At 37.8% G+C, this 57671-nt stretch carries 53 protein-coding genes (2 of these 53 cut by a window edge); 36 read left to right on the top strand and 17 right to left on the bottom strand.

Annotated features, from left to right (window positions below; genetic code table 11):
- From CES88_RS02900 to CES88_RS02885, 4 genes are all read left to right on the top strand, one after another.
- A protein-coding gene (locus CES88_RS02900) for a tandem-95 repeat protein (protein ID WP_290730692.1) crosses the window boundary here: on the top strand, positions 1-1629 show its 3' portion. It extends 6450 nt beyond the left edge of the window; the window shows 1629 of its 8079 coding nt (coding positions 6451-8079); its start codon lies beyond the left edge, outside the window; it ends in the stop codon at positions 1627-1629.
- 68 nt (positions 1630-1697) lie between these two features.
- Positions 1698-2663 carry a CNNM domain-containing protein gene (locus CES88_RS02895; protein ID WP_290730690.1) on the top strand — a complete coding sequence of 322 codons (966 nt, stop codon included), beginning with the start codon at positions 1698-1700 and terminating at the stop codon, positions 2661-2663.
- A 512-nt stretch (positions 2664-3175) separates the two neighbouring features.
- A complete protein-coding gene (locus CES88_RS02890) occupies positions 3176-4144 on the top strand; it encodes a ribonucleotide-diphosphate reductase subunit beta (RefSeq protein WP_290730689.1) in 969 nt (322 codons plus the stop codon).
- 2 nt (positions 4145-4146) lie between these two features.
- Positions 4147-6507 carry a ribonucleoside-diphosphate reductase subunit alpha gene (locus tag CES88_RS02885; RefSeq protein ID WP_290730687.1) on the top strand — a complete coding sequence of 787 codons (2361 nt, stop codon included), beginning with the start codon at positions 4147-4149 and terminating at the stop codon, positions 6505-6507.
- A gap of 405 nt (positions 6508-6912) precedes the next feature.
- On the opposite strand, the gene CES88_RS02880 is transcribed toward CES88_RS02885, so the two are convergent.
- Complete coding sequence (locus tag CES88_RS02880; RefSeq protein ID WP_290730685.1) at positions 6913-7497, bottom strand: FecR domain-containing protein; 585 nt, start codon at positions 7495-7497, stop codon at positions 6913-6915.
- A 118-nt stretch (positions 7498-7615) separates the two neighbouring features.
- Here CES88_RS02880 and CES88_RS02875 point away from each other — a divergent pair, with 118 nt between their 5' ends.
- Positions 7616-8065: a hypothetical protein gene (locus CES88_RS02875; RefSeq protein ID WP_290730683.1), complete on the top strand. Its 450-nt coding sequence runs from the start codon at positions 7616-7618 to the stop codon at positions 8063-8065.
- A 5-nt stretch (positions 8066-8070) separates the two neighbouring features.
- Here the strand turns inward: CES88_RS02875 and CES88_RS02870 are convergent, their stop codons facing one another.
- Positions 8071-8238, bottom strand: coding sequence for a hypothetical protein (locus CES88_RS02870; protein WP_290730681.1), 168 nt, complete (start codon positions 8236-8238; stop codon positions 8071-8073).
- Between the two features lie 69 nt (positions 8239-8307).
- Between CES88_RS02870 and CES88_RS02865 the strand changes: the two genes are divergently transcribed.
- Positions 8308-8883 carry a nucleoside triphosphate pyrophosphatase gene (locus CES88_RS02865; RefSeq protein ID WP_290730679.1) on the top strand — a complete coding sequence of 192 codons (576 nt, stop codon included), beginning with the start codon at positions 8308-8310 and terminating at the stop codon, positions 8881-8883.
- Here CES88_RS02865 and CES88_RS02860 read toward each other — a convergent pair.
- Together CES88_RS02860 and CES88_RS02855 are read right to left on the bottom strand one after the other, a co-directional pair.
- Positions 8873-9364, bottom strand: a complete 492-nt coding sequence (locus tag CES88_RS02860; RefSeq protein WP_290730677.1) for a dihydrofolate reductase — start codon at positions 9362-9364, stop codon at positions 8873-8875. The genes CES88_RS02865 and CES88_RS02860 overlap by 11 nt on opposite strands.
- On the bottom strand, positions 9364-10158 hold the full coding sequence (locus CES88_RS02855; protein WP_290730675.1) for a thymidylate synthase: 795 nt from the start codon (positions 10156-10158) through the stop codon (positions 9364-9366). Before CES88_RS02855 ends, CES88_RS02860 begins: the two co-directional genes overlap by 1 nt.
- A gap of 157 nt (positions 10159-10315) precedes the next feature.
- Here CES88_RS02855 and CES88_RS02850 point away from each other — a divergent pair, with 157 nt between their 5' ends.
- The 6 genes from CES88_RS02850 (at position 10316) to CES88_RS02825 (ending at position 16069) form a co-directional block, all read left to right on the top strand.
- Positions 10316-11488 (top strand): DUF1343 domain-containing protein, encoded by a 1173-nt coding sequence (locus CES88_RS02850; RefSeq protein WP_290730673.1) that lies wholly within the window; start codon positions 10316-10318, stop codon positions 11486-11488.
- Positions 11489-11591: 103 nt separating this feature from the next.
- Entirely contained in the window at positions 11592-12728 is a 1137-nt protein-coding gene (locus CES88_RS02845; RefSeq protein WP_290730671.1) for an ABC transporter substrate-binding protein, read from the top strand.
- A 60-nt stretch (positions 12729-12788) separates the two neighbouring features.
- Positions 12789-13688 carry a branched-chain amino acid ABC transporter permease gene (locus tag CES88_RS02840; protein ID WP_290730670.1) on the top strand — a complete coding sequence of 300 codons (900 nt, stop codon included), beginning with the start codon at positions 12789-12791 and terminating at the stop codon, positions 13686-13688.
- Positions 13688-14569: a branched-chain amino acid ABC transporter permease gene (locus tag CES88_RS02835; RefSeq protein ID WP_290730668.1), complete on the top strand. Its 882-nt coding sequence runs from the start codon at positions 13688-13690 to the stop codon at positions 14567-14569. Before CES88_RS02840 ends, CES88_RS02835 begins: the two co-directional genes overlap by 1 nt.
- Positions 14566-15339 carry an ABC transporter ATP-binding protein gene (locus tag CES88_RS02830; RefSeq protein ID WP_290730666.1) on the top strand — a complete coding sequence of 258 codons (774 nt, stop codon included), beginning with the start codon at positions 14566-14568 and terminating at the stop codon, positions 15337-15339. The genes CES88_RS02835 and CES88_RS02830 overlap by 4 nt, the downstream gene beginning before the upstream one ends.
- Before the next feature lie 10 nt (positions 15340-15349).
- A complete protein-coding gene (locus CES88_RS02825; protein ID WP_290730664.1) occupies positions 15350-16069 on the top strand; it encodes an ABC transporter ATP-binding protein in 720 nt (239 codons plus the stop codon).
- Here the strand turns inward: CES88_RS02825 and CES88_RS02820 are convergent.
- Both CES88_RS02820 and CES88_RS02815 read right to left on the bottom strand, forming a co-directional pair.
- Positions 16066-17217 (bottom strand): methionine aminotransferase, encoded by a 1152-nt coding sequence (locus tag CES88_RS02820; protein WP_290730663.1) that lies wholly within the window; start codon positions 17215-17217, stop codon positions 16066-16068. The genes CES88_RS02825 and CES88_RS02820 overlap by 4 nt on opposite strands.
- Before the next feature lie 71 nt (positions 17218-17288).
- Positions 17289-20591, bottom strand: a complete 3303-nt coding sequence (locus tag CES88_RS02815) for a DUF3011 domain-containing protein (RefSeq protein WP_290730660.1) — start codon at positions 20589-20591, stop codon at positions 17289-17291.
- Between the two features lie 139 nt (positions 20592-20730).
- On the opposite strand from CES88_RS02815, the gene CES88_RS02810 reads away from it, so the two are divergent.
- Positions 20731-23265 carry a hypothetical protein gene (locus CES88_RS02810; RefSeq protein WP_290730657.1) on the top strand — a complete coding sequence of 845 codons (2535 nt, stop codon included), beginning with the start codon at positions 20731-20733 and terminating at the stop codon, positions 23263-23265.
- Here CES88_RS02810 and CES88_RS02805 read toward each other — a convergent pair.
- Positions 23249-23464, bottom strand: coding sequence for a hypothetical protein (locus CES88_RS02805; protein ID WP_290730655.1), 216 nt, complete (start codon positions 23462-23464; stop codon positions 23249-23251). The genes CES88_RS02810 and CES88_RS02805 overlap by 17 nt on opposite strands.
- 174 nt (positions 23465-23638) lie before the next feature.
- On the opposite strand from CES88_RS02805, the gene lysS reads away from it, so the two are divergent.
- Positions 23639-25222 (top strand): lysine--tRNA ligase, encoded by a 1584-nt coding sequence (gene lysS / locus CES88_RS02800; RefSeq protein WP_290730653.1) that lies wholly within the window; start codon positions 23639-23641, stop codon positions 25220-25222.
- 36 nt (positions 25223-25258) lie between these two features.
- Here lysS and CES88_RS02795 read toward each other — a convergent pair whose 3' ends face one another.
- Positions 25259-27208, bottom strand: coding sequence for a BCCT family transporter (locus CES88_RS02795; RefSeq protein WP_290730650.1), 1950 nt, complete (start codon positions 27206-27208; stop codon positions 25259-25261).
- A 369-nt stretch (positions 27209-27577) separates the two neighbouring features.
- On the opposite strand from CES88_RS02795, the gene CES88_RS02790 reads away from it, so the two are divergent.
- The 4 genes from CES88_RS02790 (at position 27578) to CES88_RS02775 (ending at position 30777) form a co-directional block, all read left to right on the top strand.
- Complete coding sequence (locus tag CES88_RS02790) at positions 27578-28195, top strand: hypothetical protein (RefSeq protein WP_290730647.1); 618 nt, start codon at positions 27578-27580, stop codon at positions 28193-28195.
- A 148-nt stretch (positions 28196-28343) separates the two neighbouring features.
- On the top strand, positions 28344-28883 hold the full coding sequence (locus CES88_RS02785; RefSeq protein WP_365992771.1) for an inorganic diphosphatase: 540 nt from the start codon (positions 28344-28346) through the stop codon (positions 28881-28883).
- A 122-nt stretch (positions 28884-29005) separates the two neighbouring features.
- The gene (locus tag CES88_RS02780) at positions 29006-30328 is read left to right on the top strand and encodes an aminopeptidase P N-terminal domain-containing protein (protein WP_290730640.1); all 1323 of its coding nucleotides are present in this window, start codon (positions 29006-29008) and stop codon (positions 30326-30328) included.
- Positions 30298-30777 (top strand): hypothetical protein, encoded by a 480-nt coding sequence (locus CES88_RS02775; RefSeq protein WP_290730637.1) that lies wholly within the window; start codon positions 30298-30300, stop codon positions 30775-30777. The genes CES88_RS02780 and CES88_RS02775 overlap by 31 nt, the downstream gene beginning before the upstream one ends.
- Here the strand turns inward: CES88_RS02775 and CES88_RS02770 are convergent, their stop codons facing one another.
- Positions 30778-31755, bottom strand: a complete 978-nt coding sequence (locus CES88_RS02770) for a polyprenyl synthetase family protein (RefSeq protein WP_290730635.1) — start codon at positions 31753-31755, stop codon at positions 30778-30780.
- Between the two features lie 180 nt (positions 31756-31935).
- Between CES88_RS02770 and ubiE the strand changes: the two genes are divergently transcribed.
- From ubiE to CES88_RS02725, 9 genes are all read left to right on the top strand, one after another.
- A complete protein-coding gene (gene ubiE / locus CES88_RS02765) occupies positions 31936-32649 on the top strand; it encodes a bifunctional demethylmenaquinone methyltransferase/2-methoxy-6-polyprenyl-1,4-benzoquinol methylase UbiE (protein ID WP_290730632.1) in 714 nt (237 codons plus the stop codon).
- On the top strand, positions 32650-33996 hold the full coding sequence (locus CES88_RS02760; RefSeq protein ID WP_290730629.1) for an isochorismate synthase: 1347 nt from the start codon (positions 32650-32652) through the stop codon (positions 33994-33996).
- Between the two features lie 6 nt (positions 33997-34002).
- Positions 34003-35721, top strand: coding sequence for a 2-succinyl-5-enolpyruvyl-6-hydroxy-3-cyclohexene-1-carboxylic-acid synthase (gene menD / locus CES88_RS02755; protein WP_290730626.1), 1719 nt, complete (start codon positions 34003-34005; stop codon positions 35719-35721).
- A complete protein-coding gene (locus tag CES88_RS02750) occupies positions 35718-36596 on the top strand; it encodes a 1,4-dihydroxy-2-naphthoate polyprenyltransferase (RefSeq protein ID WP_290730623.1) in 879 nt (292 codons plus the stop codon). The genes menD and CES88_RS02750 overlap by 4 nt, the downstream gene beginning before the upstream one ends.
- Positions 36593-37426 carry a hypothetical protein gene (locus CES88_RS02745; protein ID WP_290730621.1) on the top strand — a complete coding sequence of 278 codons (834 nt, stop codon included), beginning with the start codon at positions 36593-36595 and terminating at the stop codon, positions 37424-37426. Before CES88_RS02750 ends, CES88_RS02745 begins: the two co-directional genes overlap by 4 nt.
- Before the next feature lie 52 nt (positions 37427-37478).
- Positions 37479-37724, top strand: coding sequence for a hypothetical protein (locus tag CES88_RS02740; protein WP_290730618.1), 246 nt, complete (start codon positions 37479-37481; stop codon positions 37722-37724).
- Between the two features lie 284 nt (positions 37725-38008).
- Positions 38009-38161 carry a hypothetical protein gene (locus CES88_RS02735; RefSeq protein WP_290730615.1) on the top strand — a complete coding sequence of 51 codons (153 nt, stop codon included), beginning with the start codon at positions 38009-38011 and terminating at the stop codon, positions 38159-38161.
- 124 nt (positions 38162-38285) lie between these two features.
- On the top strand, positions 38286-39452 hold the full coding sequence (locus CES88_RS02730) for a hypothetical protein (RefSeq protein WP_290730613.1): 1167 nt from the start codon (positions 38286-38288) through the stop codon (positions 39450-39452).
- A gap of 3 nt (positions 39453-39455) precedes the next feature.
- Complete coding sequence (locus CES88_RS02725) at positions 39456-40391, top strand: PHB depolymerase family esterase (RefSeq protein WP_290730610.1); 936 nt, start codon at positions 39456-39458, stop codon at positions 40389-40391.
- A 59-nt stretch (positions 40392-40450) separates the two neighbouring features.
- Here the strand turns inward: CES88_RS02725 and CES88_RS02720 are convergent, their stop codons facing one another.
- Both CES88_RS02720 and CES88_RS02715 read right to left on the bottom strand, forming a co-directional pair.
- Positions 40451-41188 (bottom strand): hypothetical protein, encoded by a 738-nt coding sequence (locus tag CES88_RS02720; protein WP_290730607.1) that lies wholly within the window; start codon positions 41186-41188, stop codon positions 40451-40453.
- A 138-nt stretch (positions 41189-41326) separates the two neighbouring features.
- A complete protein-coding gene (locus tag CES88_RS02715) occupies positions 41327-42157 on the bottom strand; it encodes a mechanosensitive ion channel domain-containing protein (RefSeq protein ID WP_290730602.1) in 831 nt (276 codons plus the stop codon).
- 60 nt (positions 42158-42217) lie between these two features.
- On the opposite strand from CES88_RS02715, the gene lexA reads away from it, so the two are divergent.
- From lexA to CES88_RS02690, 5 genes are all read left to right on the top strand, one after another.
- Positions 42218-42841 (top strand): transcriptional repressor LexA, encoded by a 624-nt coding sequence (gene lexA / locus CES88_RS02710; protein ID WP_290730599.1) that lies wholly within the window; start codon positions 42218-42220, stop codon positions 42839-42841.
- A 7-nt stretch (positions 42842-42848) separates the two neighbouring features.
- A complete protein-coding gene (gene dinB / locus CES88_RS02705) occupies positions 42849-43955 on the top strand; it encodes a DNA polymerase IV (protein WP_290730595.1) in 1107 nt (368 codons plus the stop codon).
- Between the two features lies 1 nt (position 43956).
- Entirely contained in the window at positions 43957-45993 is a 2037-nt protein-coding gene (locus CES88_RS02700; RefSeq protein ID WP_290730592.1) for an alpha/beta fold hydrolase, read from the top strand.
- A gap of 54 nt (positions 45994-46047) precedes the next feature.
- Complete coding sequence (locus tag CES88_RS02695) at positions 46048-46389, top strand: hypothetical protein (protein ID WP_290730589.1); 342 nt, start codon at positions 46048-46050, stop codon at positions 46387-46389.
- An 84-nt stretch (positions 46390-46473) separates the two neighbouring features.
- Positions 46474-47097, top strand: coding sequence for a DUF4156 domain-containing protein (locus CES88_RS02690; protein ID WP_290730587.1), 624 nt, complete (start codon positions 46474-46476; stop codon positions 47095-47097).
- A gap of 32 nt (positions 47098-47129) precedes the next feature.
- On the opposite strand, the gene CES88_RS02685 is transcribed toward CES88_RS02690, so the two are convergent.
- The 5 genes from CES88_RS02685 to murI all read right to left on the bottom strand — a co-directional run bounded on the left by CES88_RS02685 (position 47130) and on the right by murI (position 52682).
- Positions 47130-47900, bottom strand: a complete 771-nt coding sequence (locus CES88_RS02685) for a hypothetical protein (RefSeq protein WP_290730584.1) — start codon at positions 47898-47900, stop codon at positions 47130-47132.
- 88 nt (positions 47901-47988) lie between these two features.
- Complete coding sequence (locus CES88_RS02680; RefSeq protein ID WP_290730581.1) at positions 47989-49164, bottom strand: hypothetical protein; 1176 nt, start codon at positions 49162-49164, stop codon at positions 47989-47991.
- 65 nt (positions 49165-49229) lie between these two features.
- Positions 49230-50525: a GHKL domain-containing protein gene (locus tag CES88_RS02675; protein WP_290730578.1), complete on the bottom strand. Its 1296-nt coding sequence runs from the start codon at positions 50523-50525 to the stop codon at positions 49230-49232.
- Between the two features lie 36 nt (positions 50526-50561).
- A complete protein-coding gene (gene eno / locus CES88_RS02670) occupies positions 50562-51842 on the bottom strand; it encodes a phosphopyruvate hydratase (RefSeq protein ID WP_290730575.1) in 1281 nt (426 codons plus the stop codon).
- A gap of 60 nt (positions 51843-51902) precedes the next feature.
- Positions 51903-52682: a glutamate racemase gene (gene murI, locus CES88_RS02665; RefSeq protein WP_290730572.1), complete on the bottom strand. Its 780-nt coding sequence runs from the start codon at positions 52680-52682 to the stop codon at positions 51903-51905.
- A 50-nt stretch (positions 52683-52732) separates the two neighbouring features.
- On the opposite strand from murI, the gene CES88_RS02660 reads away from it, so the two are divergent.
- Both CES88_RS02660 and CES88_RS02655 read left to right on the top strand, forming a co-directional pair.
- Positions 52733-53161, top strand: coding sequence for a thioesterase family protein (locus CES88_RS02660; protein ID WP_290730569.1), 429 nt, complete (start codon positions 52733-52735; stop codon positions 53159-53161).
- 2 nt (positions 53162-53163) lie between these two features.
- On the top strand, positions 53164-53853 hold the full coding sequence (locus CES88_RS02655) for a hypothetical protein (RefSeq protein WP_290730566.1): 690 nt from the start codon (positions 53164-53166) through the stop codon (positions 53851-53853).
- Here CES88_RS02655 and CES88_RS02650 read toward each other — a convergent pair.
- Positions 53837-55246 (bottom strand): hypothetical protein, encoded by a 1410-nt coding sequence (locus tag CES88_RS02650; RefSeq protein WP_290730563.1) that lies wholly within the window; start codon positions 55244-55246, stop codon positions 53837-53839. The two genes, CES88_RS02655 and CES88_RS02650, sit on opposite strands and share 17 nt — an antisense overlap.
- Before the next feature lie 219 nt (positions 55247-55465).
- Here CES88_RS02650 and CES88_RS02645 point away from each other — a divergent pair, with 219 nt between their 5' ends.
- Together CES88_RS02645 and CES88_RS02640 are read left to right on the top strand one after the other, a co-directional pair.
- A complete protein-coding gene (locus CES88_RS02645; protein WP_290730560.1) occupies positions 55466-56500 on the top strand; it encodes a DUF5777 family beta-barrel protein in 1035 nt (344 codons plus the stop codon).
- A 31-nt stretch (positions 56501-56531) separates the two neighbouring features.
- Positions 56532-57671, top strand: the 5' portion of a protein-coding gene (locus CES88_RS02640; protein WP_290730557.1) for a hypothetical protein. Its footprint extends 363 nt past the window's final position; 1140 of the gene's 1503 nt are visible here — the first part of the coding sequence; the start codon lies at positions 56532-56534; its stop codon lies off the right edge, out of view.

Raw genomic sequence — 57671 nt, 5'->3', positions numbered from 1 at the left:
TCAGATCCGGGAAATAGTGTTGATCCAGATCAGATAAAAATTGATGCCACTCATACTCACTACTCAACAATAACAACTCTTCCAAATGGAGATATCTACTTTAAGTCTGATTCTTCTAGCAATAAGAAATGGAGGCACTACGATGCTTCAGCAGGAAAAGTAAATTTAGTTAATGTTTCAGGAACGGGATACTATACGGACGCGGCTGGGCCATTGAGTGTTCAACCAACTTATAACTTGGCCATGACCTATGACCCACTCTCTTCTGAAATTGAGCATATGCAAGTCACAATTTATAAGTCAGTTCCTGGAAATACACGACGATACCCTACGAGGCTAGACTTTGTTAATGGCTCCCCTACAACTGACTATCAAGCGATTGCTCCGTATGATGTCTATGGAGGTTACTTCGCAGTCTATAAGTCAGGACAAAATGGACTTCTCTACGCGGTCACTCAACTAAAACGTGAATTGGTGGTCTATAATGCTGCCGCGAATACTTGGAGTAAAATTCTAGGAACAGGATCAACACCAGGAGCACCTTGTTCTGATGGAACGAATGCAACTTCGTGCAGTGTAAGTATTGAGGCCATGTTTGTAGACGCCAACGGGAAGCTATTCTTCAACGATCAAGGGCTCATTAGAACTCTTGATGACTCTGGCAATATCGTCACTCTCACTGGTCAATTTCCTTCTAGCGGTGATGGAGGAAATGCACTCTCTGCTAGAATTGGCCTCTCTTATCAAATTGACTGGGGATTAAATTCCGCGCAAAAAGATATCCTTCTAATAGGAGATACGATCTCAGGTGATTATAGAGAATTTCAAATTGGTGGAAATATAAATTACGTTGCTGGTAGCTACGGATATACAACTTACTCATTCACTTCAGACCCTATTAACGGAAATATTTACGATGACACAGGCTCTGGTGTTCAACTCTTTACCAGAGCTTCTGGGCTTTGGTCGAAAGTTATTGGAAATGGTGGAACCTCTTATTACAATCCAGCTTCTGATGGGAAAGTTGGAAATGATATATCTTTTGACTGGTATAGCGAACAAATTCTAGGCCTTGCTGGAGATCAATTAATGGTTCAAAAGTCTAGATGGAATGGAACAACTTCATCTGACGCCTATATAAAACTCTATGACCGAGCTGACAGCTATCGCCAATCTCACTTCATGGGTCAACCCGATACAGATAGAGGTAGTATAGAAGCTGCAGGTACAAATACTGCCGACTCCAGAGCGCCTACCTACGGTGGAATGGTCAACGCCCAGTACGATGCCACTCACGGTTGGCTAATGAAGCAAGCAAACTCTTCTAGAATTATAAAGACCACTCAAGGGGGAGTTATCGCTGAATACACAACACTTCCAAGTTCTGCTTATGGTTTTGTGATGAGAAGAGATGGGGCCGAAGAGAAGATTTACTACTGTAATAGTTCAGGTGTGATGATTGAGTATAATAAAACAACTGACACTACGACTTCTCTAGACTTAGCTTCCACTGCTCTTAAATGTTACTCTGGACAGAGAAAGATTCTCTATAACTCTGTTAGTAACTCCATCTACTTCATCGTTTATCAAAACGGGCTATACGGAGTTGGCGAGTATTTCTTAGACTAATGCTCCATTTTGTTAAAAGTTTACAAGAACTTAACTAAGCTTAGACCTAATTTGCTATAATAAGGGTCATGACACTTTTATTCGTATTTATATTTATCTCTATTTTTGTCTCTTTTCTGTGCTCAATTCTTGAGGCGGTAGTTCTCTCAATTACTCCAAGCTATCTAGCTTCTATTGAAAAGACTAATGAGAAGCTATTTAAGAAACTCTCTCCTCTACTGCTAAATATCGAAAGGCCCTTGGCCGCTATTTTAAGCTTAAATACTTTCGCCCATACCATAGGTGCAACAGGGGCCGGCGCACAGGTTCAGAAGGTATTTGGCGATAGCGTTCTCACCATTTTTTCAATCCTTCTAACTTTTGCCATTCTCTTTCTTTCAGAAATAATTCCAAAATCTATTGGGGCCAGGCACTGGAAGAAATTAATTCCTTTCATAGGCTATATTCTTCCAACCTTTATTTTCCTCACTCTTCCACTAGTATGGTTGAGCGAAAGTATCTCAAAGGCCATCAAGGGAGAACACGAGAAACTTACGAGAGATGAAATACACGCAGTAGCTGAAATAGGTGTGCGCGACGGGGCTATTTTCCCAGAGGAATTTGAGGCCTTAAAAAATATGCTCTCTTTTCCAAAGAAGCCTATTAAAGACATCACACTAGCTATTGAGAAGGTCTTCACACTCCCTTTAAGCACTCCTCAAGAGGAACTCCTAAATATATGCGAGCAGTATAAATTCTCTAGGATTCCCATTGTAGGCACTTACGAGTACGACGTGAGGGGTTATGTTCTACGCTGTGAAATACTCTCCTCCCTACTCATAAATGAACAAGTAGGCCTGTCAGAGCTCCTAAAGCCCATGCTACAAGTCACTGAAGATACAAAGATCAGAAATGTGTTCACAAAGCTCATAAAGCGCAAAGAGCATATAGCAAGCGTCCACAGTGAAGGCGGAGATCTAGTAGGTATTGTCACACTTGAAGATATAATCGAAGAGATACTAGGCCTAGATATTAAAGATGAGACTGATAATTAGCTCGTCCAAATCTACTACATATCGAAATAAACATTAGATCAGACACCATATATAGTGCCAACTCTCTGTGTTAATCACCAAAAAACCTATAGAAGCACTGTTTCAAAAAATGATGTAAGAATGTTTTAGAAAAAAAAGTACGTTGCTGCAGGGGGTTTGACAGGGCCCAACCCTCCGATTGTTATTGAAGCTTTGAATTCGTCTAGTAGTTTTTATAAAAAAAATCATCTAAAACCACAATAATTTGTAAAATTGGGCTTGAAAATTTGCTCAGAATTGCTACTCTTTTAATAGGGACAAAAAAACAATATCCAACAATCAAAGACACACACAACCCCTTTGGTAATGGTATATACGAGCTTAGCGGCACTAATTGGCGTAGTCAATTTAATGGAGTTCTTCGCTCGGTTTTGATGTTTCTACTTTTAAAAGAGAACACAATATATAGCGCTAGAGAATTTTGGCCAATATAAACTACTTGTAACAACCGCACACACAATTAAGGAGGCATTGTGGATCCTATTCTCGCACCAAACGATGATCGTTTCGTACTATTTCCACTGAAGTATCACTCAATTTTTGAGATGTATAAAAATCACATGGCCGTATTCTGGACTGCCGATGAGTTAGACTTCGCATCTGACATCACGGACTGGGAAAAGCTAAACAAAGATGAGCAACATTTCATCAAGCACATTCTAGCGTTCTTTGCTGCTAGTGATGGGATTGTAAATGAAAACCTTGCTCTTCGTTTCTATAACGACGTTCAAATACCAGAAGCTAGATGTTTCTACGGATTCCAAATCGCAATGGAAAATATCCACTCAGAAACTTACTCGCTTCTCATCGATACATATGTAAAAGATGCTAAAGAGAAAGATGAACTCTTCCACGCAGTTACTCACTTCCCATTCGTAGAGAAGAAAGCGGCATGGGCCATGAAGTGGATGCAATCAAAGAGATCATTTGCAGAGAGACTTATCGCCTTCGCAGCGATTGAAGGTATCTTCTTCTCTGGATCATTTTGTTCAATTTACTGGTTAAAGAAAAGAGGACTTATGCCAGGTCTTTGTACTTCTAATGAATTCATTAGTCGTGACGAAGGACTTCACTGTGAGTTCGCTTGTCACTTACACGAGCTACTTACTCCAGAAGAGCAATTAACAAAAGAGACGATCACTCAGATTATCACTGAAGCTGTAGAGATCGAAAAAGAATTCATCACAGAAGCAATTCCAGTATCACTTATCGGAATGAACGCAGATATGATGTCTCGCTATATTGAATTTGTAGCTGACTACTGGCTATCAAGACTTGGTTGTAAGAAGAATTACAACACAGAAAATCCATTTGATTGGATGGAGCTTATCTCACTAGAAGGAAAGACAAATTTCTTCGAAAAGAGAGTATCAGAATATCAAAAGTCAGGGGTTCTAGGAGACAGAACTCAAAACACATTCACATTAGACGCGGAGTTTTAGAAATGTATGTCATCACAAGAAGTGGCGAGAGAGAGCCGATAAAATTCGATAAGATCACGGAGAGAATTGAAAGATTAGCTTTTGATTTAGATCAACAATTCATCGATCCTTCACTTATTACAAGTAAAGTAATTGAAGGTATTTTTGATGGGATTACAACTCCAGAGCTTGATAAATTAGCTGGTGAAACTGCCGCTTACCTATCAACTCAACACCCAGATTACTCAAAGCTTGCAGGTAGAATTGCCGTATCTAACCTACACAAAGAAACACGTGGTTGTTTCTCTGAGAATATTAAAGAAATGTTCAACTACATTGACCCAGCAACAGGAGCAAAAGCTCCTCTCGTTTCAAAAGAGCTTTATGATGTTGTGATGGAAAATGCAGAAATGCTTGATACAGCAGTTGATGACAAGAGAGATTTTAACTACGACTACTTTGGATTCAAAACTCTTGAGAGATCTTACCTTCTAAAAATGAATGGTAAAATAACTGAGAGACCAGGGCAGATGTTAATGAGAGTTTCTGTTGGTATTCACATGAATGACCTAAAAGCGGCTATTGAAACTTATAACTTAATGAGTGAGAAATACTTTACTCACGCTTCACCTACTCTATTCAATTCAGGTACAGCTAAGCCACAACTTTCAAGTTGCTTCTTACTTACAATGAAAGACGATAGTATTGAAGGGATCTACGATACTTTAAAGCAAAGTGCTCTTATCTCTCAATCAGCAGGTGGAATTGGTCTTTCAATTCACAATATTAGAGCGAAGGGTTCTTTCATTAAAGGTACAAATGGTACTTCTAATGGAATCGTTCCAATGCTTAAAGTTTTCAACGATACTGCTAGATACGTTGACCAAGGTGGCGGAAAGAGAAAAGGTGCTTTCGCAATCTACCTTGAGCCATGGCACGCAGATATCTTTGATTTCCTAGAAATGAAGAAGAACACTGGTAAAGATGAAAATAGAGCGAGAGATTTATTCTACGCACTTTGGATTTCTGATTTATTCATGAAGAGAGTTGAAGCTGACGGAATGTGGTCACTATTTTGCCCACACGAGTGTCCAGGTATGGCCGAAACTTACGGCGCTGAATTCGAAGCTCTCTACACAAGATACGAGAGTGAAGGAAAGGCCAAGAAAGTTGTTAGAGCACAAGATCTTTGGTTTGCAGTTCTTGAATCGCAAATTGAAACTGGTTCTCCTTACATGCTTTACAAAGATTCTATTAACGAGAAATCAAACCAAAAGAATCTTGGAACAATTAAATCTTCAAACCTTTGTACAGAAATTATGGAATACACTGCTCCTGATGAAGTTGCTGTTTGTAACCTAGCTTCTGTGGCCCTAAATATGTTTGTTGATGAAGCGACTAGAACATACGACCACAAGAAACTCTATGATGTAGTCTACAGAGCGACTTTAAACCTTAATAGAATTATCGACATTAATTACTACCCAGTAATCGAAGCAGAGAATTCCAATATGAGACACAGACCAATTGGTCTAGGTGTTCAAGGTCTAGCAGACGCATTCTTTAAGATGAGATATAGATTTGAGAGTCCAGAAGCTCTTGAACTTAATAACCAGATCTTTGAAACAATTTACTTTGCAGCACTTACGGCTTCAAAAGATCTTGCAGAAAGAGATGGTGCTTACCAAAGTTACGAAGGATCACCTATATCAAAAGGACAATTCCAATTTGATATGTGGGGAGTAACTCCAACAGGTAAGAATTGGGACTGGAAGAAGTTAAAAGAAGAAGTTGCTAAGCACGGAGTTAGAAATTCTCTTCTAGTTGCTCCAATGCCTACAGCATCGACTTCACAGATTCTTGGAAATAACGAATGCTTTGAGCCTATCACTTCAAATATCTATGTTAGACGTGTTCTTTCTGGGGAATTTGCAGTTGTTAATAAATTCCTAGTGAACGATCTTATCAGAGCGGGACTATGGAATGATAAGATGAGAAATGAAATCATCGCTAACAATGGTTCAGTCCAAGCAATTGAAAGAATTCCAGAAGAATTAAAAGGTCTATATAAGACAGTTTGGGAAATTAGCCAAAAGACAGTAATTGATATGTCAGCGGGACGTGCTCCATATATTGATCAAGGTCAATCCCTAAATATCCACATGCAAGAGCCGAACTTTGGAAAACTTAGTTCAATGCACTTCCATGCTTGGAAATCTGGACTTAAGACAGGAATGTACTACTTAAGAGCAAGAGCAGCTGTAAACGCAGTTCAATTCACTGTTAAGAACGACACGCCAGCAGTAACAAATAAAGAAGACGCACAAGCAGCAATGGTTTGTTCTATTGAGAACCCTGATGATTGTGTTATGTGCGGATCGTAGTACCCGAAGGGTACGCAAAATGCGAAAGCATTTTGACGCCCGCTTTACCGTCACGTTAAGCGAAACGTCAGTTTCGATTAGCGTGGGCGGAGGGCTCATAGATCCACACAACCACAATCATGATTTCCTACTACGAAGCACACTCAGTGCTTCTACGTACGGAAATTGTGTTATGTGCGGATCGTAGTACCCGAAGGGGATCATAGATCCACGAATACTGAAAGCTGAACCCAAGAACTTAGGGTTCAGTTTCTATCTCTAAGGAAGTAAAGTTTTTTAGATGATAGAGGTCTCGTAGAGACAAGCGATGGAATGCTCTACACAAAAGACCTTTCAACCAGTTGCGAGCTGGTAGAAATAAGTTACAAGTAGAGGCCCAGTTAGAAATAGCTGGGCCTTATTTTTTTACCAATCTAGTTGTTTAGAAAAAGCATTAATCACATTTGCAGGTAAGTCTAGAACTTCCCCAATAGACTTTCCGTAACGACCACCAAGGCCACCCCACTGATTCTTTGAGATCAGAGAAGAGTCTTTAACGCTTGAATTATTTTGAAATTGAACCTTACCATCGAAGACGATAATTTCAGTTTCTCCAAGTAGAGAATTTGCAATTAAGAGATAGTCTGTTCCACGAACTCCTAAACTCGCTTGCTTAGTATGAATAACTCCATTTGATTTCTTATTCTTCTGAGTGAACCAACGAATTCTTCCCTTTAGAAAATTATACTGCTTGGTACTCTTCTCGCTTAAGTCTAAATTCATCTCTCCATTAGGTCCAAGCACAAGATTATTATTCCACTCTGCGATTTCAAGCTTCACAAAACTTCTCGCCTTTGTCTTAAGTATCCCACTCTTTAAGATTGAATCTCCTACTTTTAAGGATTTTCCATTTAAAGTTACATCACCCTTTAACTTGATAATTCTTGCAGTTGGAATTGCAAAAGACATGCTTGAAAAAAGCAACACTGCGCAAAAAAACATTTTCTTCATAAATTCTCCATTAGTAATTAACTAGATAATCATATCCGCAAATAAAAAAATAAACAAACATTGACGAATTAAAACGACAGGGAAACAATTATAGAACACACAAAAAAGAGAGAAATTTATGAGACTACTGATCTACCTAGGTACCCTAGCAATTATGTTAATGGCCTTTGAAGTAAAAGCTTCGTGGCAAGAATTCGAACAAGCACAAATCGACATTTCCCCATGGCTCTACGAAGAAGCTACAGAATTCAGTGACTGGGAAGAGTATATAACTCTTGGCAATGGACGTTCACAGAGTATTAAAGTTGACGAAAAATCTCTTTCATCAAATGGAACAGTCGTTGCGATCACTCAGAGAATCACAAATATTTCAAACACTCCGTATTGTGTCATTGCGAAACTAAAGCAATCAACAAATACAATTAATACTTACCTAAGAGGTGGAAGAACGATTGTTTCTCCAGAAGAAACTATTCTAATCGGTGGTTATAGAGTGCATACACTTGGGAAGAACTGGAAAGTAAATTGGTCATTCCAGGCCACAAAGAAATTAGAAAACTGTAAATAGTCCTCTCAAGCAGCTCGGTCCTCATCATCAGGGCGATCGAGTTCAGGGTTATCATAATTTTCAGGGTGGACATCTTGTTCACCTAGAGACTGCTTAATCAGCCCAATGGTAAAGACGATTGGAATTAAAAACCACGCAAGAGTGACTAATACTTCTAAAGTTTCCTCTCCCATATTACCCTCCAATAGTTTATTATAACATAGAATACACTTAATATTTTCTCAAAGACCAAGGGCCAACTCATGGATATTATACTCGCTTCGACTTCTCCTTACCGAAGAGAACAATTAGAACGTCTAACAAAGAAGTTTAAGACCCATGCACCAAATGTCGATGAAGACAGCTATAAAGACAAAATAAGAAATCCAACTGAGCTTGCCGAAACACTCGCAAAGCTCAAGGCCCAAAGTGTATTAAAAGACCACTTAAACGACTTCATTATCGGTGGTGATCAAGTCCTAAGTATTGATGGAGAAATTCTAGGAAAACCCAAGACTGTGGAAAAAGCGATCTCTCAACTAGGAATACTTAGTGGAAAAACTCACGAATTAATCACGTCCACATGCTACTTAAGTGAGAGTTATTGTGAAGTTAAAACGGTAATTGCAAGAATGAAAATGAGAGAGTTAACAAACTCTCAAATTGAAAATTATATCACTGCTGAATCCCCATTAAATTGCTGTGGCTCTTATATGTTAGAAAATCAAGGAATAGCTCTCTTTGAAGAAATTCATTGCAGTGACTACACTGCTATCATAGGACTTCCACTAATGAGCACAGCAAGCATACTTATGAAGAATGGATTTTCTATTTTCTAGAAAGTGTAACAAACTTCCAACTAAGTGTTGACTCTCCTGCCGGATGAACTTCTAAAGAGTCCTCACTCCAAAGAGAAGCATCAAAACTTGGAAAGAAAGTATCTGCCTCACCTTCAAAGTCTACAAAGCTTAGATACATTTTAGAACATTTAGAGAGATAGAGCTGATAAATCTCTCCCCCCCCAACAATGGCCGCTTCAGTTTTACCACTTTGAGTTAAGTAATTTTCAATTTCATCAATCGAATGCAAGACCACGCAACCATCTTGCTTATAGCTATGGTCGCGCGTAAGAATAATTGTTTCACGTTTTGGAAGAGGTCTACCAATAGATTCAAAAGTCTTTCGCCCCATGATCATACTCTTACCAATAGTGAGGGCCTTGAAGTTCTTTAAGTCTTCTGGAAGCTTCCAGAGAAGTTCATTAGAAAGTCCAAGCTCCCTATTTTTCCCAAGGCCTGCTACGATGAAGTAATTAATCACTATATGGCCACAGGTGCTTTAATATGTGGATGAGGATCGTAGCCCTCTAATTCAAAGTCAGAAAAACTGAATTCAAAAATATTTTTAACAGCAGGATTAATCTTCATTACAGGAAGTGCTCTAGGCTCTCGGCTCAATTGAAGCTCTGCCTGATCAAGATGATTTGAATAGAGATGGGCATCTCCAAGAGTATGAATAAACTCTCCGGCTTCAAGCCCAGTCACCTGTGCCATCATCATTGTAAGAAGTGCGTAACTTGCAATATTAAAAGGAACACCTAAGAAAATATCTGCTGATCTTTGGTAGAGCTGACAAGATAGTTTTCCATTGGCCACAAAGAATTGAAAGAAAGCGTGACATGGAGGTAGTGCCATCTGGTCAATAACTCCAGGATTCCAAGCAGAGACAATCAGTCTTCTTGAATCAGGATTATTTTTAATTTGTTCTACTAAATTTGTAATTTGATCCACATGTGTTCCATCTGGACGCATCCACTTTCTCCACTGAGCTCCGTAAACAGGTCCAAGATTTCCCTCTTCGTCTGCCCATTCATCCCAAATAGAAACCTTATTTTCTTTTAAATAAGAGATATTCGTATCGCCCTTTAAAAACCAAAGGAGTTCATGAATAATTGATCTTAGATGACACTTCTTTGTTGTTACAAGGGGAAAGCCTTCACTCAAATCATAACGGGCCTGATAACCAAAGCAAGAAAGAGTCCCCGTTCCTGTTCTATCAGATTTTTCAACGCCATTATCTCGGACGTGTCTCATTAGATCTAAGTATTGTTTCATGCATGCTCCCTTGCGTGTGTGTTCTTCTATTTTCATAGATTGACCACCTATTGGCCACAAATTGTGCATCTTTTTTTTAGACACATTCCAGTAAAATAATCCTTTAAAAACATATTTATATTAGTTACCATTTTTAACTTAAGATATCGGAGAAGAAATGGTTACAAATGGAATTGAACAACTCTCTAGCGAGACGCATCTAAATAAACTAAAAGGGAATGTGGCCCTACTTTGTCACAGTGCTTCGGTTGATAGAAATTTCAACCATAGCGTTCTAATACTAAAAAAATTAATTGGAAGTAGACTCGTAAAGATCTTTGGTCCTCAGCACGGCTTTGTCACTGACGTACAAGATAATATGATTGAAACAAAGGACTTTATTCACCCTTATTTCAAAGTCCCTGTTCACAGTCTCTACGGAGAAACAAGAATTCCTACTGATGAAATGTTAAAAGATGTGGATACATTAGTTGTAGACTTACAAGACGTCGGAACGAGAGTCTATACTTACATATCAACTTTAACTCTTGCCATGGAAAAGTGCGCGCAACTTGGAATTAAAATTGTCGTCCTCGATCGCCCCAATCCAGTAGGCGGAGAAATTCTAGAGGGAACAATTCTAGAAGAAGGTTTCAAGTCTTTTGTTGGAAGATATCCAATGCCTCAAAGACATGCAATGACTATGGGAGAAGTGGGGCACTTCGCAAAGAATAATTTTGGAATTGACTTGGACTATGACGTTGTAGCGATGCAAGGCTGGAAGAGAGAGATGATGTGGGGAGAATGTGAACTTCCCTGGGTAAATCCATCGCCAAACCTTCCAACACCAGTAGGTGCGCTCACCTTTGTGGGAACTGTTCTCTTTGAAGGAACAAAACTATCTGAAGGACGTGGAACTACTAGAAGCCTTGAAGTTATTGGTCACCCAGACATTGAGCCCTTTGAATTTGTTGAATACTTAAGCTCTAAAATTTCTGGTGACGAAAGCTATGTCTTTAGACCTGTCACCTTCCACCCTATGTTTCAAAAGCACGGAGGCCAGACCTGCGGTGGTGTTCACATTCACCCATTAGACTGGAAAACATTTAGGCCATGGCGTGTCTCACAAATGCTTTGCAAAGAATTTAGAAATTTTCTGGGTGATAAATTTCTTTGGCAGGATGCGGCCTATGAATACGAATATGATAAGCTGGCCATTGATCTCATAAATGGAACATCTTCAATTCGCCAATGGGTCGAGAGAGACGGAAGTCTAGAGGATTTATTAGAGCTTGAGATGAAGGGATATGACGCATATCAAAGCATGCGAGATAACGCGCTTCTTTATTAAGATTAACCGAATCGGTCTGTTTTATGCCTTTACATATCAGACCTCTTTGCTAAACTTTTAAAACAATAAAATTCATACACATACATATCAGGGAGAGATAAACGTGATTAAGAAACTTAAACTCAAGAGAATATTTACAATTGGGGCCCTAGCGCTTTCTCTTGCCCCATTAAGTCTTGCGGCCAAGCGTGAAGTTAAAATTGGTGCAGTTTTCCCAATGACTGGTCCTGTTGCCACTTACGGACAAGAATCAGTAAATGGAATTAAGCTCGCTCTTAAGAAAATAAATGCTGAAGGAAAAATATCTATCGAATTAAAAGTTGAAGATAATAAGAGTGAGCCACAAGAGTCGGCCAACGCTGTAACTAAATTAATCAAGTCAGATAGTGTTGACGCTATTATTGGTTCAGTTGCTTCTTCAAATACATTAGCTGGTGCTCCAATTGCTCAAACAAATAAAGTGCCATTAATGACTCCAGCTTCTACTAATGAAAAAGTCACAATGACTGGAGACTTTATTTCTAGAACTTGTTTCACTGATGCCTTCCAAGGTGTTGTGATGGCAAAATTTGCTTTTGAAAATCTTAAAAAGAAAAAGATGGCCATCATTATTGATAACTCTTCTGATTACTCAAAAGGTCTTTCTAAAGTATTTAAAAAGAAGTTTAAAGAATTAGGTGGAGCACTTGTTTCAGACGAAGACTTTGCTTATATCCAAAAAGATACTGACTTTAGATCTCTTCTTAGAAAAATTAAGAGAACAAAGCCAGACGCTATTTTTCTTCCAGGTTACTACACAGAAGTTGGTCTTATCTTAAAGCAGGCCCGTCAGATGGGAATGAATATGCCATTTCTTGGAGGAGACGGCTGGGACTCTCCTACTCTTCAAAAACTAGCCGGAGATGCTGTTAGTGGAAATTATATCAGCTCTCACTTTGCTCCAGACGACAAAGATGAAAAAGTTCAGGCCTTCGTAAAAGAATACAAAGCTGCTTACGGGCAACAACCAGGAGCAATGGCAGCACTTGGGTATGACGGAATTCTCGTCATGGCAGACGCTATCACAAAAGCAAAATCAACTAAGAACACAGATATCCAAGCGGCAATTCTAGCGACAAAGAATTTTGTTGGTGTAACTGGATCAATAACAATTGATAAAGATAGAAATGCTCAAAAGAGTGCTGTAGTTCTGGAAACAACACCTAGTGGTAACGTTTTCAATTCTAAAGTTAACCCATAATTAAATTCAAAAGTTCAACGGGCCCATATATTTGGGCCTTTTATTTTTTAAAGGTTAAATATGAGTGAAGATACAATGTATTTTTTCTGGGACCTTGGGCAATACCTAATTAATGGACTAACCCAAGGTAGTATCTACGCCCTTATAGCCCTAGGCTATACGATGGTGTACGGTATTATTAAGTTAATTAACTTTGCCCATGGTGAATTCTATATGATAGGTGGCTTTATTGGCTTCTATTGTATTATGGGAGGGCTTCCTCTCTACCTAGCTTTTCCAGTGGCCATGTTAGGTTCAGGAATAGTTGCAGTAATTGTTGAAAAAATTGTTTATAGACCGATAAGATCAGCTGGAAGAATTCCGGCCCTTATTACGGCACTTGGAACATCACTCTTCTTTCAATATACTGGTCAACTAGTTATTGGAGCTGATCCCAAAGCATTTCCAACCGCCATTGAGCAAAAGACATGGTTCTTCGGCGAAATTATGATTTCAAATATCCAAGTTATTATTCTTGTGACTACTTTTGTACTGATGATTTTTCTCTGGTGGTTAGTAAATAAAACTAGAATCGGAAAGGCCATGAAAGCGACTAGTTATAATCACGACGCCGCTGAACTCATGGGAATCGACACAAATAAAATTATCTCTTATACCTTCTTCATTGGGGCGGCCATGGCCGGTGCAGCGGGAGTTCTTGTTGGGATGTATTACAGTACTGTTGAACCAATGATGGGACTAATCCCAGGGCTTAAAGCATTTATTGCTGCAGTTCTAGGTGGTATTGGAATTATACCAGGAGCTGTTCTTGGTGGACTTACATTAGGAGTCGCAGAAAACCTAGTTGTTGGTTTCTGGGAATCAACATATAGAGATGGGATTGCATTTCTCATCCTTATTTTAATCTTACTAGTAAAGCCTGCGGGAATTCTCGGTAAGAATAGAAAGGAGAAAGTGTAATGTTAGAATTACTACTACACCTTAGTATCCTTAGCGGAATTAATATTATCTTAACAGTTTCCCTTAATTTAATTAATGGAATCTGTGGGCAATTCAGCTTAGGCCACGCAGGTTTTTGGGCAGTGGGAGCCTACTCTGCTGCGGCCTTTACAGTGTACGCGCAATTACCTGTGCCACCAGAAGTAAACCTAATCATAGGCTGCTTCATTGGATTTATCACAGCATCAATAGCTGGACTTATTATTGGAGTTCCATGTCTTAGACTTCGCGGCGATTACTTAGCAATTGCCACTCTAGGTTTTGGAGAAATCATTCGTATTGTGATTATGAACACTGACTCAATTGGTGGCCCAAGAGGTTTTAGTGGAATTCCAAAGATTACTAATTTCTTCTGGGTCTACCTCTTTGTATTCATCACAGTTCTCATTATTGCAAATATTATGAGAGGAACTCACGGTAGGGCCATCATTAGTATTAGAGAAGATGAGATCGCTGCAGACTCAATGGGAATTTATACTTTTAAATATAAAACTATGGCCTTTGTTATTGGTGCAGGTTTTGCTGGTATCGCAGGCTCTCTCTACGCTCACTATACTCAATTTCTTCATCCAAATGGATTTACCTTTATGTTCTCAGTCATCATTCTCTTAATGGTAATTCTAGGTGGACTTGGATCTATAACAGGATCAATTGTTGGAGCAATTATCCTAACGCTTCTTCCTGAAATTCTAAGACTTATGGGTGAGACCATTAGTGAATGGAGAATGGTTATTTACTCTGTTCTACTTATTACGTTGATGCTTCTAAGACCAGGAGGGATTTTTGGTAAACATGAATTTAATCCTCTAAAGTTCTTTAAAAAGAAAGGAGAAGCTGCATGAGTACTCCTATTTTAGAAACAAAGAATATAACAATGCGCTTTGGTGGTTTAACTGCTGTTGATAATTTCTCTCTCTCGATTGGAAAAACTGATCTCGTTGGAGTCATTGGCCCTAACGGTGCAGGAAAGACGACGATCTTTAATATGGTCACAGGAATATATGAGCCAACAGAGGGAGAGATCCTCTTAAATGGAAAGAATATTTCAGGATTAAGACCCGCATTCATTACTCAACAAGGGGTAGCGAGAACTTTTCAAAATATTCGTCTCTTTAAAGATTTAACTGTCTTAGATAATATTAGACTTGCTGGACACTTTCGTGTTGATTACGGGCTACTGGCAAGTATTTTTAGAACAAAGAAATTTCACCAAGAAGAAGAGCGACTTAAGAAAGAGGCCATGGAAATTTTAAAGATCTTTGGCCTCGACAAGAAGAAAGATCACTTTGCTAAGAACCTTCCTTACGGAGAGCAGAGAAGGCTAGAAATCGCAAGAGCTCTTGCCACTAAGCCTGACATTCTTCTCTTAGATGAGCCTGCAGCTGGAATGAATCCAAATGAAACAAGAGATCTAACAGAACTTATTCGCTGGGTGCGAGATAAGTTTCAAATTGCAATTCTTCTTATCGAGCACGATATGAGATTAGTAATGGATGTGTGTGAACAAATTTATGTGGTCGATCACGGCGAGCTTATCGCTCACGGAGAACCAAAAGAGATTCAAAGTAATCCTAAAGTTATTGAGGCCTATCTAGGAACAGAGCGGCCATAGGGACTAAGTTATGAGTAAAGAAGTATTATTAGAAGTAAGAGATATGCATGTTCACTACGGTGCCATTCATGCCATCCACGGAATTAATTTAAAAGTACACAAAGGTGAAATCGTCACAATTCTAGGTTCTAATGGAGCCGGAAAGACAACCAGTCTTCACACTATATCAGGACTTCTAAAACCGAGTCAGGGAGAAATTCTCTACAAAGGAAATAGAATTGATGGTATCAAGGCCAATAAAATTGTAGGCCTTGGTGTTGCTCACTCTCCTGAAGGAAGAATGGTCTTTCCAGATTTAACGGTTAAAGAAAACCTAGAAATGGGGGCCTTTCTTAGAAGAGATACTGAAAAAATAAAAGCTGACTATGAGTATATGTATGCACTCTTTCCAAAACTTAAGGAGAGATCAGCGCAATTTGCGGGAACTCTTTCAGGTGGAGAGCAACAGATGTTAGCTATCGCTCGCGCTTATATGTCAGCACCAGATCTTCTCTTACTAGATGAGCCATCTCTTGGAATCGCTCCAATCCTAGTGCAAGCAATATTCGATGCGATTGTTGATTTAAATAAGCATGGAATGACTATTCTTCTAGTTGAACAAAATGCTTACGCCTCACTTAAAATTGCCCATAGAGGATACGTTCTCACCACTGGGGAAATCTTTATGGAAGGACCTGCAAGTGAGCTAATTACCAATGAAGAAATTCAAAAGGCCTACCTAGGTCACTAAATAGCATTCAAGATTTCAAGGGCCCGAGCAAGGGTCTCTTGATCTTTTGCAAAGCAAACTCTTACAATTTTCTGATCTTTAGGTGGGCTCTCATAGAATCCGGAGATAGGAATTGTGGCCATCCCATGATCAGAAATAAGCTTCATACAGAAATCAAAATCAGAGAGATCTGAAATAGCACTATAATCTAAGAGACAGAAATAAGTTCCCTTAGGGTTTAAAACTTTAAATCTGGATTCTTTTAAACCATTTACAAAGAAGTCTCTCTTTTCCTGGTAAAATTTTCCAAGCTCTAAGAAGTTTTCCACTTTCTCACTAAGATAGTCTGCGATGGCCATTTGAGCGGCGGTAAAAGTTGAAAAAGTAAAGTACTGATGAAGCTTTCTGATTTCATTACTTAACTCAGGATTTGCGATAGCGTATCCCACTTTCCAGCCCGTCATATGACAAGACTTACCAAAACTATACACACTAATGAGTCTCTCTCTCAGAGCTTCGATTGAACGTGGATTAAAGTGGTTTACACCTCCAAAGAAAATTCCCTCATAAACTTCATCGCTTAGAATAAAAATATTCTCTTCTTCTATAATTTTTGAAAGTTCTTGCCAGTCTGTTTTTGAAAGAGAGCTCCCTGTTGGATTATGGGGAGAATTTACAATGATCATTTTTGTCTTGTCGCTAATGGCCTCTTTAATTTTAGAAAATGGGAGAACGAATTCTTCCCCAACTAAATTCAACCTCTTTGCGATTCCACCGGCCAGCTCAATTGCAGGAACATAGCTATCATAACTTGGATCAAAGACGATGACTTCATCACCTTCTTCAATAAGAGCTAAAATTGTACAGGTTAAGGCCTCAGTTGCACCAGAAGTAATCGTCACCTCTAAGTCAGGATTCACAGCTAATTTATACTTCGCTTTAAAGTACTGACTAATACTTTCTCTTAAACTCTGAACGCCAATCATGGGTGCATATTGATTCTTCCCCTCTTCGATATAGTGACAGATGCGCTCTTTTAAAAAGTTATCCCCATCAAAGTCAGGAAAGCCTTGTCCTAGATTAAGTGCGCCCTCAGCATTTGCCTTGGCCGTTATAGTTGAAAAGATTGTCTGACCTACACGAGGAAGTTTTGAGTTAAATTTTATCATGAAATGATTTTAGAGAATTTTTATGAATAAGACAAAAAAGAAAAGCCCCGAAGGGCCTTTCATTATACTTTCTATTCCTGTTTCTTTCTTTCAAGTAGAACGGGATAAGCGGATTTAATATAACGCTTAGTCACTCTATCAAATAAACTATCTCCATCATTTGGCTCATACTTCTTATCATCAATATTATCTAAAATATCTTGATTTCCTGAACCTGAATTTCCAGAGTAATTCATTCCACTACCACTTCCACCATTTGAACCTGAACCATGGCCACCTCTATTTGATCCCGATGATCCTGAATTTCCAAATCCACCATAGTTTGCAGAGCTACCACTTGAGCTTCCCCAGTTGACTCCAGAATTTGGATCTACTTTCTTTTCGTCTTCACCTCTATTAGAGTTTCCAAGAGCAGAATTATTAGATGAACCAGAATTCAATCCACTTCCACTACTAAGCCCTGGAGAGAGAGAAGCAAAGGCGTTGGCCTTATTCTTCAATTGATCACCAAACGCCGCGTCTAGAGAGTTCTTATACGCTGCTAGAGCATTATCTTTCTTGTATTTAATTCTCTTATCAATAAGTTTTGAAATCCTTGCGGCCTCTTGCTTTTTAAGAGCACTTAAATTACTTCCAGAATTTGAATCGTTTAAATTAGCTCCCGCTCCGCCATCTTTTCTTCCAAAGAGATTATCCATAAATGATCCAGCTGTTGCCGATCCAAACTTACTAGACATGGCCCCTAGAAGAGTTCCACTTACATTCTTTATGAATCCAGTGTCTTCTCCCTTAGAAGTTGCAGCAGTATTGGCCCCTCCAATAAGTCTAGAGTCTAAGCCTAAATTCACATCAAGATCAGCAACATTCTTATCGTGCTTGGCACTTACATCTACTAGACAGCTTTCATTCTTTTCATAGACAGCAGAAATTAGATCGTAATAGGCCTTTGCTACACCTGTAATCTGTAACATTCTAAGAGGCTCTATCGCCTTACCAATTGGAACCCTAACTTCATAGTCATCTTGTTTTTCACAGTATAGTGGAAGTCCACCAGCAAGAGATCCCTCTTTTGTTTTCTTTAGATAGTCTCCATTTGAAATAAGACTATTTTCACGAAGAGGAACTTCATGGGAATACTTTCTAAAGAGCTCAAGAGTCTTGTAATACTCTCTCTGATTCTCATCATCAACACCCGCTAGACCTGCAGCTTTCATCATAGGATTAATTCTTTGAGCACCAGCTCTATAGTCAAAGTAGCTAGCGTAAACTCCAAGCTTATCTAATCCCTTCTTGTCATCACTATTATCATTAGTGAATTCAAATTTTCTATAAACAGAGTTTTCAAGAAGAAGCTTATTCACTTTAGCAAGTTTTGGAAGTGGCTTCCCACGAATAGTTAATGCCTTATATGGGTAGGCCGGATCATGTAGAAAATCTACAACTTCATCTTTTTTAATATCTCGAACAAGCCAATTATTCTCAGAACAATTTTCATTGTGGGCACAATACCAAACAGCATTTTGACCAGCATGAGAAGCTTTTTCTAAGTCAGCTTCATAGTTAGCAGTCATCTCTTTGATAGTAGTAATGTAGGCCTTTTGGTAAGTCTTAGTTAGTTGCTGATTTTTAAATGCAGCAGATTGCACGTCAAGACCTAAGAACATATTCTTCTCGACACCTTTATCATCTTCAGGTGTATTTTCTTTCTTATCAACCTTTAAAAGGTAGTTAATATAGGCCTTATACTGATCGGATGTATAGTCTTCTGCTGTTTTAAATTGTGCAAAAGCATTTTGATAGTCCGTTCTATATCTAACTACAGTATCGTGAAGTAATTTTGTGAGATCATATGTTGATTCTCTTGGTTCAACAACACTACTAGAATTAGATTCCTCACTTTCTGCAGTATCAACTTCAATAGAGCTAATTGCATCGCTCTTTCCATCAACAAGAGTAAAGAGATTTTCATAATTACCAAGTTCAAAGAAGTACTTATCCATTAGCTCAGTAATGTCATCACCTACCTTAGGGTTACATTCAGCTCCTGAGCGAATATTATTCGCCATACTCGCAATATTAACCTCATCAGCGAGCGCCGGAGGATCAAATGGAGCAACATTACAGGTCTTATCTTTTGGATCAAAGTAGAGACCATTACAACAAGTATCTTTTGACTCAGCTTTTTGACCAGCAAGGGTACAAAGTTTTCTCTGCCACTTAACCGTCACTTTAAAGAGTGCATTACACTGGTTTTGAGTTTCAATTCCCCAACCACCAGCAAGACCTTTATTTCTTGGATTATAATCAATCGCCGAACCATTTCCACCAGGATTACACTTAGCGGCCCCAAGCTTCTTAGATAGCTTAAGGTCATTAACGTAAGTAACTTCCTTCATTGGATCTGGCTCATTTGTAAGCTTCCCATTCTTATCTATTTTAAATGGAGTCACTTTACAAAATTGCTTTCCACCACTTTCATTCTCTTCACCATTACAAACCATTTCTAAAGTCTGTGTTCCACCATCAGGAATAAAGTCAGTGATATGTGGCTTAGGCGTACAAGTTGGTCTAAATCCACACTTTGGGTCTTTATACTGAATAGCAAAATCACCGTGACAAGAATTTGTTACCCAAATTGTATTATCGTCATTAATTCCGTAAGTACTTCCCTTTACACATGATGATCTTGATTTCTTTTGTAGAAGATATACATTTCCGATCTTTCTATTTTTAAAATCTTCTTGAGTGACGTCACACTCATTTCTAATATAGCAATATGAACGACACTCTAACTTAATATTCTTAGTCTGATCGTCGTAGTCACATCTATTAAGGATAGGATTTGATTTCTCTGAAAATTCATGTGCCTGAGTCATATATTGATAACACTGATATCTAAAGTCAGCCAGACAAGAGTCAGTCATAGAATCTTTACAACTCTTATCTGATAATTTAAGCCTATCAACACATTGATCCATTGTATAAAGAAGAAGGTCTTTCTCAGCAGGAGCCGCGTTATCACACTGCCCTTTCATATTAGATTCTTTCTTCCAAGTGAATCCATCATTAATACACTTACACTTTGTTTCTATAAGGTTCTCATAAGACTCGATTTCAGAAGGACTCATTGAATCCTCACCTGATTGCCCCATCTCATTTTGAATGGTGAACATAATACATCTTTCCATCAAAACTTCTTTTTGATCACCATTGAGCTTAGAAAGCTCATTTTTGTAATCAATTTGAGTTGCTGGATCGATGTAATTATCTAAAGGATCTATCTTCCCTTCACTCTTTGTATCAATCGGAGTGGTCTGCCCTAGAGCAGAGAGAGAAGTAAGTAACATAAGTAAGATTAGAAATTGCTTTTTCATAAAAACCACCCATAAAGGCATTAAACTATTAAAATATAGTAAAATTTTAACATTAGATTAATTTTGTTGGAACGACTTATCATTAGCAGTCATTTTTTTCCTCATTTTCCCAGTATAAACAATAGGTTATATTTATGCTATGAAAATAAAAAATATAAAATACGTGTCTTTAAAAATGGGCAGACGGGCCCTTCTATTAATTTCTCTAAGTAGTACTTGTTTAGCCGCTTCTGCTGATATCCACTTTCTCTGTGAGAATACTCAAGTAAAAAATGGAGTGATAAATTCTTTTCAAAAGAATCAGCTCATTAGTATATCTAGCCCCGGCCATTTCACAGAATTCATCTCTCAAGACCAAAGTTCACTTTATAATTACAAGAATGGAATCTGGACTTGGAACGAAGGATTACAAAGCTACTCGATTGATTTAAAGAAATTAAAAAGTTCTCTAAACCTTAAAAATTATTCTTATAAGCTTAGGTATCTTACTGAAGATAATTTAACAAAATTAGAATTCTCTCCTATCTTAATTTCTCCTAAAAAAGCTGAGAGAAATTTTCCGCTTATTTCCGTGGAGACAATTGATCCAAGGCTTCCTATTCATAGAACTTGGAGGCTTCCAAAGAATACGAAGGGAATAACAAGCGCTAATTACTATATCGAATACAATGACAAGTACTCTCTTTTAACGAGAATTATTCAAAGTTTAAATAGTGCTTTTTTAAAAAATACTATTAGTTGTAAGAGAGCTGAAGAAAAAATTCCACCGGTTCGAAAATTTGAAAAAGTCATAGATCTCACGAACTCCCCATCTAAATGGTCAGAGAGCCTCACTCCTTTAAAAGAAAGTATTCAACAAGAACTTATTGATTCTTACTTAGAAGGTAGTATCTCTAAGAATGAAATAACTAAACACCTCAACTTCTTTGAAGGAGCTCATCTATCAAAGAGACTTATCTTCACTAAAATTAAGCTCGAGAAAATAAGTAGTAAAGATAGAGTAGAAAAAATAAATGAACTAAAGACTATACTTAAAGGAAAACTTTCTTCAGCTAAGAATTCAAGAGTAAGGAGAATATTTTCAAAAGAAAAGAGGCAAGGTCTTGAACTTCTAAGCATACCTATTGACACAAGTAAATTTGCCGATCAAAGAGATGCTTTTAAGCCTAATAAATACCTAGATATGTCTATCATTTCAAACGTAGCTCTTAATAAGAAAGATGGAAACTACTTCTTCTATTTCTTTAACAATAAAGACAATGCTGAATTTGAAGTAGGGCCTTTTAAGTTTAGAGATATTTACTGGAAAAACTTTCAAAATAAACTCTCAAGCTGTACAGAAAAAGCGATGAGACACTTAAATGAATATGAGAGAAAGTCATTTGTTTTTACAAGATCAGAATCTCTTCCTATTTCTGATGAGCTCATTCTCTATGAGAGAAAATTTAAACAATATCCTTTAAATGAAATTATTATTACTAATAATTGTAGAGGCCCAGGAAATATTGAATTTGAATGGCCGGGAATTATGAAGACTTATTTTCAACTTCCAATCACAGTCATGAATCAAATCTACAAAGACATGAATGATGGCAAAGGAGATTTCTTTGAGCTAGGAGTTGAGAGTAGAACATCATCTTTCTATGCTGATATTTACGAAGATATTAACTACTCTCCGGGAATAAAGAATAAAGTCGTCTCTCTTTGGTCAAAGTTCTTTGACAAAGATTATAGATGGTTTGCAGTTAATGATTTCAGCAAAGCAACTGCAGATTGCTCTATTAGAAATATTGAAAGTGACCTCATAAAGAATTCCCTTAATTACCAGGAAGTTCCATTCACATACGAAATGGGAAGAATTGAATACGACCAATTTCCCGTAGAGACAAGAATGAAGTCTGGCTACAATAAAATTAAAACACCTCTAGTCTACGTCAAAACTCCTTGTAATGACCAAGAGGCAAAGGTCGCTCCTCCTAAGCACTTCTATCCACCAAAGCCCCACTACGATATGAATAGCCTTGAATACTGGAAGAAGAAGACCTGCTCTTTCACCCCAATTAACTTCTTTCACTACCAAGACTTATTAGACTATGAAGTTCACCTTTCTATGTTTGAAGTAGATGGCATCTACACTGGTCAAAACTGGGAGACAAATCTTCAACAAACTAATGAGCACGATCTTGCCCTTTTAAAGAATAAGAAAGTTAGACTTAAATTTGATTTTAAGAATGCCTATAGTTTTAAGAAGCTTCAAGTTGCTAGAGACGGAGAGCTTTTAAATATAAAATTAAGCGGTGATAGAAATATCAATCTCTCTATTGGAAATATTGACTTAAGTAAACTTAAAGATAGATCAAACCAAGAGGTCTTTACCAGTAAGTTTCGTCCTTGGGCCACAGATAAAGTAAAAGGAATTTATAAATTAATTGGAATTAATACTTTTGATCTAAGTTCTTATTACGTTGACTCACCAAGAAGTGAAATCGAAACATTTGCTATCTTTCACAACGACCAAGGAAGTCTTCTAAACCATCACTTGCCAGATATTGGAATTGAACAATGGTTTCTTAGACTTAATGGAGATAAATTAATACTTGATTTAATTTCCCACGAGAGAATTACTCCCGTGGCAAGACTAGAGGCAAAACTTCCTGCTAATTTTCTTCTTTAATGACTTTATACTCGGCTTCGAAAACATCTGACGACGAAGCCGTCTCTTTCCTTCTTTCACTTCTATAACGAGTTTCATTTTCAGAATAATTAGCTCCAGACGCTACTGGCCTCTTTTGAAAGTAACCTCTAAGAACAGACCTTATAAAAGTATACAGAAAGTAGAAGAATATTAATTTCAGTAAAAATTGAACTATCATATAAATCCTTTAAGCCCCATTAAACATAACCGGCCACCAATTAGTCAATTACAGTGAAAAAATTCTCAAAAGTACCTGATTTAGCCTAATTAGTGTCTTTTCGCCTTATGTTTAAGGTGGTAATATTTCCGCCAATGTCAATGTATGAAAAATAAAAAATGAGGAAATTACGCAATGAGTGATGATAATCAAAGACAACTTATTCACTGGGCCGATTTTACAGCGGACAGAATCATCAAGCAAAGAGGCGATAAAGAAGAGTACACTGTTGCAAGTGGGATTACTCCATCGGGTGTTGTTCACTTTGGAAACTTCCGAGAAGTTATCACAGTAGACTTTGTAGCGAGAGCTCTAAGAGACCGTGGAAAGAAAGTTCGATTTATTTTTAGTTGGGATGACTACGATACATTTAGAAAAGTTCCAATGAATCTTCCAAAGCAAGATGAACTCGCTGAATATCTCTTTAGACCAATTGTTGACACTCCAGATCCTTTTGAAGTTGCCGAGTCATACGCTGCTCACCATGAGCAAAACTTTGAAGCACAGCTTGAAAAAGTTGGTGTTTCTGTTGAGCCAATTTATCAAGCTAAGAAATATAGAGCTGGTGATTATAAATCACAGATCAAAAAAGCACTTGAGATGAAAGGTGATATTGCAGCCATCTTAAACCAATATAGATCAACTCCTTACGGTGATGAATATTATCCAATCTCAGTTTACTGTGAAAAATATCTAACCGATGAAACTGAAATTACTGGATGGGATGGAAATAACACAATCACTTATAAGCATAAGAAACACGATTACACGGGAACTATTGATCTTGAGACAACTGATAAAGTAAAACTTCCATGGCGTGTCGATTGGCCGATGCGTTGGGTTTACGAAAATGTAGATTTTGAGCCAGGTGGAAAAGATCACTCTTCACAGGGTGGATCTTATACAACAGCAAAAGATATCGTGAAGCTCTACGGCGGAGAAACTCCTGTCTATCTTCAATACGACTTTGTCTCTATTAAAGGTGCTGGCGGGAAAATGTCTTCTTCTAAAGGAAATCTTGTCACAGTCAATGACGTTCTAAAAGTTTACGAACCTGAAATGGTGAGATGGATTTTTGCGAGCTATAAATCAAATGTAGATTTCGCCGTTAGTTTTGATCTAGATGTTCTAAAAACTTATGAAGACTTTGATAGACAAGAGAGACTTGCCTTTGGTCTTGAAGCTGGAAATGAAAAGAAAGTAAATATGGCCAAGAGAGTTTATGAGCTTTCTCAAATTGGAGAGGCTCCTAAGACTTGCCCATTCCAGCCTTCATTTAGACACCTTTGTAATGTTCTTCAAATCAATGACGGAAATATTGATCAGGCAAAGAAGTACTACGAAGCTGAAATTAAAAATGACAGAGATGAGAGAAGATTTAACGAGAGAAGTCTTTGCGCACTTCACTGGTTAGAAAACTACGCTCCAGAAGAATTTAAATTTAAAATTAACTCTGATGTAAAAGACACTCAATGCGGCGACAAGCAGGCCCAATTCTTGAATAAGTTTTCTGAATTTATTTCTAATGAATGGGATTCAATTACAACAGATAAAGAGCTTCATGAGAAAATGTATGAAGTCATTCACTCTGTTGAAGTTGAGCCAAATGATGTCTTTCCTGTTATGTACGATAGATTGATTTCAAAAGAAAAAGGTCCAAAACTAGCGGGCTTTATTAGAACAATTGGTAAAGATAGAGTCTTAAAACTCTTTAAATAAGAAATAAAAAGGGGAGTCTAGCACTCCCCTTTTCTTTTATACTTTCTCGAAATTATTTACATGTAGAAAATGAAAATGCTTCTCATATTGAGTTATAGCATCTGCAATAATCTGCTCTTTTGAATATCCAAAGATATCGTAGTGCTGCCCACCAGAGAAGAGAAAAACTTCTGCTCTCCAATAAGACTTCTGACTCTCATCAATATAGTCAGGAGTCATAAACTCTCTAAGCCTAATCGAATAGTGAAAGTCTTCAACATTAAGATTCTTGATCGTTAAATCAACACTCTCATCTCCCCTATTCACTTCAACGATTTGGTCTTTATTTGAAAGCTCTTCTGCTAATTCCTCAATGGCCGGAAGTCCTATGTCTTTAATAAAGTTTCTAGCACTCTCTTCGGAGGGATGATCTATTAAAGTCTTTAGCCTATCCTTCCAGCCCATTGAAGCTTGTGTATATTGAATTGTTGTCGAATGATTTTGCACCGAACTCATCAAGAGATAATCTGCTCGAAGTGATTTTATAAAAGCAAAGAGCGCCACCATAATCATAAAAATCATCGGAAAGGCCGAGGCAATGGTCATTGTTTGAAGTGCACCTAGCCCACCGGCCAAGAGTAGTGTTGCGGCTACGACGCCCTCAAGAACTGCCCAGAAAATTCTCTGCCACACAGGAGGTTCTTCCTCTCCACCTGAAGCGAGGGTATCTATAACAAGAGAGCCTGAATCAGATGAACTAATAAAGAACGTCATCACAAGAAGAACTCCAAGTCCTGAGAGAAAAGTTGCCCCTGGTAAGTATTCAAAGAATTGAAAGAGAGCTACTGGAACATTTGTATTCACAGTTTCAATTAACTTATCGGCCTTTCCCTGAAGAGCAAGAGAGATCGCAGAATTTCCAAAAACAGACATCCAAAGAAATGTAAAAGCGGCCGGAACAAAGACGACGCCGACCATGAACTCTCTAATCGTTCTTCCTTTAGAAATTCTAGCAATAAACATTCCCACAAATGGTGACCATGAAATCCACCATCCCCAGTAGAGAAGTGTCCATCCGCCAATCCAAGATTCTTTCTTCTCATAGGCATAGAGATTAAATGTCTTATAAATAATATCTGAAAGATAGGCCCCAGTATTTTGAATATATGATTTTAATAAGAAGACCGTATCCCCTAGAATAATAACAGCAACGAGAAGAACTAGCGCCAGAAAGAGGTTTATATTTGATAATTTCTTAATTCCACCATCTAGGCCTAGGACTACAGAGATGGTTGCAAGAAGTGTAATCCCTGCTATCAGTGCCACTTGAATCATTCCCGTTTGCGGAAGATCAAAGAGATAGTGTAAACCTGCATTGACCTGAGTCACTCCATAACCTAGAGAGGTCGCAACACCAAACATCGTTCCAATAATAGCAAAGATGTCTACGCAATCTCCAAGAACACCATGAATTTTATCTCCAATAATTGGATAGAAAGCTGACCTTGGCAGAAGTGGTAACTCTTTTCTATAACAGAAGTAAGCAAGGATGACTCCAAGGGTTGCGTAAATTGCCCAGGCGTGAAGTCCCCAGTGAAAGAAAGTGATCTTCATCGCCTCTCTCGCCGCCTCTATAGTTTGTCCCTCCCCTACAGGAGGAGAACTAAAGTGCATCATAGGCTCGGCCACTCCAAAGAAGAGCAGTCCAATCCCCATTCCCGCACTAAAGAGCATGGCAAACCACGAGGTATTAGTGTACTCAGGCTCAGAGTGATCAGGCCCAAGCTTTATATCCCCCATTCTGCTAAACATTAGCCAGAGAGAGAAGAAGAGAATAATTCCCACAGAGAGAACATAGACCCAACTAGTATTAGTGATTAGCCAGTGTTGAATTCCTTTAAATAATTGCTCTATTCCCGAAGGCCAGATAGACCCACAGATTGTAATTAGCACAATAAAGACGGCCGAAGTGAGGAAGACCCTCTTATTCATCGTCGATTCATTCATTAAAACCTCAATATATTAATAATTTAGCTTATTTTCCCCATCGACTTCTACTGTAGAAAAACTAATTTTCTGGCTCATCTAATTTGATCAATTAGGGATAACCTAATGCATCAACAAAGATCATCGAAAAATTAAATAAAGTAAGAAAGATACCTTCTGTTCCAATCTGACCCTATGCGCACTTTGACACCAGTAATATTATTAACAACTTAGAAATTTTTCTCATTTCACAAAAAATGTGAAATCTTACATCTGACAAAAAAGTATTACATTTGTAAAAAAATAGCTCTTATTTACCGGCAACCGTTGCCACACGATCTCCAAGAAGAGAAAACATAAGTACGAAACAACCAAGAGGGAGAACTCAGAATGAAGAAAATCTTAATGGCACTTGTAACTTTATTGACTGTATCTAGCGTAAGCGCAGAAGTATGTACGGCGAAACTTGATCAACTAGACAGATTTGGCTCATACACAATTCAAACATTTGTGAAATTTGACTTCAATCAACAAAGAGCATGTAACGAAGCTCTACGCGATTGTAGGCAAGAGTTAAATGAAAGAAGAAGATGGGATAGAAATGCAAACCTTACTTGTTCCGTAGAAGGTAGAGGAAATGGAAATGGAAACCGAAACTGCTCTTATGATATGCAAAGACGAAATGGAGCTGTGATCGATACATTTAGTAGACAAAGCTGTAGAGCAGCAGAAGATGCTTGTATGAGAGACCTAATCCAGAGAAATAGAAATGGAAGAAACTTAAGAGCAAGATGTGTTCAGTCCTACTCAAGACCAACTCCTCCAACTAGAAATGTTACAAGATCTTGTACTGTTGATAGAAGAGGTGGACAAGGTAGAGTGAGAGACTCTCACACAGCGCAGGCCAGCGGTCGTCAAGGTTCTGGAGTTCTGGCAAAAGCTTGTCAAAAAGCGATGAATCAGTGTCAAAGAAACGTAATCAATAGACAATACTGTACTCAAAGATAATTCTAGATATTATATATCTGAAAAGGGCCCTTAATAGGGCCTTTTTTTGTGCATTGTCATGTAAAAAATCCAAGAAATGGCCTTCAAGAAATTTACTCTCTATGGATTTAGGTCTAGAATGGCGCAAATTTTAAAAAAGGTAGAAGTAATGAATCCATGGCATGATGTGTCTCTCGGGCAAGAAGGTCCGGCAATAGTAAATGCAATTATCGAAGTACCTCGTGGTGAGAAAACTAAGTACGAATTAGATAAGACAACTGGACTAATTAAAGTTGATAGAATTCTCTCAAGTGCAGTCCATTACCCAGCGAACTACGGGTTTATCCCAAGAACATATTGTGATGACAATGATCCTCTCGATGTTCTAGTTCTAGGTCAAGCTGTAGTTGTTCCTCTATGCCTAATGAGTGTTAAAATCATTGGAAATATGCATATGATCGACGGCGGAGAAGTAGATGATAAATTAATCGCTGTTCATGCTGACGATCCACAATTTAATGGATTCAACTCTATTAAAGATATTCCAGAGCACACTCTTAAAGAAATTAAACACTTCTTTGAGACTTATAAATCTCTAGAGAATAAGTCTGTTGAAGTAAATGACTTCACTGACCAAAAAGAGGCACTAGTTGTTCTTCAAAATGCAATTGATCTCTACAATAAAGAAGAAAAAAATCTAAAGAAATAATGATCAGGGCCTATTCACTAGGCCCTTTTTTTTTGCACAATCCCTCAATGAACCTACACTTTTCAAACAAATTTTGACCGAAGTACCTACACTGGCCTATAATAACGACTTAGGAGAAATAGATGGAATCAACAAATTATAAGAGTAGAAGAATTGCGACAATATCAAAATTAAAAGACGGTATTGCAATCCTTCCTGCGGCCACACATATGACAAGATCAAATGATACTGAATTTGATTTTCGCCAAAATTCAAATTTTAAATACCTCACAGGTAGCAGTGAGCCCGACTCAATTCTTGTTCTCACTCCTCATGGTATAAAGAAAGATCACCTCTTTGTTAGACCAAACGATCGTATGCAAGAAATTTGGGCAGGAAGAAGATTAGGTGTTGAGAAATCAAAAGATATTTTTGAAATGGACGAGACTTATTCCCTAGAAGACTTTGATAAAGTTCTTCCAGAACTCATGAAAGGACATAGTGAAATTTTCATTGACCTCCACAATAACGATACTCTCTTTAATAAAGTGAGAAAAATGGCAAATGGTCTTGATCCAAGAAATAGACTAAAAGTTCCAACACCAAAGGCCTATAGACACTTAAATACAATTATTGAAAAACAGAGATTAATCAAAGACCAAAATGAAATCTTAAATATGAAAAATGCAGCGGCAGCTACTAATAAAGCTCACCGAGCGGCAATGGCCATGGCCAGTACAGATCACACAGAGGCCGACATTCACAATACAATGAACTATCTCTTTAAGAAGCACGGAGCAAGTGGTGAGGCCTATGGGTCAATTGTTGCGTGTGGAGAGAATGGAACAATTCTTCACTACGTAGAAAACAATGCCAAACTTATTGATGGTGAAACCCTACTCATCGACGCAGGCAGTGAGTTCAATACTTACGCCAGCGATGTGACCAGAACTTTTCCAGTGAATGGAAAATTTTCAAAAACTCAAAGAGAGATTTATGAAATCGTTCTTCGCGCCATGAAAGCAAGCTTTTCAAAATGCTCTCCAGGACACACTCTTGAAGAAGTTCACATGGAGTCAGTGAAAGAATTATCCAAAGGACTTAAAGAGCTTGGAATTTTAAAAGAAAGCGTTGAAGAAATCATTGAAAAGAATCTCTATAAAGAGTTCTACCCACATGGAACTTCTCACTGGATAGGTCTTGATGTTCACGATCAAAACCCATACCTAGATAAAGACTTCAATGCCATAAAATTTGAAAAGGGAATGTGCTTCACAGTTGAACCTGGTCTCTACTTCCAAAGAGATAATCTAGATATCCCTGAGCACTTTAGAGGACTAGCGGTTAGAATTGAAGATGATATACTTATCACTGAAAACTCTCACGAAAATTTAACAGCAATGATTCCAAAAGAAATTAAAGAAGTGGAGGCCGCATGTCTAGAAGACTACAAGCAATTTCTTTAGTCTTAATTCTCATGCTGGCACAAAGTGTGTCAGCGGCCACTGATCATATCTTCTACAAGAGAGAGCACGACACCTGTCGCCTAAAGCTCTGGGATACTTTTGATTCAAAAGAAGACCTTAAGTACAAAGATGTCCTCATCGAATACTTAAAAGAAAAGAATTATAGTGTCTCTATATTAGAAGAGAATAGAAAGATCATTGCTGGCGATTACCACTTAAACTTCTCTTGGCTTAGAAGCGGTAGTAAAGTCTTCAAAGATTGTAGTGCTGAAATAAGAATGTACCAATCAAAAGTAGACCGAGCGAGAAAGAGCGATCCTCTTATTTTTGAAGATGCAAAACAGAGAAGTTTTCCAAGGCACACACCTTCTGGCGTGGAACGATGTAAGCGCGCGATCAAAGATGCCACGAGAGCTCTTCCACATTGTATTCTAGTTAAAAGAAAGTAATTAGTGACGTCTTTGAGTTAGATAATCAAAGATATAGAGAATAGGCTTCTTATTCTTAGAGAAGGCCTTTAACTCTTTCTCGGTTTGACAGAGATCTTTTTCGATTTCATCCAAAAGGTTTCTCGCACTTTCAATGTGCTTATTGGCCGCTTCTCTTACTACTTCTACGGCCTTTTCAATTTTCTCACCCGTATAGAGTTTAGAGAGAGACTCACCTTTTTGATATCTTTCAAATTCAGCAGGATGAAGACAGAGCCACTGAAAGATCACAGAATTTACAAGTTCATTATCTAAATCAAGATTGGCATCTTTTTGAGACTCACTAGAGAAATCCAGTGTATCATCCATTAATTGAAAGGCAATTCCTAGATCAATTCCCATCTGCTTAGACTTTTCAATTGTCGTGCGATCAAGATTTGCAATAATCGCCGGAGCGTAACAGCACCAACTCATAACAGAAGCAGTTTTCTTAATTGCTATTTCTTCAATAAGAGCACTCGTATACTTTCTCGTCTCAATTGCGTCTGATTGAATCCACTCACCTACAGCTAGATCTTGAATAACCTTGGCCATCTCGCCAACTAATTCTAAATTACCTGCACGAGTTAAATTAACAATCACATCAGAGAGTAAGTAATCTCCCGCAAGAACAGCTTTCTTATTAGAGGCCTGAATATTTATTGAAGGCACGCCACGTCTTGTCGTTGCATTGTCGATGACATCATCATGACTAAGGCTTGCCGCGTGTACTAATTCAATGGATTTTGCGTAAGGATCAAGAGTTTTAAAGTCCACACCATAGAGATTCCCCACAAGGTAAGTAAGTAGCGGACGCAGGCGTTTACCACCAACAAGTACGCTATTTTGAAGGAGCTCATTTATGGCCTTAGAGCAGTTATCAGAAGATATATTTAGGTCCATATCTTTGACATGCTTCAAGGTCTTTAATGGAATGGTCGATAAAAAGTCTTGTAACATATTATAATTTATAGTGATTTAATAACACCCTGTTTTAACAATCCACACGTCCATTGTAAATCTAAAATCTCGATGAGATCGAAGTTACATGAAATGATTACTTCTTTTTTTAGACAACACTTGCAACATTAGGCACAAAAAGTTATATCTGTGCCCTTAGAATACCTAAAAGAGGAACCTATGACGTCAGCACTTCAAGGCCGTAAAAAAGAATCTTGGAAAATTTTTGATGAGATTGCAGGAACTTACGATCTATTAAATAAGCTACTATCTTGTGGAATTGATATTTATTGGAGAAATAAGCTCCTAAAGAATCTTCCTGCAAGAAAGAATATGCAGGCCCTTGATCTAGCAACAGGTACAGGAGATGTTCCTCTCGTTCTAGTTAAGTCTGAAAATATTTCTAAAATTACAGGAATCGATCTTTCTAAGGGAATGGTTGAACTTGGAAAAGTCAAAGTAAAGAAAGCAAAGAAAGAAGATAAGATCGCTCTTCATATTGGAGATGGTTGTAATATTCCTGCAGCCGACGAAACAATGGACGTAGTGACTATTAGTTTTGGAATTAGAAACTTCCCAGATCCACAGAAGTCACTCCGCGAAATCTTTAGAGTTCTAAAGCCAGGCGGAAGAGTCATGATTATGGAGTTTGGTGTTCCAAAGAATTTTCTAGTGAACACTGTCTACATGTTCTACTTTAGACACCTTCTTCCTTTTGTTGGAAATCTTCTTTCAAAGCATAGAGATGCTTATAAGTATTTAAATGAAACGGTAGAGGACTTCCCATACGGCGAGGACTTTACCAAGTGGATGAAAGAAGCTGGATTTAAGAACGCAAAATTTCAAGAGTTAACTTTTGGAATTTCTAATTTATATATCGGTGATAAAGAATAAATGATTAATCTACTCGAATTAAAACATTCTGTTATAAGACAACTTTCAGAGCACTGGAAACAGGTTGACTTTGATGGGCTAGCAAAAGACAAGAAGAGATTTGTTACTTATAAATTTAAAATTGAAAAAACAAAACTCTCAAATCTTCTGGGTCACGTTATTCACAGACCACTTAACTACTTCAAGAGTAAAGATAGTAGTAAAGAGATTCTTGGAATCGGCTCGCACATTACTTACACAAAGAAATATGATTACAATAAACTTCTAGGTTTAATTGAGTCTGATAGCGACTTAACTTTCCTAGGTGCTCAGAGATTTGACTCTAACTCAAAAAGAGATGAAGCCTGGGCCGGATTTGACGAATGTCACTTCACTCTTCCAAAAATTATCTTTGAAACAACTGGGGAATCAACAGTTCTAAAAGTTGTTTTTAATAAGAAGTCTATCTCAACAGAAGATAAGAGATCAAATGCTCTCTTTGAACTTGAAGCTTACTTAAATTTCATTAGACATGACTTTACTGTGACAAAACCTCAAGAAGTTTCCACATACCCAAGCAAAGACCAGTGGTCTAAAATGATTGACTACTGTCTTGGAAACTTAGAGACAACTCCGCTTGAAAAAGTTGTCTTGGCCAGAAAAGAAATTGTTGAATTTGACCGCTTAGCTGACCCTATGGCCATCTTCGAAAAAAATATGAAGAATGCGGCAGATAGCTACCTCATGTACCTTGATCCAGGTGATGGGAAAGTTTTCATGAGTTTTACTCCTGAAAAACTATTTAAATTAAATCAAAGAGAGATTTCCCTAGACTGCTTGGCCGGAACTCGTCCAAGATCAAATGACTTTGAGGCCGACGTTAAATTTCAAAGTGAACTCATGAGCTCTGCTAAAGAATTAAATGAGCACAGAATCGTCACTAGAGAAATCCAAGAAAAGCTTTCGGCCATGGGCGCAGATATAAGAATCGAAAATAAAGAGTCTATTCTTAAGCTTAAATTTATTCAACATCTTCATACTCATATAAGTGCTACTCTTTCAGAGAGAAGTAACTTTGCTGTTCTCCTAAATACTTTTCACCCAACTCCAGCAGTTGGTGGACGTCCATGGGAGATGGCCAAGAAGTGTATTGAAGAAGCAGAGCCATTTGATAGAGGACTCTACGCAGGACCGATGGGCTACATCTCTGCAGACTCGTGCGAGTTTGCCGTGGCCATTAGAAGTGCTCTGACTGAAGATACGAAGTTACATCTATTTGGAGGATGTGGTCTAGTTACTGGAAGCGAAGCTGAAAGTGAGTGGATTGAGACTCAAAATAAAATGAAGAACTTCGAGATCACACTGTAGGCAGACATGCTCTTAGAAAATAACCTTTCTACAATATGGTCATCAATTATCATTGATGAGCTAGTTAAGTCTGGAGTGATAGATTTCTACATCTCTCCAGGCATGAGAAACGCACCTCTTGTTCAATCACTCCTACAAAGAAAGGAAGTTAACCTCTATCTTGGAATTGACGAGAGAGGACAATCCTATAGAGCTCTTGGGAATGCTAAGGCCACAGGGAGAACGAGTGCTCTTCTTTGCACCTCAGGAACGGCCCTCGCCAATTATACTCCTGCAATAATTGAAGCCAAGAAATCGGCCACACCTTTAATCGTTCTATCAGCAGATAGACCTATTGAACTTGCTACAAGTGATGCTAACCAAACAATTAATCAAGTTCACTTCTACGGAAATCACATCCTAGCAGATAATTGTCTTGGAGCTCCTACGGAAGAAATTTGTCCACAGGTCATAAGAAATACGATTGATCACCTCATTTTTAGATCGCGCTACCCTATTAAAGGGCCGGTTCATTTAAATATACCACTGCGTGAGCCACTCGATATGACGAGAACTCAAGTGAGTTCAAACTATATTGAAAAATCTCAAGCAGGGTTTAAAAGAAAATTTCAAACAAAGTACTTTCCTCCTACTCAAGGGATTAGTCCTAAGGCGAAGGAAGTTATCGCTGACATTATCGAGAAGAATCCAAAAGGTCTTCTCGTCATAGGCTCTCTTCCGTGTACTTTAGATAGAGAAGTAATTAAAGAATTCGCTTCAAAGCTAAACTGGCCAGTCTTTTTAGATATCTCTTCGTCACTTAAATATAGCTATTCAATACAAGATAATATCATTCCTACTTTTGATCATAGTGAAGTCTACGAACAAATGAGTAAAGAGCGCCCAAGTACAATAATTCACTTAGGTGGGCGAACAACAAGTAAGCACTACTATAGATTCCTAGAAGAATTTTCAGATATAAATCTCATCACTGTCAATTGGAGTGAGGAGAAAGAAGATCCTTCTCAAAATACTGACTATAGAATGATCTCTGAAGTTGACCAATTCTGTAGTGAGATGATCCCTCTCATTTCTCCGTCTAAGAGTCCTATTCAAATTAATTGGAAAGATTTTAGCGATAAGAAATGTAAATTAATTGATGATGCCCCTCTAAGTTATCCTTACATTTCTAAAAAGATAATTGATAGCATGGGAAATAATCAGGCCCTCTATATTGCCAATAGCACTGTAGTTAGAAGTTTTGATAATTACTTATCTCTTGAAGCAAAGAAAGAAATTGATATCTTCACAAATCGTGGAGTCAGTGGAATTGAAGGTCTTATGGCCAGTGCTCTAGGTTGTGCAGAAGCAATCAATAAGTTCACAACATTAATTGTGGGAGACGTAAGCTTCTTACATGACTTAAACTCTCTACAAAATATCAAAGAATCAAAAGCACCTCTTTGCATTGTCGTTGTGAATAACTCAGGAGGAGGAATTTTCACTCTCCTGCCAATAGCAAAAGACAAAGAGCTTCTCCCTTATCTTACGACGCCTCATTCGCTCACATTTGAAAATGCAGCCAAGTTATTTGATATTGATTATAAGTTAATTACAAGTACTCAAGAATTTGATTTTGAATTCAATCACGCGCAGAAGAATAGAGAAACTATTATCTTAGAAGTCACTGTTGATAATGAGCAAAATATTGAACTCTACAATAAATTAAAGACGGTAAAACTGTGAGCAAGTTAAACGCTTGGATACTTGCTTCAAGACCTAAGACATTAACGGCGGCCTGTGGTCCAGTAATTCTAGGAACAGCCCTCGCCTATAGAGAAACACAAACTTTTTCCATACTTATTTTCGTCCTCACTCTACTTGCCGCTCTCTCCATGCAAGTAGGAACAAATTTTGTAAATGATTACTACGATGCCATTAGAGGGACAGACTCTGACGATAGACTAGGCCCAACAAGAGTGACTCAATCAGGTCTCATTCCACCGGCAGAAGTGAAGAGAGGTTTCATCGCCTGCTTTCTCTTTGCCATACTGATTAGTATCTATTTAATGATTATTGGTGGTCCAACTATTATTATCATGGGATTTTTCTGTATCTTAACCGCCTATTGCTATACGGGAGGGCCGCTCCCTCTTAGCCATTACGCTTTAGGTGAAGTTTTTGCTCTTATTTTCTTTGGGCCTGTGGCCGTTTGGGGAACATACTTTCTACAACACCAGCATTTTAACTTGAGTATACTTATCATAGGATTAGGGCCTGGATTAATCTCGGCCGCTATTATGAGTGTAAATAATCTGCGCGATATTAAGAGTGATACTCGAGCGAAGAAAATTACAGTTGCAACGCTAGTGGGGCCAAAGTTTGCAAGAGCTTTCACTCTATCACTTGTCTTATCTTCTACTTTTATTCCGTACTATGCAGTCCTAACTCTTGATACAAAGTGGGCCATACTCGCGACTCTCTCCTGCTATCCTTTCTATAAGACTTGGAAACAAGTAGCGAGAGGGCCAATAGATAAGAATCTTAATACGGCGCTAGGTAATACTGGAAAGTATCTCTTTATCTACTCACTCATCTTTAGTGTTGGTCTTCTTCTATGAGCTACTCCTACTTAAAATGTAGTTGTAATTTAAAAAATCCTATTAAGGTTGGAGATATCACGATAGAGACACGAGAGTGGATTGAAGTCTCAAATGGAAATTTCTCTGTTGATCTCGCCCCTCTACCTGGTCTACACCAAGAAAGTCTTCCAGAATCATTTATAGATTTTACTTCTAAGAAATTTAAAACTCCAAGCGCTCTCTTTGTAAGAGAAGTCTTCGATATTTTTACAGATGTTGAGGAAGTTCAAGCAGAATCAAATAAGCTACTTTATATTGATCTTGCAAAGTCTCCTAAAGAAATCTCATCAAGTCTAGTTGAAGATAGTATTTACAAAATAAAGATCGGCAGAGATGATCTCTCCCTCGAGTCTCTATGGTTAAAAGAATTACTAAGTAATCTCTCTGAAAGTATTTCGGTGAGATTAGATGGCAATATGGCCTTTACTGTAAAAGATCTTAATAGGTATTTAGAAAAGCTAGACCTCACAAGAATTCAATATATCGAAGAACCTCTCACCAATGTGAGAGATTGGGAAACTCTAGATAGAAGAAATGAGCTTAAACTCGCCCTTGATGAGAATATTTCTCTAAGAAGAGAGCTTGATTTCGCGAATTATCTCGTTGCAAAACCTACTTGGAATATCTCACTTCGAGACACTTTGAAAGAATTGGCCCTCGAAAACCAAGAAGTCATTATCTCTAGTGCTTTTGAGCCTCCAAATAATCTAAAGATTTTAAATATGATTGCAAGAGAAGGCGATCAAGTCGCTGGACTTGATACGCTAAAGTTCTTTTATTTAGAGAGCCTAAAAGTTTCACCTCTTTAATTTTCACAGAAATTTGCTAAAATACTCCTAAACGTAATTTAAGGAGAAATTCATGAAGAAAATTCTAATGATCGCTATCGCTCTATTCTTTGTTTCTTGTGCTCACACAACTAAGGACAAAGCGTGTTGTGCAAAAGATGCTAAGCAATGCAAAATGGATAAGAAGAAATGTGACAAGGCCTCTTGCAAAATGAAGAAAGGTCACAAGCATAAGAAAGGTGATCACAAGAAGTTATCTGCAGCAGAATGCGATTTAAACTCTTGTAAAATCCATAGAGCAAAGCAAACTAATATGTAATGAGAAAAGGGCCACATAAACTATTTGTGGCCTACTTTTTCCGTCTCTCACTCTTCAAACTTCAATAAGAACAATAAGTACTATCGGCTGGACAAAATCTTCTCTACTAGAGATTAATTTTAATTTTGTGTATAATAGAAGGGCATCTAAGGGATGCAGAATCGGGCAAGCAGTAACCTGATAGTCATCACCTTACCTTAAGTATCTGAAATCTATCATGTTATGAGTTTTTACCTTAGCTTATTCATCCAATGTGACGAAGAGCTATTTAACTGGAGATTGCTATGAAGAAATTATTACTAATTGCCTTTGCACTTACTATCACTGCTTGTAGCTCGACTACAAATAGAGAGATTGCCAATGACAAATGCTCTGATAACTTATACACAAGTGAGCATACTTACTTTGACTCAATTGAAAAATGTAGAGACATCTAGTCTCTACATTATGTAATATTCCCCTTTGCCACGCGTTAAGTTTTTCCTAATGATATTCTCACTTTAACTTAGATTTTTAGTATGTTAATCAAGAGCTCAGTATTAATTTATAGCTGGAGCCCTTGTGAAATTTCAACTCATTTTCCTATTACTTGCCCTAACTTCAACCACTTTTGCCTTAGACACTGAAGTGAAAGGTTTCATCGCACTAAATACTCTCTCTTATGAGAAAGTAGAAAATAGAGACCCTACGATGAAAATGGGAATCGGGACAATCGATTTAAAATTCTATTTCAATCACGAAGACTTCGGGGCAAAGATAAAGTTAGACCTCGATGGTCAACTAGATGAACCAAATAATCTCTATGAAGAAGCAATGCTTACTTGGCGTCCAGTAAGAAATTGGAGCTTTGGAATGGGTAAGGGAAAAGTTAGAATTCATCAAATGGCCTTTGGAGTTTTAGAATCACACTATATTGATGGTGGCTCACTTCTAGGAACAAAGCACAGTTTTAGAGATCAAGATAGAAAGATTGTTGGTGAAGTAAGCTACGGTGGTTACAGAAGAGGTTTTAGAAATACGTTAAATATCTTTGCTGATGCAAGACAGCCAAAAGTTTCAAGAGACGATAGAAACCCAGTTGGATACGAAACAACTAGAAGTAATCCAAATGAAGGACAAGGTGAAATTGTTTATGAAACTGAAAAAGAAATTGATACAAGAAGAGACGTTGGTGTTTCAAATAAATTCTACTTCTACCCTAAGAGAGGAGCTGAATTCGCTCTTGGAGCTCTAGTAAGAGATAGAGATATTGATTACAACTTAAACTGGGCCGCTGACTTTTCAGGAAAATATAAGACTGGTGACTGGGAATTTGTTTTTGAATATACTTTTGCCTACGTGAGCAATCACCCAAATGATAGATACGCGGTAGAGCATCAATATGAGCAATTGGGACAATTACAAATGCTTTATTCACTCACAGAAATCACAACGCTTCAATTAAACACTGAATTTGCTCTCGTAAACTCTCAAGAATTCAACAAGAATAATATTCCAAACAATGTTGGACAACAAGTATTTAACAGAGGTCAGAGTGCCCATACAAATAACTACAAAATCGACTTTGGTGTTATTTGGAAAATGGCGAAGAGAGTAAACTTTAAAGTAGGCGCTCTCTACGAAAGAAAGTATGAGTGGAAAGCTCTTCCTCATCTAAGCTACGCCCATGGTTATGCAGGTTTCACTGATGCTTGGGCCCTAGGTTCTGGCGTAAATTTCTGGTTCTAAATCATGCTAAATAAGTCATTTCTAGTATCTGTACTTACACTTATTGGGTCAAATTCTTTGGCCCAATTAACAACTCATAAAATTCTTACTCCCTACGGTCTAAGAGAATATAAACTCTTTAGACCAGAAGGCATTCAACCAAACTCGCCGACGGTTGTAGCAATTCATGGTTGCAAGCAAACTGGTGATACTTTTGCGAGAGGGGCCAGACTTTACGAAGCGGCCAAGAAGTTTAGATTTAATCTCCTACTTCCAGAACAAGACCCGGCCACCAATCCTTATAATTGTTGGAATTGGTTCTTAGATATTAACCAAAGAAGACTCGGAGAGCCTTCCATTATTGTAGAGTCCATTCACCACGCGAAGAGTAAGTACGCTCTAGATGAATCAAAGCTCTACTTACTTGGGATGAGTTCCGGCGCGGCCATGTCAAATATTTTGATGAACTGCTACCCTAAACTCTTCAAAGCGGTGGCCTCTCACTCAGGAATCCCCTACGCGGCAACAGTGAACCCTCTCATGGCCCAAGCTGTTTTAGAGAGAGGAATGTTCATAAGTCCATATCTCGCGGCTCAGAAAGGACTTCTTTGTGGAAAGTACGCAAAGACAAAGGTTCCCGCCCTTATAATTCAAGGAAGTGAAGATGAGGTTGTTGCACCAGTGCACGCCAAAGACCTATCCACTCAATACACAACTTACAATTCTTTCTCTTACCAAGAGCTCTCTTTAGAAGAAAGCGCAATTGAAAGAGCTGACGGTTACCATTACCAAGTAAAGACTTGGCACGACAGAAATCAGAAAACAATCGTCAAAGAACTGCTTATAGAAAATTTAAAGCATGAGTGGTCAGGCGGAGATCAAACTCTTCCCTATAATCAAAGCGCTGGTCCAGACTCCACGAAAATGATTCTTAACTTCTTTCAAGAATTTGGTCTTTAATTTTTTAGATGAAAAAGAAGAAGAGCGAGAAAGAAGATCTTTCTCGCTTTAGATATTTACTAGTAAAGCTTTTGAATTAAGCCATTTCCTGTCACATGGAATGTCTCAGAAGTTTTGATTTCTCTAAGAACACTCTTCGCTGTGTAATTAACTCTCACACTAGCACCTGCAACTGGACTATCTTTTGATCCGTGATTAACTATTGAAACGAGCTCCGAATTGGCATCGAAGTTAAATCCCCAGCTAACACTCACATTACTCGCCTGAACATTTAATCCTGTAAGGTAAGCCCCCTTGTCTTCATACTTTCCGCCCCATTGGAAATTAACAGTATAGTCAAATCCAATAACACTTGAACCAAAACCATTTTTAAAACTTACTTTATAAGTTCTGGCCATTGGCATACTCCAAGAGTCCATATTATAGAAAGCTGCAAGTTGACCATTATCAGTTTTAGGAAGAACACTTATTGGTGCTCCCATGTTAACAGTTACAACAGGTTTACCTGCTTCAACAATTACCCAAATCTTTTTTCCAAGTGCGATCAATTTATCCACAACCATGATCACTTCACCTAGGTTCTTTTCAAAACCTTTATATTGAGGAGCCCATACGAACTCGTCTCCTATCTCTACTTCTTCAACAGTTACCTCTGAAATAGTGTGATAGTCCACGTCATAAGTTTTTGAATCGTCTACAAATTCTAAGTCTGTTTGCGTAAATGGAAGTGATCTCATTCCAGCTGATGCTGAAAAAGTAAAAATCGTTAGTAGTGTTGCTGCTAGAAATTTTTTCACGAGTCTCTCCTCTCATAGAGTAAAAATTTGATAGGTATTTCTACCAAAGAGAAAGAGATTAAGTCAATCTAATAAATACTTACAGCTAATATACATTATTAGCTATGCTTATCGATAAGTGCTTAACTAACTGATATTTTATTTAATATTCTTATATTCTCGTAAATAATCTTTCAATATACGTTGCTCAATTCGCCCCTTTAGACCCGCAGGAGCGGTAAATCTGACAATTAGATCTAATTGGTCAGGGGAGATTACATTTATATGAACCCTAGGCTTTAAAACAGGTATTTCTAAATGAGAAGTTTTCTGAATTCTATCAAAGTGCTTTTGCGCCCTTTCAAAGTAATCACTACAGTGTTTTTCGCAAATTTCAACGAGAAGCTTCTCACTCGCTTCCCAGTCAATACTTCCCTTAACAGGAATTTTAAAAGTATGAAGAACGTAGTTCTTTAAGTGTGATTCATTAATAAGACAATTTGTGAGGAAGACACTATTTGGAATAATAATACTTCTTCCTGTTAGCTGGTGAGTCTCATGACCGGGGCCAATCTCTAGAACTTTAGTAGAAAAAAGTGTGCGGTCAATAACATCTCCTCGAAGACCATTAATTTCAATACGATCTCCGATATGAAAACTATTTTGAGTAATTTTAAAAAGTCCCCCAAAGAAATTTAGAGTGAACTCTTTAGAGGCGATAACTATTGCGACTAGAATTGCTGCAAGAGAGAAAGCGATTGTTTTAATTTCATTCGACCAAATAAGAAAGAAGGAAATAAGAATGAGAAAAGAGACCATTGAATTTAGATTAACGAACCAGCGTCTTCTCTTATCAATTTTCATATTAGTGGCATTATTTAATCCTTTGGCCACAAACATTCTAAGAATCATAACTACGATGAAGATAGTAAGGCTTAGAAAAATCTTATTTGAGTAGACGTTATCAAAGATGAGGTTCTTAAAATCCATAGAATATATTCCAAAAAATAAAGCCTTGACTTACGCAAAACTTACGCTTAAAATTTAAGTATGACTATAACAAAGAAACAAAAAGAAGTTCTAGATTTTATCACTGCCTATTGGGACGAACACGAAGTCGCTCCCACGCAGAAAGAAATCAAAGAGGCCTTTGCCCTTAAATCTTTTGGTTCAGTACAAAGATACCTTAAATATTTAAAAGATGCAGGCCATATTGATTCAGATTGGAATGCTAGACGCGGATTAAAACCCAAAGAAAACCAAGTAATAAACTCTATTGATTCAACAATTGATATTCCTCTTCTAGGAGACGTGGCCGCAGGTATTCCAATTGAGGCCATTGAGAATCCAGACAATACCATTGGTGTTCCGGCCCATATGATTAGAGATAATAAACAATACTACGCTCTCAACGTAAAGGGCGACTCCATGATTGAAGATGGGATTTTGGACGGAGATATTATCGTTTGTAGACATCAACAAAATGCCAATCGTGGCCAGACAATTATTGCCATCGTCGATGGAGAAGCGACAGTAAAAAGATATTCTCCCAACAAGAATATGATTGAATTGATTCCCGCCAATAGTTCAATGAAACCTATCCTCGTAGACCCTAGAGAGTCTGAATTCTCTATTGCAGGAATTCTCATCGGCCTTATGAGAACTTACGAGTAAGAGAGAGATGGATAGAAAAATTATCCACATTGATATGGACTGCTTCTATGCTGCCGTTGAGATGAGGGATGATCCAACTCTTAGAAATATTCCTCTCGCCATTGGAGGACCTCCCAACTCAAGGAGTGTCCTCTGTACTAGTAATTATCTTGCGAGAGAGTTTGGAGTACGAGCAGCAATGCCATCTTCTATGGCCATTAGAAAGTGTCCTCACTTAAAAATTATTCCTCCAGACTTTAAAAAATACAAAGAAGCCTCTGAACTCATTCATAGAATTTTTAAACGCTTCACAGATTCTATCGAACCTCTAAGTTTAGACGAAGCCTTTCTAGATGTGAGCGAATGCGATAAATTTAACGGAAGTGCCACACTTATCGCCAAAGAAATACAAAGGCTTATTTTTAAAGAAACAGAGCTGACTGCTTCTGCAGGAGTTGCTCCCAATAAATTCTTAGCAAAGATAGCTAGCGACTGGAAGAAACCTTCGGGACTATTTGTTATCACTCCCGATCAAGTTGATGAATTTGTAAAACCTCTTGATGTGAGGAAGATTCCAGGTATAGGAAAAGTCAGTGCCTCCAAATTATATGATTATGGATTAGATACCTGTGAAAAGGTTAGGGCCTGGGAGTTAGAAAAACTAGAGGCCATATTCGGAAAGATGGGAAAGTCTCTCTATTATAAATCTCGCGGCATTGATCATAGAGAAGTTATTCCTACCACAGATAGAAAGTCTATTTCCGTTGAGCATACTTTTAATAAAGATATTGAAGATATAGGTAAATGCTTAGAATATATCTCTGGGCTTAGTCTTGAATTAACAGAGCGCCTCAGAAGATACCAACAGAAGTATGGAACAACGAAGAAGATTGCCAAGGCCTTTGTCAAAATAAAGTTTCTAGATTTTCAAACTGTCACTGTAGAAAAGAAGAAAGAAGACGAATTCTATCTAGAACTCTGGGAAGACTTTAAATTTAATACAGAACTAAGTGAACATATAGCAGAGTTAACAAAGATTGCTTATCAAAGAGGGCAAAGGCCTGTAAGATTAATAGGAATTGGAGTTCGCCTAGAGCAAGGCGATACTGGTCCTAGACAGTTGAAGTTAATTTAATATGAGAATTACTATAGAGCCCACTCATTTACAGTCTCTTTTTGAAAGTAGTGAAATTCTACTACTTGATTCAAGTACCAGCTATAAAGACTTTTACACAGAAGCTTCCTCCCTTAGTAAGGACTACTTGCAAATTAAAGAGAAGAACCTCTCTCTTATTCCAGAAAACTCAAGAGAGTATCTTCTAAAAATCTTAGCCGCATGGATTGCAGGAAAATCTATCATTCTTCATGCCCCTGGAACTCCTCCATCCGTAGTGAAAGAATATGAAGACTCACTTAAAGATAATCACTTAAACTTCCTAGACCCAATTGCTTGCTATATTTTCACTTCGGGAAGTACTGCCAAACCAAAGGCAATCCCCTTAAGTTTTAAGAATCTCTTTACGGCGGCCAGGAATTACTCTCTTCACTATAATGTGAAAAAAGAAGACTACTTACCTATAACTCTCCCACTCTATCATGTGGGAGGATTACTCATTTTTATTCGAACAATTTTTAATTGTGCAAAGACTAGCCTTCATCGACCGGGGAACTTAAAGTCTAGTGAATTTAAAACTTATCCAAACTTTCTCTCCGTAGTCCCTCTACAGCTTGAGAGAATTATAGCAAATTCCTCAGAGCTTGAATTCTTTAAAGAAACGGTTTTCATTATAGGAGGAGCAAAGACTTCTCTTAGCACTCTTGAAAATATTTCAAAGAATAACTTAAAGGCCTCTTCAACTTATGGAATGACTGAAACTTGCGCCATGATTATGGCGACCCCAGTAAGTAGTGATAGAGAAGTCCTAAAAAGTGTTGGCGCCCCATTTAGGGATGTTGAGATTACCCTCTCTAAAGATCAGACTATGACTATTACAACTCCAAGCGCTTCTCCTCTCTTTGAAAACTCAACAATTCAAACTAGCGATCAAGTTAAAATTGAGAACGGTCATTACTATATTATAGGAAGAATAGACGATATCTTCATTAGTGGTGGAGAAAATATCAATCCTCTAGAAATTGAAAATACACTTAGAGAAAATGGTATTGAAGACCCTTATATTACTCCTATAGAAGATAAGCTTCTAGGACAGAAGTCGATTCTCTTTTATAGAGGAGAGAAGACGCCTCTAGAGGTTAGAGAACTTGCACGGAATTCTCTTTCTCCCCATAAGAGGCCGAGGCATTTTATAAAAGTTCCTTCGTGTGCTTTTTCGGGAATAAAGATTAAGAAAACGACTTTGAAAGAAGTTGCTCCCTCCTATGCAAGAATAGATCAGGCCACGAGCGTATTCCCACTAGTAACTTGCGGTGATCCAAGAAACCCTTGGATTATTCTCATTCATGGTTTCATGGGAGACAAAGAAGACTGGCGCAAGCTCACCAAGCTTCTAGAAAATGATTTCTTCACTATTGCTATAGATGTCCCAGGACACGGAGAAAATAAGAATGTAGATGAAGTGAGCCTTGAGAAATTCCAAATGGATTTTACTAAATTCTCTACAATTCTCTCACACCCTTTTCATTTACTTGGCTATTCGCAGGGAGGAAGATTGGCCCTAGGACTTGTTCTTAGAGGACTTTCTGTAGAGTCTCTCATTCTTGAAAGTGCCTCTCTTGGAATTGTTGATGAAGACGAGAGAGAGAGACGCTATCAATCTGATTTAAAGATGTTTAAAAATACTAACTCTAGTGAAGACTTAAGAAGTTTTCTCACCTATTGGTATGAGAATCCACTCTTTGGAGAATTAAAGAATCATGCCTCTTTTAATGAGCTATTAAACAAACTTAGCCAACACGACTGGAAGCTTTGGCAAGAAGCTCTTAAAGGCTTTAGTGTCGGCATTCAACCGGACTACAGACTCCTTCTCTCTAGAGCAAAAGATCTTAGAGCTCTCACTATATGCGGAGAGAAAGATCATAAATACTTAGCTGCTTCTAAAGAGATGGAAGCTAAATTTAAGTTTAGCTTTTCTAAAATTGAAGATTGTGCTCATAATACCCACTTTGAAAAACCAGAGGAATTCGCAAGAACCCTCTCTAACTTCCTAAAATAACGATTCAAAACACTTTCTTACTAAAGTATTCTACTCAGGTACCGACAAGTAGCTATGGACTTAAAAATAAATAGACTCAATTCTATTAAATCATTTGATACTAGTGCAGGACGAGGCAATGATATTGTCGAAGGACTAGAATCAATTAGTTATTCACTTCAAAAACTTGAAGGGTTAACTGAGAAAATCGCCACTCCACAGAATAAAGATCCAAGTTCTCCCTATGCTACTGATAGACCTCATTACGATGCAACTAGAATAAAGGGAACTGAGAAAGAAACTCAGTGGAAGAAAGTTGCTAACTCAAGAGAGCAACAACTAAAAGAAATTACCAGCGAAGATAATAATGAAATTGCGGCCAACCACAATTTGGCCAAGAGCTTAAATATTATCTAATTTCATAATTCTTTATAAAATATCTTTCATTTACATTTTAATTCTTTTTCTATATTTTTCTCTAAACATTCATCGGAGAAAATAATGGCAAATTCTTTTAAATTATTAGTACTCACTCTTCTATGCTCATGTGCTGCAAACGTAGTCCATAACGAAGCTATTAATGTAGAAATCGTTTATGCAAAGCCAGATATGAATAAGTGTGTCTTTCTTAAAGAAGTTTCAGGAAGCCAAGGGAATTGGGTAACAGGCGACTTCACTTCAAACGAAGACCTCTTAGTTGGAGCTCGCAATACTCTAAAAAATAATACCTATTCTCTTGGTGGCAATGTCGTACATGTACATGAGGTAACCAATGCCAGTGCTTGGAAGGCCGCAGGCAATACCGCGACAGCAATAACAGGAAGTGCATACTCTTGTGAAAAGACGCCATTAACAGCTCTGCAAAAGAAAGCACTTTATAAGGCGAACCTTAGAAAAGAGCTCATTTCTCTGTCTAAGAATTGTAATATAGGAAATGGAGAAAGTTGCTGGGGAGCCGCCTGGAGATCGAGTGCTCTTAATAAGAAAGAGAATGCTTATGCATTTTTAGAAAAAGCCTTTAAGGCCGGTTGGAAGAACTGGGAACATTTAGAGTCTGATAAAGATATTGAAGTCATTAGAAATACAGATAGATTTAAAGCATTAGTCTCAAAGTATAGAAAATAAAAAAAGGCCCTCGATCGAGGGCCTTTTTTTATTTATGATTCCTTACTTTTCTTCTTCTTTTTCTTCTTACCTTTCTTTCCTGCCTTTAACTTCATCAGTGCAAAACCAACAACACCAGCAATAACAAGATAGATAAGGTAGTCAGTAGCTCCACCAGCACCAGATTTACTCTTTTGAGCGCTTCTTGCACTAATATCACCTGTCATACCGCCATCATCAATAAGCCCATCGGCATTATCAAGAGCGGAACCTGATTTTGTCTTGGCCGTCCACTCGCCAGAATCTTTCTTCTGTCTAAAGACTCTAAGTGTTTCGATAATTTTATCAAAGACAGGCTTATAAGAATTATAGTGATCTTTCCCTACAGAGAATGTTACAGCTACACCTAGGTCAGCCTTAACTGTTGCCATATATCTTGTATAGAAGCCTGGAACTTCTGAAGCGAGGTGAAGTGAATCAATCCATTGCTGAGAATTAACAGAATTCTTCTTTGAGTAAACGGGCTCTGAAACCTGAGTCTTTCCACCTGGCAGTGTAAAAGTCTTCGTTCCTTTTAGGTAAGCTTGGTATTGCTCAAGAGAATCTTGATTCCCTCTAATTTTAGCCGCAAGAATAATGATAGCCTCTTTCTTTCTATCTTTATTCTCTGATTGGCAAACCCACTCAGTTCCCTCAAGTGCACAACCCCAACCAGGAGGAAGCTCAAATTGAGAGTATTGGTTAGTAAATCTCTTCGCACTTACAGTGGTGCTCAAAAGTCCAATTGTGAGCATCGAATAAAATAATTTCTTCCAAAACATCATGGGTTGTTTCCTTTAGAAAATTTAGTTAGTCTGATAATATCTTAACCTAGAGTATTGGAATTACAAAAAAGAAAATTTTTTCCCTTTTCTAATTCGCAAGGCCTCTGGCCGTAAATCCCGATTTAATTTCCATTTTCTTAAACTTTTTCGATAGTTTAATGATGGCCCAATCGGCCCCCAGCTCATAAACACGACCCTGGGCCACAAGTTCATTACCGCCAAAATAATCTGTCTTATAGATATCGAAAGTCTGTCCTTTTTCAACATCTTGAGAGATTCCCTTATCTATTTTGATAAATTTCCCTCTAGGTGAAACCTTTATAACAGAGGCCTCTAGGTCATATTCTTTGAATTTTGAAAGTTTTCTATCCGAACTTGTCTCACCCTTTGAATTCCAGGCAATAGATAGAGCTATTTCGCTTCCTTTATCCGTGGAAATACCGCTAATAACCTGCGCACCTTGTACTCCAACTCGTACTCGTCCAAATGATTTATAAGCCCCGATATAAGGCTTCGTATATGATCTATTTACTGAGTTATAGAGACGTGACTCTCCTAGCCCCTGTGGTGGCTTAGTTGTTGGCTCAGACGAATAAGGATCGTTCTTAAGTGAATTTACACCCTCAAGTCCTGCGTAGAGAGCAAAAGTTGACCAGGCCAGCTTTCCATTAATATCGTAGAAGAGCTCCGCACTTAAATTATTTGGTGCCCCAACATAGGCAAATGAGCCATTGAGAGAATTTCCAGTTCGAGTCTTATAAGAGAGAATTCCTTTCACGTGATAGGAGTTTCCAGCATCTCCCAAGAGAATTTCACCATCAGGAATATCCGAAGCTATCACATAATCAGTATTCTCATAGAGTGTTAACTTATATTGAAGATCAACAGCGTAGTGCCAATTTCCCATCGGTTTAAAGGCATACTTGGCCCCAACTCTGATGCTCTCAGCGCCAGACTTTGAAGCCTCTTCTTTAGTAGACTTTACTTGCCTAAAAATCGCTCCACCTCGAAGCTCAAGTTGTTCACCAAAACCGTAACGAAGGAGCATATCCCCTTCCATTTGCGAGAAGCCCTCGTCCTCAGCGAATTCAACTTCTTCACCGTCATCATCTATAGTTGCAGTGGAGTTCCAGATTCTTGCTTCAAATTCTAGTTGGTAGCTCTTCTTATTGATAACCTGTGCATCAAGGCCGTTAATGAGACCATTTTGTGCAAAGGAATTTTGACATAGTATTAGTAGTACCGATAATGAAATCCATTTCATATTTGCTCGCTAGTTATTCTATTTATAATAGAATAACTTTAGTCGGCCTATAAATAAAGTGGTAATTACGCGGCAGATTTTTTTTGGAACTCAAATGGCCTTGGTAAGAAAATTTCACTTACCCAGTACTCACCTTCAATAGAAAAATGAAAAGAACCATCGACTTCTGTGACAAGACTATGAATACTCTCAAGACCTAATCCCGATCTTCTCTCTTGTAGACTGTGAACATTACTCTCTAGAATAATATCTTCTAATTCCCGTTCTAAGTACGAGTCATTCTCTTTAAGAGAGAGAATTTTATTTTTCACTGTAATATGGAGACCTTCTTTAGCGTAGTCGAAAGTGAATTCGATGAGCTTAGATTTTTCTTCCGAAATATTCTTAATCAAATTATTCATCACTCTGTGAAATGTTGGATAGTGAACCATCACCCTCTTACTTTCTTGATAAGAGAAATCTGAAGCGATATCTCCTTTGAAAATCATGTGACAATCAATATGATCTCCGCCAAGGAAGTTTTCTACGAGATTAAAGAGTCCCATTTTTGCAAATTCAAAATTGACGAACTCACTATTTGAACCAAGGTCCTTATGGGAATATCCAAAGTGATCTCGAATCAAGGTTTGAAAGAGTTTAATTTCATCGGCCACACGAGAAGTATCTAAAGGAGAGAGACCTTTCTTCTCACTCATTTTCGTTTCAAGAAAGAGACCTAGTCCGTGAGTGTGATTTATAATATCGTGAAAGAAGTAGCGCTCTTTATTGGCGTGAACTTCTTCGATTTTCTGCTTACCACTTCTGAGTCTATCAAATAAGTTCTTTCTCTGTTTTAAAATAAATTCATTTCCAAAGTAAATCGTTCCAAGTGTCCACAAACTGAAAACGGCAAGACAAATTCCTTCGTTAAAACTTAGGAATTCTGATTCTTTTACACCTTGAAAAATAAAGAATGAACTAAGGGCGATGGCCATGAGAGTCCAACTCTTTCTCTGAGCACTCTCAGGAGTTTTCCCGTCTTGATAGAGGAAGTAATACATTCCGGCCAAGCATGGAATTATTGAAATAAAGAGCGGTGCCGAAATTGATAAACTAAAACTAAGGCCAATGAAAGAAAAGATTTGAAAGACAAAGAGCGCCGGTAGTTCCCAGCGATGTGCAACTTTATCTAGAGCACCTTTTGCATAGATATAGAATTGATAGTGAGCAACTAAGAGAAGCGTTGAAAAGAAATCAACCTTAGAAGAGCTGCTATAAGTATTAAGACCTAGCCAAAGAACAATACTCAAATAAAAAGACTCTGATAAATAGAGATCAATTAAATTATGTGTTTGTTTTAAACTCTTCTTAGCGTAAACCATGGTACAGGGGCCCTTTTAAATGCCCCTGATTAAAACCTACTTTACTGGATTGTAAATGGCCTTATCCCCAAGAGCTTCTTCAATTCTTAGTAGTTGATTGTATTTTTCCATACGATCAGATCTTGACGCAGAACCAGTCTTAATATGACCAGACCCACAAGCAACAGCGAGATCAGCAATGAAGGCGTCTCCTGTTTCACCTGAACGATGGGAAATAACAGCTTGGTATCCATTTTCAAATGCGAGATCGATGGCCTCAAATGTTTCAGTTAAAGATCCAATTTGGTTTACTTTAACTAAGATTGAGTTGGCCCATTTCTTCTCAATACCTTCTTGGAGAATTTTCTTATTAGTTACAAATAAATCGTCACCAATGAGAAGAATCTTTTCTCCAAGTGCTGCATTTAGCTTTACCCAACCATTATAGTCAGACTCGTCTAAACCATCTTCTATAGAGTAGATCGGATACTTTTCACATAAATCTGAGTAATATTTAACCATATCTTCGCTAGAAAAAGTCTTTCCTTGCATATGGTAACTACCATCCTTATAGAATTCGCTGGCGGCCGAATCAAGGGCGAGAGAAATCTCTTCACCTGGCTTATAACCAGCGTCTTTGATCGCTTGAAGAATGCAATCAAGTGCTTCTTCGTGGCTTCCAAGGTTTGGAGCAAATCCACCTTCATCGCCCACATTAGTTGAGTGATTTCCTTTGCTAAGAACATTCTTTAGAGCGTGAAAGATTTCAACTCCGGCCCTGAAGTTTTCAGAGAATGTATTCTTTAGATGAGGAACAATCATGAATTCTTGAATATCAAGATTATTTGAAGCGTGCTCTCCCCCATTAATAATATTCATCAAAGGTGTTGGAAGACGCATTTTCCCAACAGGGTTTGGAACATTTAAGTTCTCGTTCATATAGAGGTAAAGTGGTTTTCCAGCATCGAGAGCTCCTGCTCTACAGGCGGCCATTGAAACCGCTAAGATAGCATTGGCACCTAGCTTAGACTTATTCTCTGTACCATCAAGTTCAAGCATGGCCAGATCAAGTTCTTTTTGAGCTGTTGAGTCTTTTCCAATAATAACATTCTTTATCTGTTCGTTAATATTCTTAACAGCGGTTCTCACCGACTTTCCAACGTAGTAAGACTTATCTCCATCTCTTAACTCAAGGGCCTCTCTAGAACCTGTTGAAGCTCCACTTGGAACTGCGGCCCTTCCCATATTTCCAGCTTCAGTGAATACATCCACTTCTACTGTTGGATTACCTCTTGAATCTAGTATTTGACGCGCGTGAATATTTGTTATTTTTGACATGGATCCTCCATAGTAAATAAGTAAAATTAGAAGAATTTTATAGGGCCCAAAGTCTAAATACTAGGGCAAACTTGAAAAATCTTTGGACACAAAGCGTAGGGATTGCTGAGGCTGTGTTTCTGCAAATTGAAACTGAGGATTCACTAGAAGCTCAAGCCCCTCTTCCCTCTCTAGCACCGAGAGAGTTCTACTGGCCACATGAAGACAAGGCGATAGAGTCTTTGCCCCTGACGCTTCTTCAATATACTTTCCGATGAGTGGATAGTGAGTGCAACCAAGAATGAGGTGAGTATATGAGTTTTCTCTAACAAAGCTCAATTGATCTCGCAGTTTCTTCTTTAAAAGAGATTCGTCTTTACCAAGAAAGAATTCCTCAATCGTAGAAGCAAGCTCTGGAGTGACCACATAGGATAAACGTCTCAGTGGATCGAGCCTTGTAATAAGGTTATTAAATCTTTCGCTCTTAGACATTAATTCTGTCGTAATAACACAACCCTTGTCACCATTTTGCCACTCGTGCTTGGAGAGAGCATTAATGAAAGGTTCTACACCGACGAAGGGAATATCGAATCTCTCTCTTAGATGATCTATGGCCACTCCTGTAGCGGTATTGCAGGCCACGACAATGAGATCGAGGTCAAATTTCAATAATTCATTTGTAATGAAAATTGATCTTTCAATAATTTCACTCTTAGATTTATTACCATAGGGAGCAAAGGAGCTATCTGCAATATAGTGAACATTTAATTCTGGCGCCAGCTCATGAATTTGCTTAAGGATAGAAAATCCTCCAATTCCCGAATCAAATATCCCAATAGATTGTGCTTTTTTTTGGCCCATTTAATTAATATAGCCTAGAATCACCCTGAATATCAATAAGGGGAAACAAAGTGGAAAGAGTTAAATTTAAAATTGAGAACTCTCCCTTTTTTATTTGGAAAACCGACTTACATGTCAGTCATATGAATTATGGAAATCATCTGGCCAATGACAAAGTCCTCACTCTCTGCCATGAAGCGAGAGTGAGATGGCTTAGAGAGCTTGGACATAGTGAATTGAATATCTTTGGTAATGGACTTATCCAGAGTGATGCCATGGTCATGTATAAGTCTCAGGGCCATATTGGTGATGAGATTTCAGTAGAAATTTCTCTTGGAGACTTTAACTCAAAGGCCTTTGATCTTTATTATAAGATTGTAAACTTAAAAGCTAATAGCGAGATTGCTCGCATCAAAACGGGAATGCTAAATTTCAATTACCAAGAAGGCTCCATCACAAGTGCTCATGAAGACTTCTTAAAGTATTTAGAAGGTTTATAATTATGTTAAAGAATCTATTTAAATCTAAAGAAAAATTTGTAGAGTCATTTACGACAGAGCTTCAACAACTATCTCCTCATTACCTAAGTCTTGATCTCCAAGGCAGTACTCTTAAATCAGTATGGGAAGAAAGTGAGTATGGAACTCTAGGGCTGGAGCTTTCAAGAAATAGTATTACACTTACAAACCTAAGTGGAAGAACGAAGAAAGTAAATAATCAAGAAGAATTAAGAAATTTGATTCTTCTTCAATCCAAGAAAGTCATCTTAGAAAAGATTGAACAGGCAAAAAAAGAAATTCACCTCTTTCCAAATATCAGCAATCCTACCGAAGGAGAACTCAAAGGAGAGGAATGGCTTAAAGTGACCAATCATGTCCTAAAGGAATCTTTAAAGAAAGCATCAAGAGACGACTCTCTCGTGGTAGAGGCGAAGCTCTTCTTAGGAAGAAAACAAGGAGAAGAGGAATTTAGCGTTCGTCTCCAGTGCTACAACCTAGACTACTCTCTGACTTTTCTAAATAATGGAAAGCTCTATCTTAGCGTCTTTGACGATAAGAATTTTTCGAGAGGACATGCAGAAAAGCCTAGCTATAATGGTGAATTCTACAATAATAGACCGATGATACTTGATGAGTTCATAAAACTCATCTACGAAATATTCTCTCTTGGTAAAATTAAAATTTTCTCGTAAATGTAATTCCAATATGAGACTCGGGCTCTATCTTAATTGACTGCTGTTGAGAAAAGAACCTATCCTCCTTCTCATCTTTAACAGAGAATCCTATTTGCGGGGCAATTTGCCACTTACCAACTTCTCTAGGAAAAGATAGGTTGACTCCTGCTCCTGTTTGGTTTCCACCCTTTGTTTCTAAACTTCCCTCGGCCCACAAAGTGAGCAAGAAAAATGGGCTCTCTTTTGTTCTTCCAAGAAATTCATTACTATTAACTTCAAGTGAACCACGGGTTTTAAAATAAGCATCTTCAGAGTCTAGAATATTATACCCAATTGTTCCTTCTATAGTTGATGTACATTTCCAATTTCCAATATCTTTCATCCAAGTCTTCCCAAGTCCTCCGTAGAGAGTGAGATTAATCTCATCATCCATATGATCTTGATTATCATATTGAATATTACCTGCTTTCTTAAAGGCCTTATGCCATGCCTCCTGCAAAGGGCCACCAACTCTCCCCTCATCACTCAACTCTTCTAACTCAACTCCAGCAATATAATAGATCCCATCATTGTCTATATTTCGACGCAAACTCATATCCAATCTATTTCTTTCTAGTAAGTCTTGCCGGTAGGCTCCTTCATCATTAACGTAGAATCGATTAGAGCCAGGAGCTGTCTCCTGGAGTTGAGTAAAGATAACTGATTCGTAGTTAAGGCGAAACTCCCCTTCCGAACCTTTTAAAGTGTAATCTAGATTTAAACCAAATGTACGTCCACGGTCATTTCCATCATATTCAGGTCCTGCCATCTTTCTCCATAGTCCATGAAGGTGATTATCATTAGATGTATTGAGAAGAAGAGAGCTAGATTCTATCTTTCCTAGAATTGAGTAATCGTCCCAATACTCACCTTCAAATGTAGGAGCAGAAGCTAGTCCATATTCAAAATTAGCATCCTCTGGAAGCTCGCATTCACAGTAGATCTTCTCTTCTTTAGTCTCTTTTGTCGCAACAGGAGTTTTTAGGCCATTCTCTTTATTACACTCAATCTCATCTCTTGGAGCAAGTGCTTTCTCGGCCACCTTACCAAGGACCAGAGATGTTCTAATCAATTCTTCAGAAGTTGCTGGATTAAGCTTTTCTTCAAATCTCTTAGTTAATAACTTCTTTATTCGGTCTAACTCTTTATCGTCGCCCGGATATTTTTCAATGTCATTAATCAGTAGTTTTAGATCAGATCTAGAAACAATAGGATAGAAGCGAATAAAAGTTCCGTCTTCAAAGAGGCCTTCTCCAGCACTTCCTTGTTTCTTGATTTCCACTCTCTTTTTATCTGAAAAGAAAACTAGCCCTGCAGCGCTAGAACTAATATTTATGGCCAATAGTATTAGGGCCATAAGGTAATGCTTCATAAGGTTCTCCCTAGAATCTCTCAATAGAGCCCATCGGAAGACCGACCTTTTCACTTAAACTTGCTTTTTTAAAATAACCTAAAAACAGCTACTTATTAGTGATCATACACTTAGCAGTCCCTGTAAATAGTACACACCATAATGCGACGCATCGCAATATTCTATATGATTAGTCTAAATAAAAAGAAATGAAGAGAAAATCAGCAATGGAGCTCTAGCGTGAAAAAGAAATTACTTATCCCAGTTTTACTAAGCACTATGACATTAAGTATGGCCTCTCGGTCTCAAGAAGTAGAGCCTATTTACTTAGGTGATGACTTCACAATTGAGTACGATGCAGAAGTAAATACTAATCTTGTTGATTCTAGAGCAGATGGTACGGGAATAAATCTAGATGGCTCTTTTGTCTCAATGTCAGTTGAGTGGAGAGAGAAAATACGTCTTGTTCTAACAGGAAAACTAGAAGAAGTATTTCAAAACAATGAAGTTGAATTTAATGAAGATTTCGATTTAGAAAAATTTATTTCAGAAGCTTATATTGAGATTAGAGAAGTTGCAGGAACCCCGATGGCGATTATTGTTGGTAAACAACCAATTCCATTTGGGCAAAATGTTCAAGCAATGCCTATGTTTAGAAATAACCCTCTTGTAAACTTACAAGAGATTGATGAAGTTTACGGACTTACAGTAGATCTAACTGAAGGTCTCTTAGGTCTCTTCGATCAAGTTGAAATTTCTACTTTTGAAACAGAAGCCGGAGACTTACAAATCGGAAAGATTGATGGAATGTCTATTCGTATGAGTAAGATGCTCACTGAGCAGTGGTTACTTACTGCTTCTCACGCACAACTTGGAAACGATCACCTTGGAACAGGAACTGAAAAGAGAACAAGTATTGGACTCATTGGTGAATCAGAAGATGGAAGCCTCGTTGGTTGGGTTGAAGGTGTACTCTTTTCAAATAATCCAGAATATCCAAATTCAAAATTTGCCATCACTGTTGGTGGACAATATCAAATTGCCGAATCAACCGCTGTGGTTGTGGAGTATAACTACGTTGAGAGTGAGTTACATGAAATCGGAGCTGGAGTAAAAACAGAACTTACAAGAAATCTATCTGTTGGAGCTGAAGTTAGATATAGAAACTATGTTACAGAAAGAGAAGATGATGTCATCTTTGGAATCACTTTCACCTATAGATTTGGAAATACTGGCTATAGTGAAAATGAAAACTACCTTTTTGGTGCAGAGTAATTACTAATTTAATTAACGAGAAGAGATAGAAATGAAAAGAATCGCCACAATCTTATGTTTAACTCAACTACTCACACTCTCCTCTGTCCTAGGGTCAGAGAGGAGACTTGTGGCTTGGAAAGTCGCAAACGTAGGGAGACACATTATCACTAATGGTGACGTTGAAGACTTCATCGAGCAAACTCAGATTACAGATTCTATAAAGACACTACTCTTTAAAAAAGCTGAAAAGAATTTTTCAAAGTATCAGCAATTAAAAAGAGAAATTACTCAAAAGAACTTTAAGAAGGCCACTGGTCAATTGATTTATGCCCATATCATGCAACAAGATCATAGAAAGAACCACGGGAGTAAGAGAGTTGCCTTTAGAACAACTGAGACAACTTACTTTGAAGCTGTTCAAAAGAATGAAACGACTATCTTAAGATCTCTACTCGATCAAAGAATGGGAATTGTTAAAGCAAGAGATGAGTTTGGAAAATTTCTAATCAAGCAAGATTATCCTCATCAAGAAAATGAAACCTCTACAGAAGTTTACTGGAGATGGTACGAGGATCAAAAAGCGAGAATAAAGACAGAATTATTCTTAAAAGAAGTTAAAAACTATGAAGGGTATATCGCCCTTAGAAATCAGAAATACTACCATATTAATTATATGGAATTACAAGACAAGTATGATTCTTTAAAAGAAGAAGTTGAATCAAGCTTAAACAATAAGAAGATTTCTCATAAGTCTCTACTTAGTATGATTAATAGTAATGATGATTGGAAAATTGTTATAAAAGAATTAAGCAATACTCAAATTGAGACAACACCTTTAAAGAATTATAAAGATGATCTTGAAGTACAAAATAGAGCGGATGAAATTCTTTCTACTATCACTGAAAAGAACTGGGACAAAATAACTAGCTACCACTCAAAAATAAGTGAGTTAATAGAGAAGAAATACTCTGTCGCTCAATTAGATGAATTTGCAAGAAAGAACACTGAAATTTATATTCAGGATAAATCAAAGTACTCTAACTACATGACGGCACTAATTGCGAAGCTAGCCGCTAGAACACGAGAGGGCTCATCCATTGAAGAAGTGAGTTCACTAGCAAGTGATTTAAACTCTAATTTAAGAGAGCACTTAATTGGGTTTAAGAAATCAATTATCAACTCTGAATCA

The sequence above is a fragment of the Halobacteriovorax sp. JY17 genome (genome assembly GCF_002753895.1).
GTDB lineage: Bacteria > Bdellovibrionota > Bacteriovoracia > Bacteriovoracales > Bacteriovoracaceae > Halobacteriovorax.
This window is presented reverse-complemented; position numbering and strand designations above follow the sequence as displayed.

Bases quoted from the DNA above. Each gene is read 5' to 3' on its own strand.
- CES88_RS02735 (WP_290730615.1), top strand. From the start codon at position 38,009: ATGAAGAAATTATTACTAATTGCCTTTGCACTTACTATCACTGCTTGT.
- CES88_RS02865 (WP_290730679.1), top strand. From the start codon at position 8,308: ATGGATATTATACTCGCTTCGACTTCTCCTTACCGAAGAGAACAATTA.
- CES88_RS02810 (WP_290730657.1), top strand. From the start codon at position 20,731: ATGAAAATAAAAAATATAAAATACGTGTCTTTAAAAATGGGCAGACGG.
- CES88_RS02850 (WP_290730673.1), top strand. From the start codon at position 10,316: ATGGTTACAAATGGAATTGAACAACTCTCTAGCGAGACGCATCTAAAT.
- CES88_RS02740 (WP_290730618.1), top strand. From the start codon at position 37,479: ATGAAGAAAATTCTAATGATCGCTATCGCTCTATTCTTTGTTTCTTGT.
- CES88_RS02770 (WP_290730635.1), bottom strand. From the start codon at position 31,755: ATGTTACAAGACTTTTTATCGACCATTCCATTAAAGACCTTGAAGCAT.
- CES88_RS02785 (WP_365992771.1), top strand. From the start codon at position 28,344: ATGAATCCATGGCATGATGTGTCTCTCGGGCAAGAAGGTCCGGCAATA.
- lexA (WP_290730599.1), top strand. From the start codon at position 42,218: ATGACTATAACAAAGAAACAAAAAGAAGTTCTAGATTTTATCACTGCC.
- CES88_RS02695 (WP_290730589.1), top strand. From the start codon at position 46,048: ATGGACTTAAAAATAAATAGACTCAATTCTATTAAATCATTTGATACT.
- CES88_RS02895 (WP_290730690.1), top strand. From the start codon at position 1,698: ATGACACTTTTATTCGTATTTATATTTATCTCTATTTTTGTCTCTTTT.
- CES88_RS02795 (WP_290730650.1), bottom strand. From the start codon at position 27,208: ATGAATGAATCGACGATGAATAAGAGGGTCTTCCTCACTTCGGCCGTC.
- CES88_RS02830 (WP_290730666.1), top strand. From the start codon at position 14,566: ATGAGTACTCCTATTTTAGAAACAAAGAATATAACAATGCGCTTTGGT.
- eno (WP_290730575.1), bottom strand. From the start codon at position 51,842: ATGTCAAAAATAACAAATATTCACGCGCGTCAAATACTAGATTCAAGA.
- CES88_RS02745 (WP_290730621.1), top strand. From the start codon at position 36,593: ATGAGCTACTCCTACTTAAAATGTAGTTGTAATTTAAAAAATCCTATT.
- menD (WP_290730626.1), top strand. From the start codon at position 34,003: ATGCTCTTAGAAAATAACCTTTCTACAATATGGTCATCAATTATCATT.
- CES88_RS02675 (WP_290730578.1), bottom strand. From the start codon at position 50,525: ATGGTTTACGCTAAGAAGAGTTTAAAACAAACACATAATTTAATTGAT.
- CES88_RS02780 (WP_290730640.1), top strand. From the start codon at position 29,006: ATGGAATCAACAAATTATAAGAGTAGAAGAATTGCGACAATATCAAAA.
- CES88_RS02875 (WP_290730683.1), top strand. From the start codon at position 7,616: ATGAGACTACTGATCTACCTAGGTACCCTAGCAATTATGTTAATGGCC.
- CES88_RS02775 (WP_290730637.1), top strand. From the start codon at position 30,298: ATGTCTAGAAGACTACAAGCAATTTCTTTAGTCTTAATTCTCATGCTG.
- CES88_RS02870 (WP_290730681.1), bottom strand. From the start codon at position 8,238: ATGGGAGAGGAAACTTTAGAAGTATTAGTCACTCTTGCGTGGTTTTTA.
- CES88_RS02825 (WP_290730664.1), top strand. From the start codon at position 15,350: ATGAGTAAAGAAGTATTATTAGAAGTAAGAGATATGCATGTTCACTAC.
- CES88_RS02690 (WP_290730587.1), top strand. From the start codon at position 46,474: ATGGCAAATTCTTTTAAATTATTAGTACTCACTCTTCTATGCTCATGT.
- CES88_RS02650 (WP_290730563.1), bottom strand. From the start codon at position 55,246: ATGAAGCATTACCTTATGGCCCTAATACTATTGGCCATAAATATTAGT.
- CES88_RS02790 (WP_290730647.1), top strand. From the start codon at position 27,578: ATGAAGAAAATCTTAATGGCACTTGTAACTTTATTGACTGTATCTAGC.
- CES88_RS02835 (WP_290730668.1), top strand. From the start codon at position 13,688: ATGTTAGAATTACTACTACACCTTAGTATCCTTAGCGGAATTAATATT.
- CES88_RS02760 (WP_290730629.1), top strand. From the start codon at position 32,650: ATGATTAATCTACTCGAATTAAAACATTCTGTTATAAGACAACTTTCA.
- murI (WP_290730572.1), bottom strand. From the start codon at position 52,682: ATGGGCCAAAAAAAAGCACAATCTATTGGGATATTTGATTCGGGAATT.
- CES88_RS02700 (WP_290730592.1), top strand. From the start codon at position 43,957: ATGAGAATTACTATAGAGCCCACTCATTTACAGTCTCTTTTTGAAAGT.
- ubiE (WP_290730632.1), top strand. From the start codon at position 31,936: ATGACGTCAGCACTTCAAGGCCGTAAAAAAGAATCTTGGAAAATTTTT.
- CES88_RS02685 (WP_290730584.1), bottom strand. From the start codon at position 47,900: ATGATGTTTTGGAAGAAATTATTTTATTCGATGCTCACAATTGGACTT.
- CES88_RS02820 (WP_290730663.1), bottom strand. From the start codon at position 17,217: ATGATAAAATTTAACTCAAAACTTCCTCGTGTAGGTCAGACAATCTTT.
- CES88_RS02680 (WP_290730581.1), bottom strand. From the start codon at position 49,164: ATGAAATGGATTTCATTATCGGTACTACTAATACTATGTCAAAATTCC.
- CES88_RS02725 (WP_290730610.1), top strand. From the start codon at position 39,456: ATGCTAAATAAGTCATTTCTAGTATCTGTACTTACACTTATTGGGTCA.
- lysS (WP_290730653.1), top strand. From the start codon at position 23,639: ATGAGTGATGATAATCAAAGACAACTTATTCACTGGGCCGATTTTACA.
- CES88_RS02805 (WP_290730655.1), bottom strand. From the start codon at position 23,464: ATGATAGTTCAATTTTTACTGAAATTAATATTCTTCTACTTTCTGTAT.
- CES88_RS02840 (WP_290730670.1), top strand. From the start codon at position 12,789: ATGAGTGAAGATACAATGTATTTTTTCTGGGACCTTGGGCAATACCTA.
- dinB (WP_290730595.1), top strand. From the start codon at position 42,849: ATGGATAGAAAAATTATCCACATTGATATGGACTGCTTCTATGCTGCC.
- CES88_RS02880 (WP_290730685.1), bottom strand. From the start codon at position 7,497: ATGAAGAAAATGTTTTTTTGCGCAGTGTTGCTTTTTTCAAGCATGTCT.
- CES88_RS02855 (WP_290730675.1), bottom strand. From the start codon at position 10,158: ATGAAACAATACTTAGATCTAATGAGACACGTCCGAGATAATGGCGTT.
- CES88_RS02885 (WP_290730687.1), top strand. From the start codon at position 4,147: ATGTATGTCATCACAAGAAGTGGCGAGAGAGAGCCGATAAAATTCGAT.
- CES88_RS02715 (WP_290730602.1), bottom strand. From the start codon at position 42,157: ATGGATTTTAAGAACCTCATCTTTGATAACGTCTACTCAAATAAGATT.
- CES88_RS02815 (WP_290730660.1), bottom strand. From the start codon at position 20,591: ATGAAAAAGCAATTTCTAATCTTACTTATGTTACTTACTTCTCTCTCT.
- CES88_RS02655 (WP_290730566.1), top strand. From the start codon at position 53,164: ATGTTAAAGAATCTATTTAAATCTAAAGAAAAATTTGTAGAGTCATTT.